Below are 57,671 nucleotides of genomic sequence, written 5' to 3' on the forward strand. Positions count from 1 at the left end.
AGGGTGCCATGCCTTCTTACTGAGTTGTAGTATTTTTCAATATAAAAATACGTTTGTGTTGTCATTTCACTACGACTCAGTTCATTTAAATTCTTTATCCACTCCTTTTTATACTGCGCGAAGAAGCTTTCTGAGCATGCGTTATCCCAGCAGTTGCCTTTTCTAGACATACTCACTGTGACACCTCTATTAGTTAACCACTTCACTGTTTCCTTTGCGACATACTGAGCTCCTTGATCTGAATGAAAGAGCAAGTTCGAACCATCAGGTTTGCGTGCAGACCATGCCTTTCTCAGTGTTTTAATAACTAACTCGGCGTTGTTTATCCGGCTTGTTACCCAGCCAACAACCTTACGAGAATACAAATCAAGGATGACGCATAAATACTGCCAACCATCTTTACAGCGTACTTGTGTGATATCTGAAACCCACACGGTATTTACTGCATCAACATTAAACTGGCGTCGTAGTAAGTTACTCGCTTTGATTGTACCTTCTTTCTTCGCGCGGCTTGTATAGCGCCTCTTACCTGACTTTGAACGATACCCAACGCTTTGTAAAAGTCTCTGCACACGTCCTTTACTGCAATCAAAGCCATGTGCTACCGCTGCTTCCCAAAGCTTTCTATAGCCCGGGATACAGTGCTCCTGGTCGCTAATATGCTTTAGAAACTTAAGTAACGAACTGTTCTCTTTCTGGCGTGTGCTAGGTAATTGCTTTAACCATTTATAATACCCAGCCGGCGACACAGATAACCAACTGCACAACTTTTTCACTGTGCGTTTGGCGTCTGTGACCTTGTGGATATATTCGAACCTTATTCTTTTAGGCTGTCGAAGTAGACCTTCGCCTTTTTTAAAACGTCATTCTCCAACTGAGCATCTTCGAGTTGCTTCTCAAGCTTGCGAATTTGGCGCTCTAAATCTGTGTATGATTTGTCAGGGCCTTGGTTCTTAAGTGGCTTTGATGTTTTCTTCTTCGAGGTCATGTGACTTCTCCAACTTGATAGCATGTCAGGATGAATACCGTATTTATTAGCGACCATCTTAACTGTATCTGTGGTGTCTAACGACTCTTGAACGACTTTTATTTTAAATTCGAGGGAATATCTACGCTGTGACTTTACTTTCATGATTACTGACTCCAAAGAGGTGTCTACTTTTATGGAGTCAGATCAATCAGCTATCAGCTATCAGCTATCAGCTATCAGCTATCAGCTATCAGCTATCAGCTATCAGCTATCAGCTATCAGCTATCAGCTATCAGCTTCGATCCTATACATAAGAGATGTCAACATTTTTGATAGCTCTTCCGTTTCACTCACCCAAGCTCTACCTATGGCGGCATCGATATATTTAATCTCAATTCCGATATAAATTTGCGTTCGTGTTTCTGCTATTGACGATCTTGATATATCTAAAAAACGTACCCGCTCTTTTTTGCTGACTCTCGCCATACCTTCTGCGATATTACTCGGTATTGATAAACCAGAACGAGTGAGCTGATTGCGAAAGCCAAAATCATTTAGATCTGTCGTTTCTTTGTAGATGTCAGCACTTAATCTTGCTGAACGCTTCCATACCTCTAATTTTTCAAAATTCATACTTGCATCCTTTTAAGTATAAAAACTTTATATAGGCACGAATTTTTCAGAATGCAAATTTCAAACTGACGGCTGACGGCTGACGGCTGACGGCTGACGGCTGACGGCTGACGGCTGACCACTAACCCCTTCTTCTGAAATTAAATCAACAACAAAATCAGAACTGTACAAAAAACAAACTAATTTATTCGAGTTTATTGTTTACTTTACGCTAGAAATCGCTAGAATACGCCGGCTTAAATATATTCGTTCTTTTACAACCCAAAGGTAATGCTATGCATCCAATGTTAAACATTGCGGTTCGCGCTGCGCGTAACGCAGGCAAAATTTTACTTCGCGCAAGTGAAGATTTATCAAAAGTTGATGTACAACAAAAAGGCACTAACGACTTAGTGACTAACATCGACAAAGAAGCTGAAGCCGCAATTCGTGATACCATTTTAAAATCTTACCCAGATCACACTATCGTAGGTGAAGAGCTTGGTGAGCATAAAGGTAAAGATGCAGATTACCAATGGATTGTTGACCCACTTGATGGCACAACTAACTTCATCAAGGGTATCCCTCATTTCGCAGTATCTATTGCACTTAAAGTTAAAGGTCGTTTAGACCAAGCTGTTATCTATGATCCAATCCGTGGTGAATTATTCACTGCTTCTCGTGGTCAAGGCGCACAGCTTAACAGCAAACGTTTACGCGTAACTAAAACTAACGAGTTAGCAGGTTCTGTACTTGCAACTGGTTTCCCATTCAAACAAAAGCACCACTTAGACGCATACTCTGAAGCGTTTAAAGCACTTTTCGTGCACACTGCTGATATCCGCCGTGCAGGTTCTGCTGCATTAGATATGGCTTATGTTGCAGCGGGCCGTGTTGATGGTTTCTTTGAAATTGGCCTTAAGCCATGGGACACAGCTGCAGGCGAGCTTTTAGTTAAAGAAGCTGGCGGTATGGTTGTTGATTTCGCAGGTGGTATTAACTATAACCAAAGCGGCAACATCATCTGTGGTGCACCTAAGTTAACTCAAGCAATCATTCGTGAAATTCGCCCAGTGTTAACTGAGTCACTACTTCGCTAATAGCGGTTGTAATGTAAAAATGCAAAAAAGGAGCTAAAGCTCCTTTTTTTGTGGCTGAAAATAATCGTTGTCGAGTTTTATCTCTATGACTTCACCTTCTTTAAATGGCAACTTAGCCAAGTCTTCAGCAAAGTAACTGGCAAATAACTGTTCAAATTCGCCAGTGCTTTTCATCACCTTGAGTCCTTTTAACAGAGCTTCTGCCAATTCAGGCTTGTGGTTACTGACAAAAAAGTAAAATGCCGTTGGATAGCTAATATAAAGATCAGGCACTATAGCCAGATCGTCACTTTTGATTTGTTCCATTTCAGAAATAACCTCAATGAACGAACGCGGAAAATAATCAACTCGCCCTCTGATCACTAAGCTAAACATTGCCCGGTAATTTGCCAGAGGCCTGACTGTTAAGCCGTTTTGCGCAAGGATTTTAGTATCAGGCCAATCATGGCCTTGAATGGCACTAAACTGTGCTAAATCTTGTTTCGTTTTTAAATCTTTAAAACGCGGTAAAAACGCTCGCTTAGTTAGTAATGCGCGTTTACCAATGTAACCTTTAAACAAAGGTACTTTAACTGCTATTGCAAGGTGTTCTCGCTCAGGGCTTGTCATACTCCAAAACACATCGGCTTGCTTTTCATCGAGCATCAGCAAAGTACGCTGTTGATGAGGGTGAACCAGAACTTCGTTGATTTCTGCTTGATAATTACTGGCGCGTAAAGCCGCTGCCAGCAATTCATGAAGATAATAATCGCGTTTATACAGTGGGCGTTGTTCAATCGCTAAATTGACCACATTGTTAGCTTCTGTGGTAAGGCTATATCCTAGGCTTAGCAATACTAGAATTGCACTACATAGTCGCTTCATTGTTATTTTTGTTTATTGTGTTTTTTTTAAGCTACACCCAGTTAAACAGGGACACAAGTAAAATCAAGCGAACTTAAAATTTCTTCATGAACTAATCGGAAATGCTTCATCTTTTTGGCTGCTTAAACGCACCACTGCGGGGGCTGGTCGGCTACGTTTACATACAAACAAATGACTACTCTGATAACGCTTGGCCTCTTTTTTCGCATCAGTTGCCAGCGCTGCAACTTGGTGGCTGTTAATACATAACTCTAAATCAGGCTTAACTAAACCGATTGATAATGTAAGTAGTGGCACAAACTGCTTTTTACCTTCTCGATTGCTTGCCCAATAACCCCCTTGCTCAATATGTTCTGGAGTGAAAAAGGCCCGAGACTGCAGCTCAAACTTACTAATGATGTCATGGCAAACTTGCTCTGCATCATTTTTATCAAAGACCACCATAAAGTCATCACCGCCAATGTGCCCGACAAACCCTTTGCTAGTACTACAGGCCTCGACGATGACTTCAGCAAGTAATTTTATAACGCTGTCACCACTGGCATAACCGTATAGGTCATTGAATTGTTTAAAGTGGTTTAAATCAACGTATGCGAGTGAGAACGGATAATTATTACGAAGTCTCAGCTCAATTGCTTCGTTAATCGCGACATTACCCGGCAGCATAGTAAGCGGGTTGGCATGTTGTGCGTGGCGGATTTTTTCTTCGGTAATGTGCTTTAAGATATTACGCAATGGCGCCAAACCTAAGTATTCACCATTACGGGTGATAACAATGTGGCGTCGAATATCAAACTCAAATTCGGTAATTTGCTGACTCACCGTATCGAGTAACTCGTTTTCGTCAACGATTAACGGCTGTTTATCCATTAAAGAAGTAACTGGTTGCTTATCATAAAGTGCATGGCCATAGGGAGCGGCGAACACTTCAGTGAGTTGATCTCGGTGTAATAAACCAACAGGAATATTGTGTTCAAGTACTGCCAAGCTCGTTAAGCTTTTATCTTGCTCAAAGATACTGTGAGCGTCTTTACAGCGGGTTGTTGCTTCAATGCTGGCGTGCTCGACTGCCAACCAGCCAATCGCCATAGATTGCTCAAATGTATTGCTATTATCTGATGACTCTAAGTGCTTTAAGCAGTGGATATTAATTTCGTAACTTGGCTGTAAGCTCGGCCTTTCGAGTAAAAAGCCTTGCGCATGTTGTACGCCTAAACTTTCGAGTAAACGAAGCTCCTCTGCCCGCTCTATGCCTTCTGCTATCACTTGCGTATTGGTGGCTTTTGCAAGCTCAATAATTGACTTTAAAAACTCTTTTTTAACCACACTCTGGTCACAGTGGTCGATAAAGTAGCGGTCTATTTTTACAAACTCAGGGCATAGCTCAGACCACTGCTTTAAGCCCGAATAGCCAGCCCCTAAGTCATCAATGGCAATCGAAAAACCTAACTCACGATAATGAGCAATGGTCTTTAACAATAAAAAGCCATCATCGACTTTTTCTTGTTCTGTAACTTCAATTACTACCCGGTTAGTTGCAAGGCCAAAGTGTTCAACTAGGTGTAATGTTTCACCTTTAGGATGGCAAGGGTCAAGTAAGGTTTTAGGGCTTACATTTAAAAATAGCTTGCCTTCTAGATTGAGCTTAACAAAGTTCTCAATTGCTCTACTGCGGCAAAGTAGCTCTAATTCAGAGATCTTATGGCAAGCAATAGCTGCACTGAATAATGCACTCGGCATTTCTAATTCAGACCCTTTCGGGCCGCGGCTTAATGCTTCATAACCCAAAATATGTTGATTAGAAATATCAAAGATAGGTTGAAACAAGGTCTCAATTGCACTGTTATCTAAGATCTGCTGTAGTTGTGCGTTCACCTTACACCTAGCGTTAGTAATACAAATAGGTGGGTAAATTATCAACCTTGTATGACAATTTTATGGCAAGGCTATGACGAGTGCAGACTACTCAATAGCGGTGATGAGCTCAAGTTGCTTAATGCGGGCAAAACTATCAGTCATTTTTAATTTAGCATTTTGGTAATCACTCGTAGCTAAATCAGCTTGTTGCGCTAATTTATAAACTGCAAGTGGATTAAGTAATAACTTTTGTGCGTGATAACAGCTTGGCGCTGCAAACTCAGGTAGTTCAGGCTCTACATTAATTGTTATTACATTCTTCAACGCCTCTGTATCATCACTTTGTTGTTGCTGAAACTCTGTAGCGTCTGCCATCGCTTGCAAGCTTGCCTCACACTCAGGCAACTGTGCTTTTAGATTCAAAAACAAACCTGTTGATGAGGTAATTAGCTTAAGTGTCAGCTCTTGTAATTGCTGAGTTGTTGATTGGTTTTGCAATGCTTCTACAACTTGCCAAGCTAAACCTTGGTAGCTGTCGAACTGCTGCTGAAGTGTTACCTCAGGTATTTGCTGCACATCAGTCTGTTCTGGCTCAGGCTTATCGTCACAAGCACTAAGCATTAAAAGTACAAACACGCTAAACATCAGGTGTTTCATAATGTCTCCCATAAAAAAACCGCCCTAATTAGGGCGGTTTCTTTTTGTATCACTTATTAAGGCATAGGATCGAGATCCGCACCTTCTTTTTCAATTACTTCTGGAATTAAGTCTTCTTTACTTACACCCATTGCAATTGCTACAGCTGAAGCAACATAAACAGATGAATAAGTACCAATGAACACACCAAACAGTAATGCCGTTGCGAAACCGTGGATTGTTTGACCACCCCAGCCAAATAACGCAATCAATACTAGAATAGTGGTGATTGATGTTACTAGGGTACGGTTTAACGTTTGCGTTAATGAGATATCGATAATTTCAATCGTGTCATCAATACGCACTTTACGGAAGTTTTCACGGATACGGTCAGATACAACGATGGTATCGTTCAGTGAGTAACCTATTACCGCCAAAATAGCCGCAAGAATCGTTAAGTCAAACTCTAGGCCAAGTACTGAGAATAAGCCTAATGTGATGATAACGTCGTGTAATAGTGCCGATACAGCACCTACCGCAAAACGCCATTCAAAACGAAACGCAACGTAAATTAAGATACAGATAAGTGCAGTTAACATGGCAAGGCCACCCTGCTCTTTTAGATCTTCACCAACACTTGGGCCAACAAATTCGATACGACGCATTTCTACTGTCGACTCAACTTTTTGTAATGCCGTAATAATTTGGTTACCAATTACTTCTGCTTTTACGCCAGGACCTTGCGGAGCAAGACGCACTAAAATTTCTTTACTTGAGCCAAACAGTTGCACCGAAAAATCTTCAAAGCCACTTTCAGTGATTGCATCACGAACGTCTTTAAGATCAGGTGCTTGTGTAAAGCCTACCTCAACAGCGGTACCGCCAGTGAAGTCGAGACCAAAATTTAAGCCTTTAGTAAAAAACGACACGAAAGAAGCCAAAATCAACAAAGTTGATAATGTCATGGCAAACTTTCTTAACTTCATAAACGGGAGTGTTTTACCACCGAGTTTTAAAATTTGCATGCTGACTCCTAAATCGACAACTTCTCAATACGTTTACCGCCAATGAATAAGTTGATTACCGCTCGGGTACCAACAATAGCTGTAAACATAGAGGTGATAATACCAATCGCTAGTGTTACTGCGAAACCAGCAATAGGACCAGTACCCACTGCAAATAGGATCACTGCTGCGATAAGCGTTGTGATGTTAGCATCTAAAATTGTGCTAAACGCGCTGTCGTAACCAAAGTGAACGGCTTGTTGTGGACTACGGCCATCAGCAAGTTCTTCACGAATACGTTCGAAGATAAGTACGTTGGCATCAACGGCCATACCGACGGTTAATACGATACCAGCAATACCCGGTAGCGTTAACGCTGCACCAGGAATAAGCGACATCACACCCACAATTAATACTAAGTTTGCGCCCAGTGCCAAATTTGCCACCATGCCGAAACCTTTGTAATAGAAAAGCATAAATACAAGAACAAACACAAAACCAAGCACAACCGCTGTCATACCTGCTTCAATGTTTTCTTGACCTAAGCTTGGACCTACCGTGCGCTCTTCAACGATTTGAATTGGCGCTACAAGTGCACCGGCACGAAGTAATAGGCTTAGGTTATGGGCTTCAGCTGGGTTATCGATACCAGTAATACGGAATGAACGGTCAAGACGCGCTTGAATCGTCGCTACGTTAATCACTTCTTCAACTTTAATTGGTGGAAGTGCTTTACCGTTTTCATCTGTTTTACCTGATGGCTTGTATTCAATGAATACCGTTGCCATGCGTTTACCGATAGCACGCTTAGTGAACGCATTCATTTTTGCGCCACCTTTGCTGTCTAGCGTAATGCTAACTTGTGGACGTTGATACTCATCCATACCTGATTGCGCGCCAGTGATGTGGCTACCTTCAAGAATGATGCGTTGCTTAAGTACCACAGGGTAACCTTCACGCGCCATGATCATTTCTGTACCTGGCGGTAAACGGCCTTGCAGGGCTGCACTAGCATCTGCATTTTCGTCAACTTCGCGGAATTCTAGTGTTGCTGTTGCACCCAGAATCTCTTTAGCACGCGCTGTATCTTGTACACCCGGAAGTTGCACGATGATACGCTCAGCACCTTGGCGCTGTACGTTAGGCTCTGCAACACCGATTTGGTTAATACGGTTACGGATAATCGTTTCATTTTGTTTGATAGCGTAGTCACGAATTTCTTTTAGCTTTTGCTCGCTCATGCTGGCATAAAAAGCATTGTCGCTGCTGCTATCATCAACGTAAACGTTTAATGGGTAACGTGTTGATAAGAAACGCTCTGCTGCGTCTTTATCTTCTTCGTTACGCATTTCAACACGTAATCGCTCGCTGTTCGCTACACGGCGAATGGTGCGATAACGCAGTTTTTCTTCACGTAAGTCACTTTTGAAATCTTGTTCCATTTGCTCAAGCTGAGTATCAACCGCCGTCGCCATGTCGATTTCCATAGTAAAGTGAACACCACCGCTTAAATCTAGGCCTAGTTTCATTGGGTTACCACCCAGTGACTTTAACCACTCAGGTTGAGCAGGCGCCATATTGATTGCAGAGATATAATCTTCACTAAGGGAATCACGCAGTAGATCTTGCGCTTTTAGTTGGTCTTCAACATTTTTAAAACGAACGAGGATTTGTCCGTCTTCAAGTTTGCTTGATTTAACAGTAACGTTATGTTCTTTGAGAGTCGCATTTACTTTATCGAGTACGCTGAGGTCAGCATCAGTACCTTTAGTGCCCGAAACTTGTATGGCCGGATCTCGGCCATACAAATTAGGAGAGGCATATAAAATACCAACGACTAACACTACAAGAACAAGTAAATACTTCCATAATGGAAACTTGTTTAACACGTGTGAGTCCTTATTTTTATTGTTATAGCGACTTCATAGTGCCTTTTGGCAATACTGCAGAAACAGCTGATTTTTGTACTGTTACTTCTGCTTGGTCGTTTAATGAAATCACGATGAAGTCTTTGTCATCAGCGATTTTAGCAATCTTACCTACTAAACCACCTTGCGTTAGTACTTCGTCGCCTTTCGCCATTGCGCCCATTAGTGCTTTATGCTCTTTTACACGCTTAGCTTGTGGACGGTAGATTAAGAAATAAAATACCAGACCAAAAATACCCAACATGATTAGCATTTCCATGCCACCACCTGCTGGTGCTGCACCTGCCGCACTTGCGTGGGCGTTTGAGATGAATAAACTCATTTCACTTCCTCTTTAATTTTTCTAAAAATTTAATCTGATGTATCTGCAAGCTCTGGCACTTCTTGGCCGCGGCGTGCATAAAAATCTGCAACAAATTCGTCTAGTTTGCCATTACTAATGGCATTACGTAAGCCTTCCATCACGCGTTGATAATAACGTAAGTTGTGAATCGTGTTTAGGCGTGCGCCTAAGATTTCATTACATTTATCAAGATGATGCAAGTATGCACGTGAATAGTTTTTACACGTATGACAATCACACTCAGGATCCAGTGGACCGGTGTCTGTTTTATGTACTGCATTACGGATTTTAACAATGCCGCCAGTTACGAATAAATGACCGTTACGAGCATTACGCGTAGGCATTACACAGTCAAACATATCGATACCACGGCGAACCGCTTCTACTAAGTCTTCTGGTTTACCAACGCCCATTAAGTAACGAGGCTTGTCTTCAGGCATTTTGTAAGCACAGTGGTCAAGAATATTGATCATCTCGTTTTTCGGCTCACCAACCGATAAACCACCTAATGCATAGCCATCAAAGCCAATTTCTTCTAGGCCTTTTTGTGATTGTGCACGAAGCTCAGGGTACATACCACCTTGGATAATACCAAACAGCGCAGCTGGGTTATCACCATGACCTTCTTTTGAGCGTTTAGCCCAACGAAGTGATAACTCCATAGAATCTTTAGCTTCTTTTTCTGTCGCAGGGTATGGCGTACATTCGTCAAAAATCATCACGATGTCAGAGCCTAAATCACGCTGAACTTGCATCGCTTTTTCTGGCGAAAGCATGATTTTTTCACCGTTAACTGGTGAACTGAACATCACACCTTCTTCAGTGATTTTACGCATTGCGCCTAAGCTGAATACTTGGAAACCGCCTGAATCAGTTAGAATTGGACGATCCCAATTCATAAAGTCGTGTAAATCACCGTGCTGCTTAATGATTTCTGTGCCAGGACGCAGCATTAAGTGGAATGTGTTACCAAGGCAGATTTGTGCGCCAGTATCTTTCACTTCGTCAGGCGTCATACCTTTAACAGTACCGTAAGTACCTACAGGCATAAATGCTGGTGTTTCTACAACACCACGTTCAAAAATCAAGCGGCCGCGGCGCGCTTTACCGTCAGTGCGGTCTAATTCAAATTTCATATTATCCTCAGTGTCGGAAAAACAGTCCAACAAGCTATAATTTAACCGCTCGATTCTACCCTGTTTGCGGGTTTATTACTATAAATTGGGCTAAATTCGAAAATAAAAAGCCCAGTTAAAAAACTGGGCTCTATAAAATCTGATTTGTTGTTATTTGCGCGTTAAGAACATCGCATCACCATAACTAAAGAAGCGATACTGCTGCTCAATAGCCGTGTGGTAAGCACCCATTATGTTCTCTTGACCTGCAAAGGCACTGACTAACATGATTAACGTTGATTCAGGTAAGTGGAAATTTGTCACCATGGCATCAACCACATTGAACTGATAACCCGGGTAAATAAAGATATCGGTATCGCCAAAGTAAGTATCTAGTTTGCCGCCGTGCAATTTTGCAGCTGACTCTAATGAGCGAACTGAGGTAGTACCTACAGCAATGACACGACCACCTTTTGCTTTCGTTTCGGCTACCGCTTTAACCACTTCATCTGGTACTTCGATGTACTCTGAGTGCATAACATGCTCATCAACTGAGTCAACGCGAACAGGCTGGAAGGTACCTGCGCCCACGTGCAAAGTCACAAAAGCCATGTTAATTCCCTTGTCTTTTAAGGCTGTCATTAATTTATCATCAAAATGCAGGCCTGCCGTTGGCGCGGCTACAGCACCAGGCTTTTCACCATAAACCGTTTGGTAGCGCTCACGATCTGACTCGTTATCAGGACGGTCAATATAAGGTGGTAATGGCATGTGACCGATGTCGTTTAGGATATCGAGTACATTTTCGTCTTTGGCAAATTCAAGCTCAAAAAGCTCGCCATGACGCGCAACCATGATTGCTTCGGCTTTACCTTCTAGAATGATTTTTGAGCCTGGTTTTGGCGATTTACTAGCTCGCACATGCGCAAGCACACGGTGTTCGTCGAGTACGCGCTCAACTAGCACTTCAAGCTTACCGCCTGACTCTTTTTGCCCGAACATGCGAGCAGGGATCACTTTGGTGTTATTGAAAATTAATAGGTCATTTTCATTAACGAGCGATAAAATATCACTAAATACTTTATGCTCAACTTGGCCTGATGGGCCATCAAGCGTCAGTAAACGACTGCTAGTTCGATCTGCTTTAGGAAAACGAGCAATTAATTCATCAGGAAGGTCAAAGCTAAAATCAGCTACGCGCATAGAGCATATCTCTCATTAATAAAAACGCGCCAAGTTTACTCTGATACGCCCACCACCTCAAGCAAAGCCCTGCGTCAACTTGGTACTAGCTTAAAGGATTACAAACTTAAGTACTTATTAACCGCTTTTGGTAAAGTTTGCTTGTAGATTAGGCAAAATGTCATTATTCTAGCTTATTCACTAAACATGGGTTAAGTAAGAGGTAGTAGCGCCATGGCAAAGCAGTTAAAGCTGCTAATTTTGAACGCGAGCGTTGCTGAGCGTGAAACAATTAAGACCACATTAAACAAGCTTAATGTCTTCACGTTTATCGAAGCCAGTGACTCTCAAGATGCGCTTAAAATTCTTAAAAGCCACCCGGTGGATATTATCATTACAGGCCTTGAGGTCGGTAAGATTGATGGTTGGCGCTTTTCGCGCATGATCCGTTCAGGGTTATTAAAAACACCAAAAAACACACCAATTTTACTTACTCCGCCAATCTATTGTGAACGTATAGCCGAAACCACAGCGCGCAGCTATGGCATTGATGCTGTTCTTCCATTTGAACGCCAAGATATGCTGCCGCAAGTGCTAGCCAACGTGTTATCAACTCACCTTGAAAAAAGTAGTCGCCTTAATTTATTACTACTTGAAACCGATAACCGTAAAGCAGAAGATATCAGCGAACAGTTAAAACTAAGCTTCGCGATAACTCATACCACTTCAACAAAAGCGACACTTGCGACCTATCTGCAGCAAAAATTTGCCATTGTATTGATTGACGCCACTGAATCTCATTCTGATACCGCAGCTGGGTTAATTAGCGAAATATTACAACACAACCCAAAACAAGCGATTGTAACTATCATTGATAACAATGATGCAGATTATGCAGAGCAGTTGTTGCTATCTGGCGTAACTGATTTTATTCGCGCCCCGTACGATCACTCGTTATTAAGTAAAGTGTGTGACCACGCTGCCCGTCGTGAAGATTTCATGGTGAGCTACGCAGAGTTTGCGCAAAAAGTAGAACAACTAAGCCAAAGTCAAAGCCGCTATAAAGAGCTGTTTTCTGCCCACCAACGTATTTTATTACACCTAAATACTGTGGTACTTGAGTTTAACCAAGAGGGTAATATTCGCTTTATTAACCCTGCTTGGGAGCATTTAACGGGCTATGGCATTAAGTCTAGTTTAGCAAAGTCATTAACTGACTTTTGTTTACCTGAGTGTAAAACAAAGCTACAAGATACGATTCAGCGTATTTTGCATGGTGGTGAGCAACAGCAACAGGTAGAGATCCAACTAAAACATAAAAATGGCAATGCCATTTGGGTTGAGTGTCGCTTACAGCTGATTAAAAACAGCCAAAACTCAGCGACTATTACCGCCACCATAGATAACATTCATGAGCGTAAGCAGGCAGAGTTACAACTTCGTCATTTAGCCTTGCACGATACGCTCACAGAGCTGCATAACCGTTATTACTTTGACCAACAATTACAACGTATTTGTAAAGCACAATACACCAGTAACGATACCGAGCACGCACTGATTTATATCGATTTAGATCACTTTAAAATCATCAACGACAGTAAAGGTCACCAACAAGGTGACATCGTTTTAAAAGAAGTTGCCCAGTTATTCACAGCGAATATTAGTGATGAGCACTTAGTGTGCCGCATCGGTGGTGATGAATTTGCCGTGATCTTAAAAAATACTAACTTACTCGATGCACACTTGGTTGCAGAAAGTATTTGTATGGCGATTGAAAAGCACCGCTTTCATTCAGAAGGTCAAGAGTACTCAATTAGCTGTTCAATTGGTTTAACACAAATCACCGAGCAAAATAACGACCCAAGTGAGTGTTTAAAACAAGCTGATATCGCCCTTTATGTAGCAAAAAGCTTAGGCCGTAACTTAGTACACTGTTATTCAAAAGAAGATAGTCATCACAATAGTTTACAAGCTGGTCTTGAATGGGGTCATAGCATTCGCCAAGCGTTACAACATGATGCTATCGAACTGCACTATCAACCAATTTGGGACTTTAAACGCGGCCACGTCGCCTACTTTGAAGCACTATTACGCTTAAAGCTTGATGATGAGCTTATCTACCCTAATCAGTTTATTCCTGCTTTAGAGCTTTTAAACGACACCTTTTTGATGGACCAATGTGTTATTCGTAATGCCATTAAGAGCGTTGCCGAATACCCAGAGCTTAACCAAGTCGCAATTAACTTATCAGCACAGTCGTTTTTAGATGAACGCTTACTGCCGCACATTGAATCGAGCTTAAAAGAATACAATGTTGAACCAACACGCATTATTTTTGAGATCACCGAGTCTGCGAGTATTAATAACCTAGTTGCAACCCGTGCCATGATCGAGCGTTTGAATGGCTTAGGCTGTCACTTCTCTATTGATGACTTTGGTACTGGCTTTAGTACCTTTAATTACCTTAAACAGTTACCGGCTCAACACGTAAAAATTGATGGTTCATTTGTTCGCGACATGTTGAACGACCCAATCGATTTAGCGCTTGTAAAAGCGATTAATGATATTAGCCGTTCGCTTGATAAGCGCTCTGTAGCTGAATATGTTGAAAACAAAGAAATATTCTTAGCGCTAAAAGAAATTGGTATCGACTATGGTCAAGGCTACTTTATTGCTCGCCCAGTACCGGTTGAAAAAATTAGCGACGAGCTGAAAAAAATATCTGAAAATAATCTTTTTAACTAACAAATATCTAGCCTTAAAAAGCCTAAATTTAATACATTTTTAAACATTTTTTCTTAGTTTTTAAACTTCCATACTGACAATACTCATCTATACTTAAATCCACAGCAAGATAAAATGTCGTGTTTTTATAGTGATTATCTATAATAAACATGACATTACTTATTACATTAAACATACTGAGTATGACTTAACATCGTTAAGTCCATCTATTGGCGGTATAAAGGAGAAAAGTGATGACACAACTAATCGTTTTGTTGCTGATTGTGAATCTAGGGATAGCGTATCAATGTTACCGTAATGCGACCTTTAAGGGGTACCCGGTAAAAACATTTACAGGGCTAGGTTTAGTACCTTACTTTAATTTAGTCGTGTGGGTTTACTTGTTGTTTTTACCCGATTTAAAACCATTTTCAATGAATGAAAAGCAGCCACTTTAGGCTGCTTTTTTAGTTGGGAGAATTTAAAAACTATAAGTTGATGCTTTTTCGAGTAATTGCGTGGCTTTTATATCGCCAACCACACACTTTTTAATGTCTGACTTTTTAAATACTTTTACTTGCTCAGTTTTACCTTCGCTAACACCACGGATGATAAAGCTGACATGTTCATCGTTAGGCAGATTTCTTAAACCGCTACCATAATCACATAAAGTCAGTGATAAGCTCTTATCTACTTGCTTAGCTAAAGAAGCCAGCTGTTGCTTTTGCTCTTTAACACGAGCTTGTTTTTTCTCGGCTAACTCTTTGCGCATTTGTTGCTGCTTTTGTGATAACTTTTGCTGCTGCTTTTCAAGCTCTTTAATCGATGCTTGCAATGCTTGTTTACGTTTTTCGAGCTCTTGCTCTTTGGCATCTTTATCGTGGCGACGGTCAAATTCAAGGTCGCGCTTTTCACGCTCAAGGTCACGGATTTCACGGCTCACATCGCGCTCTTGCTCAGCTACTTCACGTACTCGCTCTGCGCTTTCGCGCATCACTTCCATGGCTTGCTGATAGGCTTCTTGCGTTTTCACGACTACTGCATCGCTGATCACTTGCACATGTTCGCCTAGCACTTCGATTTCAGTTAGTTCTTCAAAATCGATATCAGGCATAGGTGGCAGAGGCGCATCAGGTACAGATGCAAACACTGTAGACCAGCGTGAACTGCCTCGTACATCAAAGCTAAACACCACACCTTGATGCTGCAAATAACTCGAAGACACATTTCTTACCTTGTTATCGGTATCTTGTTTTAACGCCGCTGAGAGGATTTTTTCCATGATCCCGACTTCACGCTGAATTTTATCTAATTCATCACTTGCTTGTGCCTGTAAGCTTACTGCTGTGCAAAGCAATAAGGCTGCCGTAGTTGATTTGTATTTTGACATCTTAATACTCCAAATTATTGGCAACGGTTGGCAATGGTCCGCCGTCCACTTGCTCTGCTAAATCATTTAACTGCATACGTAAGTACGCTTGGTCTTGGGCCCGCTGCGTCTTGATATATGCAAGTACGCTGGCAATATCTTCTTGGCGCTCTACTCGCCCGGTTTTTATCGCTTCTTTGGCCAGTTGGTACATCTGTTGTTGCTGCACTTCGTTTTGCGCAGTAATGATGTTTTGCAACTGATCAATTTGCTTTTGTTGTGACTCTAGTAAATTGGTTTGCTTGGCCACTTGCTCAAGTAACTGCTGATTTCCTTGCTGTGGATTACTAACAAAAACCCATGCGCAAAATACTATTGAAGCAGCCACTGCCCACATTCCAGCACCAAAAAACAGACTTTGTTTTTGCACTTTCGGCATCGTAGACTCTCGATCCCAATTTGGTACGGGCACTGTTTCATAATGTTGACTTTGTTGTTGCCACTGCATTGCATTGTTCATCATTGATGCATACTCAGCATTGGCTTGTAGCAACGCAATTTGCTCATCAGTGAGGCTTTCGCCTTCTAACCATGCGGTAAATAATGAATCTAAATTAGCCATCTACGGCCTCCAAATGCACTTTTAACTTGCCTAGAGCACTGTATAGTCTTGATTTAGCTGTATTGGTCGAAATACCTAATTGCTCAGCGATTTCTTCAAATGTACAGTGCTGAAAAAACTTTAACTCCACCACCAAGCGTTGCTCCCAGGGTAAATTGTTCATCATTGCTTTGAGCTCATAATGCTGCTCAGATTGCAGTTGATTGGTTTCTAACTCGCTATGCTCGCAGCTTTCTTCTGGTATACCATCTAAACCTTGATGCAGCTTACGGCGGCGGTAATATTCAACACTACGCCGGTGCACAATTTGATAGAGCCAAGTATTAAAACTCGATTCACCACGAAAGCTCGGCAAGCTTTTATAAACAGAAATAAACACTTCTTGCATTAAATCCATTGCATCATCAGGGTGACTTAACATCCTTAGGCAATAGTTATATACCTGTGTTTCGTGCTGCTTGACTAATTTCAACCACGCCCGTTTATTGCCCTGTTGCGCTTTAGCAATTAGTGTCTCAAGTGATTGAAAAAACACGCTAGCCTCGTCATCTGATCTGCCTTTAATGGTTTTGTTATTATGTTAGTCGAGGGAAGGAAAAAAATAGTTTGCTTAAATAATAAAAAACCCCAAATATTTTTTATTTGGGGTTCTTTATTACTCGTCGCATTGACCATCTAAGCTACACTGCTTATTAAGAAACAGCTCTAGCTGCTGGCTAAACAGCCTAAAGTCTCTTATCCGGCCTGTGGTTTTACGCCACACAATGCCAATATCTCGGTATGCATCGCCTTGTGATGGCGTAGCAACCATATCTTTTTTATCTAAAATACCGGCATTGATAGCCATTTGCGGTAAGAAGGTAACACCAAGCTGATGTTCAACCATACTTAATAAGGTATGTAAGCTTGCCGCTTCAAATGGGTTAATACAGCTTGAGCGATTCAAATGGCAGGCACTTAACGCGTGGCCTGTCATACAGTGCTCACGCTCTAGTAAGAACACACTCGCATCTGGTAATAGGTTAAAGTCTTCCACGCCATCTGCTGGTGTGTAATCTTTATGGTGCACTAGGCTGAACTGATCTTTTGCAAGTACTTGGGTATGAAACTTTTCAGTGTCATACGGTAAAGCGAGTAATGCCATATCAATTTGGCCATGCTCAAGTTTATCGAGTAGCTTGTCACTGGTGTCTTCAACCAAAACTAACTCTAACTCGGTAAAGGTCTGTTTGCAGAAATGATATAAAGGCGCAGCAATAAAGCTGGCAATCGTCGGGATCACACCAAGCGTGAGTGTGCCACTTAAAGGCGTTAAAAAACTTTTTGTCAGCTCTTTAAGGCTAAGGGTGTCGTCAATAATCTTACGTGCTTTTTCGACAACCTCTTCACCAATTGCGGTAAACATTAAGCTGCGGTTTTCACGCTCTATAAGCTGGCAACCTAAAGTTTCTTCTAAGTTTTGAATTGCACTACTTAAGGTTGATTGACCGATAAAACAGGCGCTTGCTGCGCGGCCAAAGTGTTGATGTTGGTGGACTGCTAATAAATACTGTAGTTGTTTAATACTTGGTAAGTTATTCATTCTCTACCTGCAAATAAAAAGACCCCAATACCTAAGGCATTGAGATCTTTTCAAGCTAAAAGTCTTTTAGTACTTTTTATACCCCGAAGGCAGTTCTCAGTACATAGAAAATAACAATAGCAAGGGCTGCGCCAACTGGCAATGTAATTACCCAAGAAACTACAATGTTTCTTACAACACCCATGTTAAGTGCTGCAATACCGCGTGCCATACCTACACCTAAAACCGCACCTACAAGTGTTTGCGTAGTAGAAATAGGTAAACCAGTACCTGATGCGATAACAACTGTAGAAGCAGCAGCAAGCTCAGCAGCAAAACCACGGCTTGGTGTTAAGTGCGTGATACCTTCACCGATTGTTTTAATTACTTTCTTACCTAAAATAGCAAGACCAGCAACAATACCTAAACCACCTAGTGGTAAGATCCACCATGCGATAGCCGCTTTCTTAGCGATTTCACCGTTGTGCTCAACAATGTTTACAACAGCAGCTAGTGGACCGATTGCGTTAGCAACGTCGTTTGAACCGTGTGCGAAAGCCATACAACACGCCGTTAGTACCATTAGTACTGCGAACACTTTCTCAACGTTGTTGAATTGCATTGCTTTGTCAGCTTTAGGGTCAATTTTAAGGCGAGCAATCGCAATCTTACCGATGATACCTACTACAACAGCAATCGCGATAGAAAGGGCATAACCTTCAACAGCACCTAAGTTGATACCAATGTGCTTTAAGCCTTTCTTGATAGTTACAAGCGACATGATGAAGCCCGCTAGACCCATATAGATAGGTACGAAACGCTTAGCATTTTTAAGTGGTGTCTCAGTGTCAAAAATAAGCTTTTGCGCACTCATGAAAATCAAGTAAGCAATAAAACCAGAGATAGCAGGGGTAACAATCCAGCTACCTACGATACCCATTACCTTGTTCCATTGGATAGCTTCGCTACCTACTGCAACTAATGCGAAACCAATGATGGCACCGATGATTGAGTGAGTCGTAGATACTGGCCAGCCTAAGAAAGAGGCAATTAATAACCAGCTACCAGCAGCGAATAACGCGGCAATCATACCTAGTATCATTAACTCAGGTATGTCCATAAACGGCGTGGCATCGATAATCCCTTTACGGATTGTAGATGTAACCTCACCACCGGCAAGGTATGCGCCAGCGAATTCAAACACCATCGCGATGATGATTGCTTGTTTAATTGTAAGTGCTTTTGAGCCTACTGATGTACCCATCGCATTGGCAACGTCATTTGCACCAATACCATAAGCCATGAAGAAACCGACTGCGGCGGCAGTTAAAACCAATAACGTGCCGTAATTTGCAATGATATCCATTGTGTGAACCTTTAATTTTTTTCGTGTTTGAACTGATTTTTAATTAACGAGCTAACATCAGCTCAAGACGAGAACCTACGCGCTCTGCAATATCTGCAAGTTCGCCTACCCACTCAATGATCTTGTATAAGAACATCACGTCAACAGGGTTAAGTTCATTTTCGATGGCGCGCAATTGACGGCGAATTTTGATCTGCATGTCATCCGTGTCTTGTTCAATGGCGTCCAATTCAACGAGCATTTTTTCAACTAAAGTCACTTCGCGACCTTTGAAGCCCGTTTCAAGAAGCTCATCTAGCTCATTGATTGCTTTTGACGCTTGTTTAGTCGCATCAACACAACGAGTTACATAAGCAAGGAAATCTGTTTGGATTTCGGTAGGTATGATCATCTCACGACCAACTACACGACCTGCAATATCTTTTGCTTTGTTAGCAATTTTGTCTTGTTGAGTAACAAGCTCTAGCAAATCGGTACGCTCAACTGGCATAAATAAGCCACGAGGTAGTTGAAGGCGGATGTTACGTTTCATTTCATCAGCTTCACGCTCTAAATTACGAATGTTTAGACGGATTTCTTCCGCTTCTTGCCATTCTTCTTTAAACACGTGATTAAAGAAAGGGATCAATGCTTTACTTGCTTGATGTACTTTCTTAATGTGATCTTCCATAGGCTTAATAGGTGATTTAGCAAAAACCCCTAAAAATGCATTTGTAGGCATAACTGACCCTTTATAAATTAGTATGCTTTGGCAGCTGCGAATTTTACAGCATTGTGTTCGATTGTGAACGCTTTTTCTGCCTTACATCAGCAATAAAACACAAAGCGGCCCTAAGGCCGCTCGATTTAATAATGAAAAGTAGCGGCTTAATTACAGCGACTTTTCTATATCTGCTTGAGATGTATGACGAATATCTTTACCGTTAACAAAATAGATGATGTATTCAGCAATATTCTGGCAACGGTCGCCAATACGCTCTAATGAACGAACTGACCACACTAAATCCATAATTTTCGGGATTGAGCGTGGATCTTCCATCATATATGTCATGATTTGACGGGTAATTGCTTCGTATTCGCGGTCAACTTTGGCGTCTTCTTTATGTACTTCAAACGCACATTGCACATCCATACGTGCAAATGCATCAAGTACATCATGAAGCATTTTCGATACTTGGCGACCCATGTTTTCAATGTTCACCAGTAGGTCTTGCTGATCTTTTGTGAATGAGTCCAGCGCAACTTTAGCAATACGCTCAGCTTCATCACCAATACGCTCTAAATCGGCAATTGTTTTTGCAATGGCAATTACAAGACGTAAGTCACTCGCTGCCGGCTGACGACGAGCGATAATGCGTGTACATTCTTCGTCGATGTTCACTTCCATTGCATTTACTTTGTAGTCGTTTTCACGAACTTTTTGTGCAAGATCGGCATCACCATTACTAACAGCATCCAGTGCACTGTTTAGTTGTTGCTCAACTAAACCACCCATGTTTAATACATGGTTACGCACATTTTCAAGCTCTTCATTAAAGCGGCCCGAAATGTGTTTATTGATATTATGTTCCATTGTCTACCTCTATAAATTTCGTTTACGGTACCAAGTGACTTTATTAACTAACCGTAGCGGCCTGTAATGTAGTCTTCTGTTTTCTTCTTGCTTGGTGTTGTAAATAACGTATTGGTATCTGAATACTCAATCAACTCACCCATGTACATAAACGCAGTTTGGTCTGATACACGAGCAGCCTGTTGCATGTTGTGAGTAACAATTACCACGGTAAACTTATTCTTTAAGTCGTTAATTAGCTCTTCGATAACTAAAGTAGAAATTGGATCTAGTGCCGATGTAGGCTCATCCAGAAGTAGTACTTCAGGCTCGATAGCAATTGAGCGAGCAATAACAAGACGCTGTTGCTGACCACCCGATAGGCCAAATGCACTATCGTGTAAACGGTCTTTAACTTCATCCCATAATGCCGCGCCACGTAAAGATTGTTCAACCACTTCGTCTAGTTTACGCTTTTCTTTAATACCTTGTAAGCGTAGGCCATAAACGACATTTTCGTAGATTGATTTTGGAAATGGATTAGGACGTTGGAATACCATCCCGACATTTCTTCGTAGTGCAGCAACATCTACATTCTTATCATAGATATTGTGACCATGTAGTAAGATCTCACCATCGATACGACAGCTATCAACAAGGTCGTTCATACGGTTGATACAACGTAAAAGTGTTGATTTACCACAACCCGATGGACCGATAAATGCTGTTACCTGACCTTTTGGGATGTTCATATTTACGCCGCTAAGCGCTTGTTTATCACCGTAGTATAGATCTAAGTCTTTAATCTCTAACGCTGTTTGTTCTGCAGTTAGGTTATCTAAATCTAGCTTTGCCGCGCTTTTCGCTTGGTTTACTTGTGGTGCAACTGTAATCATCTCTGTCTACCTATAAAAATTCTGTATTAATGCTCAAGAGCTCTAAACTTTTCGCGTAAGTGGTTACGAATACCAATCGCGGTGATATTCAGGGCGATAATTACTGATACCAGTAAGAATGCCGTGGCATATACCAGCGGACGTGCCGCTTCTACGTTAGGGCTTTGGAAACCAACATCGTAAATGTGGAAACCTAAGTGCATAAATTTTCTATCTAAATGTATGTATGGGAAGTTACCGTCAAGTGGCAGTGTTGGCGCCATCTTAACAACACCAACAAGCATTAGTGGTGCTACTTCACCGGCTGCACGTGCAACCGCTAAGATTAAACCTGTCATAATCGCTGGGCTTGCCATCGGAATGATGATACGCCATAGCGTTTCTGCTTTTGTTGCGCCAAGTGCTAATGAACCATGACGAACCGTACTTGGAATACGTGATAAACCTTCTTCAGTCGAAACAATAACAACAGGCAGCGTTAAAATTGCTAGCGTTAATGCAGACCAAATCACACCAGGCGTACCAAATACTGGGCTTGGCGATGACTCTGGGTAGAACAATTGGTCAATGCTGCCACCTAGCATGTATACAAAGAAACCTAGACCAAATACACCGTATACAATCGATGGTACACCCGCAAGGTTGATTACCGCGATACGGATCATCTTAGTCACGGCATTTTTTGCCGCGTATTCATGTAAGTAAATCGCTGCAACCACACCAAACGGCGTCACAATCACTGCCATTAGTAATACCATGAACACGGTACCGAAAATCGCTGGGAATACACCGCCTTCAGTGTTTGCTTCACGTGGGTCATCTGCTACAAACTTACCAAGCTGTACAAAGTAGTGACCAAGCTTAGCAAAGAAGCCCATGTCATTAGGGAACCACACATCAAGAACTTGATACAGAGGTAAAGTAACCACTTCACCACGCATGTCTCTTACAGTTACTTGGTCACGCTTTGCTTGTTTACGAAGCGCAAATAACTGCTTTTCTAACACTGTGTACTCTGCACGTAGCTCAGCACGCGCTTGTGCAAGCTCAGCAACACGCTCATCGGTTAGTTCGTTATCAAGCTGGTATGCTTTTTCTCTTAAGCGTAAACGTTCAAGCTCATAGTTAATATGACCAATATCACCATTTTGTAAGTCTAACGCTTGGTCATTCAGGTCAACAGCACGGTCAACAAGATCATAAAGCACGTCGATTTTGTTATCAGTGATAACTTCACCGTCTTTAATAACCTGTTCTACATAACCGTAGAAGTTACCGTTTTTACTACGCTCGAATACAGCAAGCTCAGCTGGCGCAGTACGCGATGTGATGTCTGTCTCTAGTACCCAACGGAAATCTAGAGCTACGTACTCACGGTTACCTGTTTTAATCAATAAACGCTCTAGTTGCTCTTTATCGTAATGAGATAAATCAACGCCCGTCGCCTCAATACGTGATTTTGCAACTAGCTCACGGTCATAAACTTCACCGATCACTGTTTGTTTAGCAACTGAGCCTTGCAGCTCAAGTTGCACTACTTCTGATGGCCAGAAAAAGCTTAAACCTTTCCAAGCAATCATGGCTAGTAAGCCAAGAACCGAGATTAAACTGATGCTTACCGCACCGCCGGTCATCCAAATCCAAGGAGAACCAGACTTAAACCACTGCTTTACCATGTCGTGTCTCTCCACCTACATTGAACTGTATTTATCACGCAGTTGCTGTCGAACAAACTCAGCCACTGTGTTGAAAATGAATGTGAATATGAATAATACAAATGCTGCTAAGAATAGAATGCGATAATGCGAGCTACCTACCTCAGACTCAGGCATTTCTACCGCGATATTCGCTGCAAGTGTTCTCATACCCTGGAAGATACTCCAGTCCATAATAGGTGTATTACCTGTTGCCATTAGTACAATCATTGTTTCACCTACAGCACGGCCTAGACCCATCATTACTGCTGAGAAGATACCTGGGCTTGCTGTTAGTAATACTACGCGAACCAATGTTTGCCATTGCGTTGCACCTAGTGCTAATGAACCGTTTGATAAGTGCTTAGGAACACTGAATACCGCATCTTCAGCAATTGAGAAGATAGTCGGGATAACAGCAAAGCCCATCGCAATACCAACAACTAGTGAGTTACGTTGGTCAAACGTCATACCCAGTTCATTGGTTAAGTACTGACGCACATTGCCGTCAAACATCCAAAGCTCAATTGAGTTACTCATCGCAAACGATAACCAGCCGATGAAAATAACCACTGGAATAAGTAAAATTGAATGCGAACCTTCAGGAATACGGTGACGAATTGACGCCGGTAGCTTGTTCCAGCCAAATGCGGTTAATAAGATACCAATTGGCAGCAATACTAATAATCCGACAATCGCTGGTAAATGTTCTTCAATTAATGGTGCTAACCAAAGACCTGCTAAGAAACCTAAGATTACTGTTGGTAATGCTTCCATGATTTCTACAGTCGGCTTAACCACTTTACGTAATTCACTCGACATAAAGTACGCCGTGTAAATTGCCGCTGAAAGCGCAATTGGTACCGCAAATAACATTGCGTACATTGCCGCTTTAATTGTACCGAATGAAATTGGCACTAATGAGAACTTAGATTCAAAGTCATCACTTGCAGACGTTGACTGCCAAATGTAGCCCGGCTCTGGGTAACCTTCGTACCATACTTCTTGCCACAAGGCAGACCAAGTTACTTCTGGGTGCTCGTTATGAATTTCAATTACTTTTAGCGCGTCATCAGCAAGAATAAGTGCCGCATTTGAACGTGGCGCTATTGCAAAGTTTTGAATTGGACCTTCGCTTACTTTACCTTGCCACAGTTTGGCATCGCTAGTTGTGTAATAAATACCTAGCTCACCGTTAGCTCCTGCTGTGAAGAAGGTACGACGGTAGAACTCGGTGAAAATGTTTAGTTTCGATTGCTTGCTGGTTTCAAAAGCACGGATCTTTTGGAACTCACGGCCATTTTCAGTGTTTACTTCAAACCACTGTGAAACTTCGCCATTATCGTTAGCAAGCATCAGTGAGTTGGCACCCGCTAATAGCTGAGTTGAAACTAGGTTCGCGTTTTCTTCGTTAGCTGCAAGCAGTTGGATTTGCTCAACTTCAGAAGGGTAACGGGTATCATATACGTAGATTTGATTTGCTGAACGCACAAATGTACGTGTTGTATCTGGTGAGATTAATAGCTCATCAACACGACCTTCGATATCAAGCTCAGTACGCTCAACAACCCACTCTACTTCGCCGGTGAACATGTTTTCTTCACCCACAAAGCTACTGAATATAACGCGCTTGTCAGCCGTTAAAGCAACAACAGCTGTTTTATCTTCGTAGTGGCTAAATGCAAATTTAGTGATTGCCGCACCTTGCTCATCAACTTCAAGCGCCATATCCCCCAGCGGGTAATCTAAACGTGGTGTTAATTGGCGTTGATTGTTCGGGAATGTCACTAGGAATTTTGGCGCAACCACAACCACAGAGCCATTTTCTAGGCCGTATGCGTATTGCCCCTGAAACGGTGCAGAGCTTGCGAAGCTGCTTACATCGCTTGGTAATTCTGTATTAAGAGTGGTGATCTTTTTACCAAATTGCTCTTTTTCAACATTGTAAAAGTCCACATTACCTTTTTCACCAAGTAAAAAGGCAATTTCTGTTTGTTCTTCAATGCCAAGACCCACAACTTCTGACGCATTTTGTAGTTTTACACTGTTACGTGTATCTACTTTTGCTGACTCAAAAATAGGTTGAACAACATAAAGAAGGTAAAAGAATATAAGTAGCAGTGCCACTAGCACCATTACGCCACCTGCGGAAATACCCCACTTGGCAAACCTGTCTTTAAATAGACGGCTTCTATCCGTATGAAAGGTAGGTTTATTCGGATTGGAAGTCATCAAAACACCCTTAAATCTTAACGTTGCGCGCATTATATTTCACCAAGATGACAGTAATGTTACAAACGTCATAATTCAGTGTAATAAAGCGAGTATTTCAGGGACGTATTTTAAAGTTAAAAAATGACCAAATTGCGACATTGCTCTGCGTATTTATAACGACCAAATTGACAAGCTAACAAACTGTTATAACTAATTTTTTATAACTATATGGAAAAAATTGGACAAACAATAAAACTGCATCAATACTCAAGATGACTTATTTTTTTCGACAATAAGAATCATTTTTAACCAACGCCTCCTTCCTTTTATTGCATTTTTCAGAGGCATTTTTATAGAGATATAAGTATGAAGCAGTTAGTAATTACTATTTTGGGGCCAGATAAACCCGGCCTAGTTGAAGACCTTTCAGCCACAATTTTAAACCATCATGGTAACTGGTTAAGCAGTAATTTGAGCCACCTTGCAGGTCACTTTGCAGGGATCATTGAGGCAGCAGTGCCTGAAGAGCACCTGCAAGAGCTGCAAGACGCATTGCATAGTTTGCCGTATTTAGAAATCAGAATTGAACGCGGCGCCGAAACACTTTCAGAAGAAAAATCTGAACAAATCAATTTTGTCATTACTGGCAACGACAGACCTGGCATTGTGCAAGAGCTTGCCAGCGTTATTCGTCACAAAGGGGCGAATATCACTCACCTAAATTCAAAACAACAAAGTGCACCTAACTGGGGTGTGCCAATTTTTAGTGCTGTTGCCACCGTCGCTTTGCCAATAGGCATGAACAAGGACGAAGTAATCACGGCACTCGAGTCTATTACCACAGACTTAATTGTTGATATTGAGGACGCATAACAAGCAAGTTTATAGGGATATTTAAACTTAAACTAAGCTTTAAAATTAATGACATACATGTCACATAACTGACATGTATGTCATAAAAGTGATAAATACGTCATATAAACGTCATCTGCATCCTCTATATTCTAACTAGCTATAAACGTTGGAAAACCAGATGAACGCATCACATTCTTCTTCTCAAGCCGTTAATTACTTTGCCAAAGAGCTAAGTTGGCTGTCTTTTAATGAACGCGTGCTGCAAGAAGCTAAAGATAAATCTAACCCGATTATTGAGCGCATGCGCTTTTTAGGTATTTACTCAAACAACATGGATGAGTTTTTCCGTGTCCGTGTTGCTGATGTAAAACGCCGCATATTACTTAATAAAATTCCTGATGCGAACTTTGAAGAAGACGAAATATTACTTCATCAGATCCAAAGCAAAGTGCTACAGCTTGGTAAAAAGTTTAACCAAATTCATAAAGACATTTTAAATGACTTAAACGAGCACAATATTCACGTTGAGTTACCTGAGGAGCTATCTGAATTTCACTTGAGTTGGCTGAAAAAATTCTTCCACGACAATGTGCTGCAACACATATTGCCGATTTTACTCTCTGAAAAGAAAGACTACTCAGATCAAATCAACGACACCATGACCTATTTGTTTGTCGAGATGACCAACCAAAAAAGTCATTATGCCATGATGGAAGTACCAACCGACCGCGTATCTCGTTTTGTTATTTTACCACCAGAGAAAACGCGCCGTCACAAAACCATTGTGATGCTTGATGACATTATCGCCTACTTTATTCGCGATGTGTTTAGCAGCTTTTTTAGCTTTGATGATATTCAATGTTATGCCATCAAATTGACCCGTGATGCCGAATACAACTTAGATGACGAGCTTGAAGAAGGCTTGCTCGATAAAATGTCAAAAGGTCTAAAACAACGTATTTCTGCAGAGCCTGTGCGCCTTGTTTATGACGAGAGCATGCCTGCTGAAATGCTTAAAGTGATGAAAAAGCGCCTTAATATAAGCCAACATGATGCGTTGATCCCCGGCGGTCGTTACCGTAATTTCCGCGATTTCATTGCGTTTCCGAATGTTGGCCGTCAGTATTTAGAAAACAAACCACTGCCTGTATTACAAAGTACGGCTTTTAACAATCACTCAAGTGTGTTTGATGCCATTTCAGAACAAGATATTTTACTGTATTACCCTTATCACACCTTTAACCATTTACTTGAATTTGTACGCCAAGCAGCATTTGACCCAGATGTAACCCAAATTAAGGTCAATATTTATCGCGTTGCGAGTCAGTCTCGACTTGTCTCTACGCTTATTAATGCAGCAAAAAATGGCAAACACGTAACAGTTATGGTTGAGCTGAAAGCGCGCTTTGATGAACAAAACAATATTGAATGGGCAAAAACCCTAAGCAATGCCGGTGTTAAAGTGATCTTTGGTATTCCTGCGTTGAAAGTTCACAGTAAGTTATGCGTTATTCACCGTAAAGAAAAGAACAACATAGTGAAATATGCCCATATAGGCACGGGTAACTTCCACGAAAAAACCGCCAAAATCTACACTGACTTTAGCTTATTCACCAAGTTTGAGGGCATTAGTGAAGAGTGCGATAGTGTGTTTAAGTTTATCGAAAGCAGCTATAAACCATTTCAATTTGATCATTTGATGATTTCGCCAGTCAACGCACGACAAACTATTATGTCGCTAATTGATGCTGAAATAACAAATGTAGAACATGGTAAGGCTGGTAGAATTACGCTCAAAATAAACAACCTTGTTGATAAAGAGCTGGTTGATCACCTCTACTTTGCCGCAAGACGCGGTGTGAAAATTCGTATTATTGTGCGTGGCATGTGTTCGTTAGTGCCCTCTGCCGTTAACGAAAATATTCGCATTATTAGCATTGTTGACCGCTTTTTAGAGCACCCTCGGGTGATGGTGTTTCATAATAATGGCGACGAAAAAGTGTATATTTCATCGGCAGACTGGATGACCCGAAATCTTGATCACCGTGTTGAAGTAGCCGCACCGATTTATGATGAAAAATTAAAACAGCTTATTATTGATATTCTTGAGCTACAGTTTAAAGATAGAACAAAAGCACGCATAATCGATAGCGAACAAAAAAACAGCTATGTGCGCCGCGGCAATCGTAAGAAAATTCGCTCGCAAATTGCCATTTATGACCACCTTAAGAAATGGGAAAGTAACTATAATAATGAATGATTATCCCTCAATTGCTGCCGTTGATTTAGGCTCAAATAGTTTTCATTTAGTGGTGGCAAGAGAGGTCGATGGCTCTTTGCAAATCTTACACAAAGAAAAACAGCGCGTTTACTTAGCTGACGGTTTAGATGATAAAAATCATTTAAGCCAAGAAGCAATCGAACGCGCGCTGGCGATTCTTAAGCAGTTTGCTACTACCTTGCAGGACTTCCCCCTTGAGAATGTCAAAGTGGCGGCAACTTACACATTACGCCGCGCTAAAAATATTCATTCGTTCTTAACCCAAGCAAGTAAAGTGTTTCCTTACCCAATTGAAGTAATATCGGGGCAAGAGGAAGCGCGCTTAATTTACCAAGGTGTTGCCCATTACATTCATCACGATGAAAACCGCTTAGTCATTGATATCGGCGGCGGCAGTACCGAACTCATCATTGGCAAACACTTTAAACATAAATTACTTACTAGCCGCAATATGGGCTGTGTTAGTTACACCAAGCAGTTTTTTGCAGATGGACAAATCACTGCTAAGCGCTTTGCCAAAGCTGAAGTTCGTGCAGAGCAAGAACTCGAAGTGATTTTCGCCAACTACTTATCGGCTGGCTGGCAATCTGTGGTGGGAACATCAGGCACTATTAAATCTATCCTTGCAATGATCAATGCTAACGATGCAGAGCAAGAGCTAATTACTTTAGAGCGATTATTAGAGCTAAAAACTCAGTTTATTGCTGCTAAACAAATAAAAGCGCTACAAATTGAAGGTCTTACACCTGAGCGGCAAGTGAGTATTTGTGGTGGTTTAGCTATTTTAATTGCGGTATTTAGGCTGTTTAAAATCGAAGCGTTGCAATACAGCGACTTTTCACTTCGTGAAGGCCTGCTACATGAAATGCAGCAAAAGCTCGCCCATAAGGATATTCGCACTAATACCATAGCGAACCTATCTGAGCGTAATGCCATAGATAAAGAGCATGCTAACCGCGTCTCGACAACTGCAAAGTGGCTGTTTGAACAAGTAGAAGAGGCATGGCAACTTACCGATCCTGACTACATCAACTTGCTGGATTGGGCCGCGCAGCTGCATGAAATTGGCTTAGGGGTTAATTCATCAGGGATACATAAGCACAGTGCGTATATCGTTGCGAATAGCCAATTGCCTGGCTTTACGCAGCAACAACAAACCTTGCTTAGTTGCATGATCCGTTTTTATCGTAAAAAAATTCGTTTAGAAGAGTTTCCGGCACTGCATACCATGCAGCATTATGAAATATTGCAACTTATTGTGATTTTGCGCTTAGCGGTACTACTGAATCAAAAGCGTATTACCGATCAAGGTTTTAAACTTGAGGTAACAGCCAAGCAAAATAGTATGTTCTTAAAGTTTCACAACAAGTGGCTTAAAGAACATACCTTGCTTTTAGCTGACTTACAGCAAGAGCAAAAATACCTTAAAAAAGTCGGCTTCTTACTCGATTTTCATTAAGCTGATTAATATATACCCAAACCACCTCAAGATGTGAGTTTCAGTTGGAATTAAAAGCGATTTAGGCAAGGCATTGATTGCAAGTAATAGTGGTTCTATTGTTAAGATCAATAACGCAGTATAAATCGCTTTTAAACCAACCCGTTGGGCGCTTCACAGGCACTTACTCTCATCGTTGTTACTTCTTAAAAGGGACTGCCATTCTTACAAAGTAACGCCTTGATATTAAGCACCTGTGAAACGCTGAATTCTGCATCTTGAGGTGGTTTGGGTATACTACATATCCATATGGCGGTTTGAGCTTTGCATCATTTGCTTAAGGCCTTGATGTTCAAGCTCAAGTAAACGTTCGAGCTTTTCTTTACTTTGCTCTGTATCAGCTCGCGATACCAAGTACTCGTATAAGTCGATTACTTTTTGGTGTTGCGTGGTTAAGTAAACCTGAATCGCCTTTTCATCAATTTGCTGATCTGTGCTGATATCGTTAAAAGTAATTAGCTCTGGGTTTTCAGCAAAATACTCATAGCAATAGGTATCAAGCGTGTTTATTTCTGTAATAGCTTTAAAGCCAACGAGATCTTCTGCCAGTTTCTTCTCATATTGCAGGTAATAATCCACCAGCATTTGATTATGCTCGTCCAGTAAGTCTTTAACACTGTGGAAGTTAGCTGCCATTTGAGTATGAAATAACACGGTCCAATCATAAACTTGTTGTATTGTTTTAACTTGCATGTGCATTCCTTATCAAAATCAATTTAATATGACTTTGCATAAATCACACCAGAAATAAACTCATTAATTTTCAATATCTTAAAAATAAAGTGTGTAACTTGCAGCAAGTTAAAGCGTACAAGTTACACACTGACTGTAAAATTTATAGGTAACGTTTACGCCATAGAAAATAAAGCGCAGGTAACACAAGTAGCGTTAAAACTATGGCGCTGAGCATCCCACCGACCATAGGCGCGGCTATTCGGCTCATCACCTCACTGCCCGTTCCAGTGCCATAAAGCACTGGCAGTAACCCTATGATAATAGTGGCAACTGTCATCATCACTGGTCTAACCCGAAGGCCTGCACCATTGATGATTGCTTGGCGCAGCTCTGTAACCGTGAACTGTGCTGATTGCGCTTTAGCATCTCGATAAGCTTGGTTGAGATAAACCAGCATGATCACGCCAATTTCTACGGCAACCCCAGCTAGGGCAATAAAACCAACCCCAACAGCAACCGAGAAGTTGAAGCCTTCAAGGTACATCAGCCAAATACCGCCTATCATAGCAAGCGGTAAGGTCAGCATGATCATTGCCACCTCAATAAAGCTTCTAAAATTGAGGTATAACAGCACCACAATAATTGCCAAGGTTAATGGCAATACGTAACTGAGTTTAGCTTTTGCGCGCTCCATATATTCATATTGCCCCGCCCAAGTAATTGAGTAACCAGCTGGTAGCTCGAGTTGCTCATGCAGCGCTTGTTGCGCACGCTCAACATAACTGCCGATATCACTGCCTTCAATGTCGATTAAGCTCCAGCCATTAATACGAGCATTTTCACTTTTTATACCCGGCGGGCCATCTTCGATGAAGACATGAGCTACATCGGCCAATGCGATACGCTGTCCGTTTGGTGTTACTATCGGTAACAACTTAAGCTCTTCTGGCGAGTCGCGATAATCTTGTGGATAACGTAAGTTAACCGGGTAACGCTCTTGCCCTTCAACAGTTTCGGTCACATTCATACCACCGATAGCAGTAGCAACAACCTGTTGCACATCAGCAATGTTTAAACCGTACCGTGCTGCTTTTTCACGGTTGATATCAACTTTGATGTAGCGACCGCCGGCAACGCGCTCAGAATAAACCGAAGCCGTACCCGGTAAGTCTTTTAATATGACTTCAATTTGCTCACCGATTTTTTGAATTTCACTTAGCTTTGGCCCTGCAACTTTGATCCCCACAGGCGTTTTAATACCAGTGGCAAGCATGTCGATTCGGGTTTTGATTGGCATAACCCACGCATTGGTAAGCCCTGGGAACTTAACCAGATTATCGAGCTCTTTTTTCAGTTTCTCGGTTGTCATGCCCTCGCGCCACTGTGACTTTGGCTTTAACTGAATAAAGGTTTCGATCATGGTGAGCGGCGCAGGATCTGTTGCAGTGTCTGCACGGCCAACCTTACCAAATACCGATTCGACCTCTGGCACACTGGCAATTAGCTTATCGGTCTGCTGTAAGATTTCACGGGCCTTACCAATTGAAATACCTGGGTAAGTAGTTGGCATATACATTAAGTCGCCCTCATCAAGAGGAGGAATAAACTCACTACCAATTTTATTAACCGGGTAAAAGCCAATAGCAGCCAACACTAATGCCAGTACCAGTGTTGTTTTCGGCGCTTTTAATACCGCATTTAACAAGGGTTTATAGGCTGCCACCAATTAGCGGTTTACAGGGTTTTTCTGCTCCGAAATAACCTTACCGCGAATAAAGTAGCCCATTAATACCGGCACCAATGTAATCGCTAAACCAGCCGAAGCTGCCATCGCATAGGTTTTTGTATAAGCCAGTGGCGAGAACATTCGTCCTTCTTGTGCTTCAAGAATAAACACCGGCATAAAGCTAACAGTGATGATCAATAAACTAAAGAATAACGCGGGCCCGACTTCTGCGGCTGAGTCCATCACCACTTGCCAGCGGTTTTCATCGGTCAGTGGGGTTTTCTCCATATGCTTATGCATATTTTCTATCATCACGATAGCACCGTCTGTCATTGCACCAATGGCAATCGCTATCCCGCCAAGCGACATGATATTAGCGTTTATACCTTGCCAATACATAACCACAAAAGCCGTTAAAATACCCATTGGCAACGTGATAATGGCTACGATCGATGAGCGTATATGGAATAAAAACACTACACACACTAAGGCCACGACAATTAATTCTTCAATTAACTTTGAGCTTAAGTTATCAAGCGCTTGGGTAATAAGGTTTGAACGGTCGTACACAGGGATGATTTCAACCCCCTCTGGCAGGCCTTTTTTGAGCGACTCTAGTTTTTCTTTTACTAGTTTGATGGTTGCTTCGGCGTTTTCTCCAAAGCGCATCACTACCACCCCACCGGTTACTTCACCCTCGCCGTTTAGTTCGGCAATACCACGGCGCATTTGCGGCCCAAGTTTTATATCGGCCACATCGCGTAATTGCAGTGGCGTGCCATTGGCATTAGTACCCAGCGGAATGGCTTCTAAATCTGCGACACTTTTAATATAACCTGTGCTCGATACCATGTATTCGGCTTCAGCCATTTCGACCACTGAAGCGCCACGCTCTTGGTTACCTTGTTTAATTGCTGTTTGAATTAAACTTAGCGGAATACCATAAGCACGCAATTTATCGGGGTCGACATTCACCTGATACTGCTTAACCATACCGCCAACAGACGCTACTTCTGATACGCCCGGCACAGTTTGCAGCTCAAACTTTAAAAACCAATCTTGCAGGCTTCGTAGCTGGCTAATATCGTGCTTACCGGTTTTATCCACCAGCGCATACAAGTAAATCCAACCCACCCCTGTTGCATCAGGGCCAAGTTCAGGCCTTGCTGAATCTGGTAAGCGAGCACTTACTTGACTCAAATACTCTTGCACCCGACTACGGGCCCAATAAAGGTCGGTGTCTTCGTTAAAAATAACGTATACATAAGAGTCACCAAAAAACGAAAAGCCCCTTACCGTTTCAGCTCCCGGCACCGACAGCATGGCTGTGGTGATAGGAAACGTTACTTGGTCTTGCACCACTTGAGGCGCTTGTCCTGGATAAGATGTTTTTACAATAACTTGTACATCAGATAAGTCAGGCAAGGCATCAACTGGGGTATTCTTTAAAGAAAAAACCCCAAAGCCTGCCAACATTAAAGACAGCAGTAATACAAAGAAGCGATTACCGACTGACCAACGGATCACGGCAGCTATCATTGCATTTCTCCTTGCATAGGGTGGCTCATGGTCATGATGTCAAAAATCACAAACTCGCCGTCTACCAATTTAAAGGTAAAATGCACTTCATCATCGCTTTGCAAACTAGACATATCGATGCGCGGCGAAAAATGAAATTCCATAGTTGCAGCCTCGCGTCCCCACTTAGGGATAGCCTCACGACTGATCACAGCAGTGCGAGCTTCGCGGTCAATGCTGTTGATCACGCCATTCACCATTGCGCTCTCGCTATCCGGTTCTTGCATACGCATAAAGTCAGAACTCTTACTTGATTCGGAATCTATTAAGAACTGCGCTGAAACCACTACGTTATCGTCTTTCAATAAGCCTGATAAAATTTCGACATCATGATTATCACTACGGCCTAGCGTCACAGCCACTGATTTAAAGCGACCTTCACCTAAATCAATGACAACACGGTCTTGGCTACCTGTGCGGATCACCGCTTCTTTGGCTATCACTAATTGCGGCTCAGTTGGCTTAGTAGTTATGCTCACTTCAGCAAACATATTCGGTTTTAATAAGCCATCTTGGTTGGCAAAACGTAAGCGGACGCGCAGGGTACGGTTTTTCTCATCAAGGGTTGGGTAAATATAATCGACCTTGCCTTGCCAGCGCTTACCCGGTAAGTAATCTAGGTTCATAGTCACTGGCAAGCCTTTATGAATAAGCCCTGCTTGACGCTCAAAAACTTCAGCCTCAACCCACACTTCTTCTAGGTGGGCAATACTCATCATGGTTGTGCCCGGTTTCACAAAGAAGCCTTCGCGGATATTTAGCTCATCCAATACACCACTTTGCTTGGCATAAAAGGTAATGTTTTGTCTGACCTTGTGGCTTTGCTCTAATCGGGCAATAAAATCGTCAGAAACATTCAGTGAGGCTAAGCGTGCTTTTGCCGCACGTATAAGCACTGCATTGTTACGTTTAAGGGCAAGCAGTAACTCTTCTTGTGCATTCACTAGCTGTGGAGAATACAAGGTATAAAGTGGCTCGCCTTGCTTAACTTGGTCACCTGCAGCTTTTACATATAAGGTTTCTATCCAACCTTCGACACGAGGGTGAATATGCACGAGTTGGTCTTGGTCGTATTGCACATAACCAACCGTATCAACCGTCGTTTGTAATGATTTAAAGCGTACGGGCGCTGTTCTTACCCCTAAGTTATTAACGACTGCTGGTGAGATTCTCACTGTACCTGGGCTGTCTTCAGCGCTACTTTGCTCCTCATAAACGGGGACTAATTCCATACCCATTGGTGATAAACCCGGTTCATCACGGCGGTAATTACTGTCCATAGGCGCCACCCAATATAGCGGCTTTTTCTCAGCGCTTGGCATAGCTCCATGATCTGGCTCAGCTAGTTTATTTACAGCTGTTGCCAATGCCGCACCTACCGCCAAGGCGATAACTAATTTCACTGTATTATTCATTGCTAGCTCCTTGGCTTTGTGCTGCATTTATTTGGTTATCTTTTGCTGCTGCGTAATAGTTAAGGCGAGCGAGGGTTATTTGTTTGTCTATTTCGATATTCAACGCATCAATTTTTGCGTTAAGTTCGCTGATGCGTGCGCGCATCACTTCTGAAAAGTCACCATCATCATTGGTGTAAGCATTTAACGTCGCCTCCGCTTGCTCTGCCATTTGCGGTAATAGCTGCTGTTGATACAGCGCTTTGCGCTGAGCAAGTCGGCTTAATTGGCTAAGCTCTTTAAAATACTGACCTTGCAGTTTTTGTAGAGTAATAAGTTTGTTGGTCTTTACCGCCTCGGCATTAGCTATTGCCGCGTTAACTTGTTGGTCTTGACGGTTATCAGTAAACAGCGGTAAATCAACACTCACCCCAATAGAGAGTAAATCAGCTCGAGAGTCCCCCATAGGGGTATCATCACGATAGCCATAGCCTAGGTTCATACCAAATTGCGGTTTATACGCTTCTTTCGCCACTTGCACTTGAGTGTTTTTAGCACGCATTGCATGATCAATGGCGATAATTGCCGGGTGGCTCATCAGCACTTCAGTCACCCCCGATGGTGCAAGCTCTTGATAAGACATTAGTGCAGCCACCTTGGTATTTTCATCGCTCACGGCACCGTTTAGCATTTCAATAGGTAGCCATTGAGCTAGTCGCTTTTTGGCACTATCAAACTGTTGCTCTAACATCACCAGCTTATCTTCAATACGAGTCAGCTCTAACTGAGCGCGAATAATATCCTGCTGGCGAGTCGCACCAAGTGTATTGGCATAGCTTGCCTCTGTAATATCAATAAGTTGATTAAATAATGCTTTATCTTGGTTGATCAGTTGAATACTTTTTTGTGCACGATAGGCATTTAGCCAAGCTTCGGTAACAATAGCTTTAACCTGTGCTTGGCGGTCAGCTCTTAGCCAAGGATATTGCTCAGCCGATTGTTTTAAAGCTTGTTGCTGTAAGGCAAGACTATCACCTCGGCTAAATTGTTGTGACAAGCCTACTTTGAATTGCGTCATACCCTCTTGATCAAAGGTAAAGCCATTGGTTGGTAAATTCATTAGCCCAACGGTTAATACTGGATCAGGCAAGGTACCGGCCGCAATGCTTTGCGCTTCTATCGCCTGTTGCTGGTATTTATTTGCTTGTAACCAAGGCTCGTGAGTCAATGCATAATCAATCACCTGATTGAGCGCCAATGGCTCTGCTTTCACTAAACTTGAGGTTATCAATACTGCGCCTAGAGAAAGCGCCTTAATCAATTTGCTGTGAATCATCACATGCTCCAAAAATCTTAAAAATGGTTAAAAAACAATAGATTTTGGGTGCAGAATAAGGAGTATTTCAGCGTTTTACTGAATTTTAGACAGACCTATCCTGCTTAAGCAGTAATAGGTGGGCGGTATAAAGAACTTGCGTGGAAACTAAGCTGGCTGGCGCCTAACACGGTGACTTTTTCTGATTGCTTAATTGATTTAACAACTAAATCATTTAACGGCAGGAGTGAGTGAGCTGTACAGGCATTGAACGGACACGCACAATCGCTGTTATCCATTACGTCTTCATGGCAACAGTCCATATCACTCATGTCGCTGTCAGCACTCATATTAGCATGATGTTCCATTTGCATGCTGGCATGTGGCATATCACATACCATAGCAACAGACGCAACTGACTGACCCACAAAAGTGAGCAGCATCATAGCTATCAATAAGTAGCTTGAAAGTCGCGTCATCATCATACCTTAAAAATTAATTGCCCAAATTGTAGCCCGAAATTTACGCGCTCGACAAGGGTTTATCTATTTTAATGCTACTGCTGGCGGCAATAGCAAACAGGCAATAGCCAGTAAAATACCAAAATCCATCCCCCAATTCGGCATGCATTTTGATTAGCTCGCCCATTTGCCCATCGGCATTACCTGCTAAATAAGACACGATCAATGCAATCACAAACACATCGACCATACTCCATTTACTTAGGCCTTGTATGAGTTGACCGAGCAAATGCTTAAATCTATTCGCAGGTAAAAAATAATAAAGCAATTGCATCAGGAGTTTTAAAGTGGGAATAACAATCGAGAACACTGCAACAAGCGCGGCAACAAGGTAGTTTTTGTTATTGGCTAGCTCATTCACGGTGCCCCAAATGCTGCGTGTTTTTTTGTAGGCATCTATTTCACCTTCAAGCTTATCAAGCCCCAACATGCTTGAAGCCATCATTAACACGCTACGGGTATTGCGATCGCCTTCATCGGCAATCATTTCAATACCTGTTTTGGCAAGCTTAGATTTATCGATTTTTCCTTCTAGGGTGAGCACAGGCTGGGTTACACCGGGAATTAGTAACGCCAAGGCAATTAAAATAGCCAGTACTGGAAAAACAACACGCATTAGTTACAAACCTTTTTAATACTCAGAGCCCGCATCATAACGAACTCTGCGCTTTTAGTCTGTAACCGATGATAAGCTTGCGAACACTTCATCGGCATAAGCACGGGCATCGTACATAGCTTGAAAAACCACATCCATCTTTGACGCAGGGCGGATCATCATTAGCAGCTCATGAGCAGTTTGCCATTGCTCTTCTTCCATCGCCTTAACAAGTTGTAAGCTCGCACCTTGCATGCCATTAAAGTTTAACAATGCGCTCGAAAGCTCACTACCCAGTGAAAACTCTTTGGCAATGATATCAAGCTCCATATCTAAAATAGCATCAAGTACGGATAGTAAACCGACTAAATAACCCTGCTCAGCTAGGTCTTTACCACCGGGTTCAAGCATCAGCGCAATAAACTTAGCTCTTGTTAAGCCCAGTTTAGTTAGCTCTTGCGGTTTATCATTGCCTAACTCGCTCAGCGCTAATACCCGTACAAATTGTCTAATCGCGTCTTCACCAAGGTAAATAACCGCTTGTGAAATAGAACGAATTGTTTGCTGACTATTGCTTATACGCGCATTAACTAATTTTAAAATGCGTGCTGTAAGGCCTATATCTTTAGCAACTCGTTGTTGAATTGCATCAAAATTTAAATCTGTTTGCGCAGTACAGTTAAGTAATTCAAGCACAGCAACTTTTGATGGTTCAACATTACCAAAACTTAAAAGCTCTGGCTTGGCAAAAAAGTAGCCTTGAAACAGGTCGCAACCAGCCGCTTTTAGTTGCTTAAAGTCTTCATAAGTTTCAATGCGCTCCACTATGATAGTGGTTTCTGGGAAGCTGCGTTTGAGCTTTTTGATCATCATGTTGGTTTTGATAATCGGCTGCGTAACTTCAAGCTTAATAAAATCCATCAAAGGCAAAATATATTGCCATTTATCTGTGCCATCGTAATCATCAAGCGCGAACAAATAGCCTTCTTGTTTTAATTGCTTAACGCGGCTTACTACTTTGGGAATGCTAGTAGCCCGCTCCACTATTTCGATAACCGCACTGCGTGGTTGCAGCAACTTAGGGAAGTCATCCAAAATAGCGTCAGTCGATAGGTTGATAAACGCAGGTTGAAAACCCGTTAGCTTCTCGAGTCCCATCAACATTAACGCATTAAAAAACAGTCGCCCCGTTGCTTGGCCATCACTCGTGCCTACCGGAAAGACATTATCACTCGATTCTCTATACAATAATTCGTAAGCATACAAACTTCTATCAGCATTAAATATTGGCTGCCGGGCTATATACTGAGTCATGCTCTGACTTTTGTTACCTTCCATACTTAATTCTGACATTCTACTTCTCACTTAGATGTGGCTATCTCCACATTACTATTGTTATAAGTATAGTGAAAGATGTTTGCCTTGCTAAAAAACAAAAACCCAACCAAACTAGGTACATGAAAACGAATTCAATCAGACTATTGCGCTTCTCTAACTCGATTTTCTTAATTTTACTTTTTCTTACTCAAGCAGTTTTGGCTGAGCAGCAACCTGTACTGAAATACAATGTAACCGGCTCTGGGAACTACTATCCTTACTATATTGATGATAAAAGCAATCCAGGGATCCTTCCTGAAATTATCAAACAAGTTATGCTGCTTGCTGATATTCAAGTGCAGCATGTCGAGCTTCCTGCAAAACGAACCGTTAAATACCTTCACCAAGGACATATCGATTTTGATGTCATAAGCCCCGAATGGCTGAGCCAGACAGAAAAACAAAATCCACAGTTTAGTTACTCAAACACCCTGTTTACCGTTGAAGAGTATCTAGTGAGCTTAAAAAGCTCTGTGGCTCAATGGCAGCAACTCAACAGTATTCGTAATCAACCCGTAGGGACTGTTTTAGGCTATTACTATTATGACGATAACCGCTTTAAACGGGTTGATTTTCACTCTGAACAACAACTCATTCAGGCGTTAAAAATGCAACGAATTGAGGTCGTCATAATTGATAAACTGCCAGCATTATATTGGGCTGAGCAATTTGATGCAGATATCAGCTTTGGTGCATTACATTCGCTAGGTAATCTAAAAATTCGCCTGCGCAGTGAGCATCAATCATTGTTACCAAAAATAAATACAGCAATCAAAGAACTTAAAAATTCTGGCCGCTTAGATGCCATAATCAATAAATACACAAAAAGCATACCCCTACAATAATTAGGGATATTCCGCTTTGGACCTGCTTTTGCTATAATGCGCGCTGTTTTTCTTACCTTGTTAACTAAAAAGAGCCTCCTATGAGCATTGAACAAGCCCTAATCGAACGCAGTAATAACCAATGTGAACTTTGTGCCGCTACAGATAACCTGTCTGTATACGAAGTACCGCCTGTTACAGAGGCTCATTCTGATAAATGCATTTACGTTTGCCAAACTTGTAAAGATCAAATTGAAAATAATGCTGATTTAACTGCAAACCACTGGCATTGCTTGAACGACAGCATGTGGAGTCAAACTCCTGCTGTACAAGTTGTGGCTTATCGCATGTTAAAGCGCTTAGCTGCTGATAACGGCTGGGCACAAGATGCACTAGATATGATTTATCTTGAAGAAGACACGTTAAAATGGGCGCAAACAGCCCTAGCTGAAGATGACGATATTAAGCACATCGACAGTAATGGTGTTGTACTTCAAGCGGGTGACACTGTGATACTTATTAAAGATCTTGATGTGAAAGGCAGCAGCCTTGTTGCTAAGCGTGGCACAGCAGTAAGAAACATTGGCTTAACGAGCAACCCAGAACATATTGAAGGCCGTGTTGATGGTCAACGCATTGTTATTCTAACCAAATACGTGAAAAAATAACGAGCACTCAATTTGCTTTTTAAAGCGAATCCGTAATTAAGAAAATGGGCCTAGTGCCCATTTTTTGTTAATTAAGCTATGATTAAGTCAGCGAACTTTATGCTTATTCAATTACAAAGACGCATAACCCTAAAACGCAAGGAAACAATCATGGCTTCGGATACCATCTCATCTTTCAAACGCGCTTCTCTATGCAGTTTAATGATCTTAGGGAGCAGCTTAGTATTAACAGGTTGTGGTGAAGACTCTGCCGCACCACAAGCTGAGCAATCAACAATGAAAACCCTCAATACTCAGGTTATTTATTTAGACCGCAGCATGCTGCCACCGGGTTCAGTATTAAAAGTACAACTTGCTGATGTATCAAAAATGGATGCCAAAGCAGAGGTTATCAGCGAACAAGAAATTGAATTAAATGGTGCACCACCATACAACGTGGCACTTGAGTATGACGAAAGCAAAATTGCTGACCGTCACCGCTACAGTGTGAGTGCACGCATTGAGAATCAAGGTAAATTACTTTACATCAGCACCACTCATAATAATCCATTTGCCGAAGATGCCTCTGGTGATGTGTACAAGGTGACAGTGACAAAAGTATCAGCGAAAAAGCCAGACGTGACATTGACCAATACGTATTGGAAAGCAGTTACAATCAGCGGTGAGGCTATCACCGTTGAAAATAAAGAACCTTTCGTACAGTTTAAAGACGATGGTTCAACCAATGGTCACTTAGGATGTAATAACTTCTCAGGTAGTTACGAGGTTAACGAGCAGACGCTTACATTCAACCCATTAGCAAGCACCAAAAAAATGTGTGTATCACAAATGGATATTGAAGCGGCCATGTCTGCAGCGCTTGCGGCAACAGCTAAGTACTCTATCAATGGTGAACAGTTAACCTTGTTAGATGATAGTGATGAGCCACTTGCGACCTTCGCAGCGACTTATATGAATTAACAACAGTTAAATAAAAAAAACGCCCAGCAATTGCTGGGCGTTTTTGTATTGAAGAAATTATTCTTCAACTAACTGTTCACTGCGATAAAAACCACTGCTATCGCTTAGTAATGAAACAAGCTCTGGTAATACCGCATCCATTGTTTGCTTTAGTTTCCATGGCGGGTTGATCACTATCATACCCGATGCTGTCATACCGTGAACGTCGGTGTCTGCCTCTGTTGCAAGCTCGAAAAGCTGAATGTTACGCATACCCGATGCGATTAAACCCGCTTCCATTCTGTCAATTCGCTCACGATCTACAACCGGATACCAAATCATGTACGTTCCAGTTGCAAAGCGTTTATGCGCTTTCACAAGGGTATTAACAACTGTATCGTAATCGTTTTTAATTTCGTAAGGAGGGTCAATAAGCACACAAGCTCGACGTGATGCTGGTGGTAATAAACCAATTAAGCCTTGAAAGCCGTTTTCACCACGTACGCGAATAGAACGCTTACCTTTCATGTTGTCTTGCAGTAACTCTAAGTCACGTGGATGCAACTCAAAGAACCAACCGTTATCTTGGCGACGTAAAAAGTGCTCTGCAATTTTTGGCGAACCGGGGTAAAAATCTAAATTACCATTTGAGTTAAATGATCTAATCAACTCAATGTATTCATTAAGTGCATTGTGTTCACTGTTATGCTGCCAAAGCTTAGCAATCCCATCTAAATACTCTTGTGTTTTTTGTGCATCACTGCCTGCAAGTTCAAAAAAGCCAGCACCTGAGTGGGTGTCCACATAATCAAGTGGTTTATCTTTAATTGTTTGGTATTTAAGAACTTCAGCTAGAACAAGATGTTTTAGCACATCAGCAGGGTTGCCTGCATGAAAAGAGTGTCGATAACTAAGCATATTTATAAATCGCCAAATGCAAATCTGCATTAAAAATGAATAGCCATATTGTACATGATAAACAGAAAATGATCCTAGCATCTGCCGCTTTGGTGAATCATAAATGAATAAAAAAGCCGCTACGCTGAATTACACCTTAATAATAAATAAAAATCCTCTAAAACGGCCGTAAATGCTGGCATATCAAGACACTTTCCTTTACATTTGCATGACAATAATCACAGTTTTATGAGCGCATTTATGAATAACGAAACTCTTTCCCAACTCGAACAACTGATCGACAAGTTAATTCTTCGCAACAGTGAACTTGAAAGCGAAGTTAAAAGCTTACAAGAGCAAAACTCTAAGCTTTTAGATGAGAACGAAACTCTGCAACTAGAAGTACTAGAAAACGAAGAGAAACAAAAAGATACAAGCAGCACACTAACTGGCCTGCTTGAGAAATTACAAAGCGTTCAACAGGCTAGCTAATGAGCGGCCCACAAAGTCAGCGGGTCACCGTAGAGCTACTAGGTAAAGAACATGAGTTCTCTTGCCCACCTGGGCAAGAACACGCCCTAGTTGCTGCTGCACAAAATTTGAATGACTTAGTGGAGCAAATGAAACAACGCTCATCGGTTCGCAATGACCAAAAAGCGTTGCTGATGGCAGCATTACATTTAAGTCATGAATTGCTTGAAGTTAAATCTCAACAAGCAGAACAAGAGCAACAACATGACAGCTTAATAGATAAGCTCAGCCAGCACCTTAGTATTTAGAAAAAAGCGCATCCTGCGCTTTTTTTGTTTACAATCAATTCTACTAACCACTATCAGAGCGAAACACTATGCGATTTTGTGCTTTTTTGATCTGTCTTTTCGTAAGCTATAGCGCCCAAGCAAGCGTTAGCTGGCATAGCATCACTCCCGAAATCCAATTTCTACAACAACAAAATAAACTGCGTTTTTACGATTCGAATCAAGTGCTGATTGAAGGTAAAGAATGCGCATTAATGTTTGATGCCAGTGGTAACTTTGCCGAAGTAGAAAAGCTCGCAGTGCAGTTAAAAAAACGCTTAAAAACACCATTATGTTATTTAGTGGCGAGCCATTATCATGATGATCACCTGCTAGGCTTGGCCGTTTTACAGGCTGAGTTCCCTGAAGCTAAGCTTATTGTGCATCAGCAAGTAGCAACTGAGTTTGTAGCAATGCAGCAAGCATTGACAGATAAATTAGATGGTTATGAAAAAAGTATTGAATTGAGCTATCAACGCCTTGCCAATCAACCTGAAGATCAACAAGCTATTTGGCGCGACAAACTAGAACTTGCTAAAAAACGCTTATTTCGCTGGCGAGAGCTCACCTTAAAGCCACCGGCGCTTAGCATTCCTGAACCAACACAGCTAGACCTTGGTAATTACCCTATCGTTATTACACCGTATCAAGCGCACACTAAAGGCGATCTTACTTTAAGTGCAGATCAAGGTCGCGTGCTGTTAGGTGGCGATATAGTCGACAGCTTACCCTATCCTGGGCATGGTACATTCACTCGCTGGATAACCACGCTGCAAGGTATCCAAAAAAATACCACACTGACAACTATTTTACCGGGTCACGGTAAGCCACTGACACCTGCTGAACTTGCACTCCCTTTAAGGTTTTTAAAAACCATTCAAGAGATGACAAATTCCTCGCCAGATAAACCAGTGAGTGAATTAATTCCGCTTTTTCCTGCAGAGGTTAAACAGCAATACCAGCTTGATGAAGTGGGCGAAAGAGCGTTTTCTATGTTTCTAGAAGCTGGACTTAAACAAAGCAAATTGTCAAAATAGGGCTAAAATAGTAAAAGGATTTTATTATATGGCTCAAGTAAGTTTGAAATATTTACTTTTGCTGAGCTTGTTTATTGGCTTACAAGGATGCCAAGTAACTCAGCAAGAAACAGAACAACAACGGGCAAGGCCGGAGATTTTTAGCCATTATGAGCCCGATTTAACAACCCAACAAGCACCTAGTGAGTTTGTCGATTCAACAGCTGTTGAACCACGTCCTGTTGCTGCGCCCATAGCAGTCAATAATACCCCGTTAGCAAAGCCTCGTTCGAAAGATCTATGGCAGCATATCGCCAACAATTTAACGCTGGTATTTCAAACCAACAAACATACATCTGCACGAGTAAAATGGTATTTAAAACAGCCCAATTACCTGATTAAAGTAAATAAACGTGCGGCACCTTATTTGTATCATATCGTCACACGTATCGAGCAACAGAAGCTACCGATGGAGCTGGCCCTATTACCCTTTGTTGAAAGTGATTTTAGACCAACAATACGATCATCAGAGCAAGCCGTTGGTGTTTGGCAGTTAGTCGGCGCAACGGCTTATCATTTTGGTGTGCAAAGCGACCAATGGTATGACGGTCGCCAAGACATACTCGCTTCAACCGATGCCGCTTTAGCTTATTTAAGTTACTTACATAAACGCTTTGATGGTGACTGGCTGCATGCCCTTGCTGCCTATAACAGTGGTGAAGGACGCGTTAAAAAAGCCATCGAAAAAAATAAAAAGCTTGGCAAGAAAACTGACTATTGGTCATTATCATTACCAAAAGAAACCGCTGAATATATACCTAAACTTTTGGCACTTAGCTATTTACTAAAGCATCCTGAACAAGGCTTAAAGCGCCCTAAATTAGCGAATAAAGCACTCACCACAGAATTTGATGTTGGCCAGCAATTTGATTTTTCGGTGATCGCTAACTTATCTGGCGTGGGGCATAATCAGCTCCACAAATTAAACCCAGGATATTTAAAAAACCAAAGCTCGCCAAATGGTCCACATACTCTGCTTTTACCTATGGAGCGCCGCACCTTGTTGCAAAGTAAGCTGTTTCGCAACAACTTTGCCGGTGAGTATATAGTGCAAAAAGACGATACCCTTTATGGCATTGCCAGACGCTTTAATATGTCTGTAAAGGATCTGAAAGCGCTTAATAGCAAAACAAGTAACCTGATTAAGGTCGGTGAACAATTGCGCTTATCACAGCCCCAAACCATGCCGGAATCACTTATGGTTGATTACAATATCAGCCCTTACCTTGAACAGCATGAGGAAGTTATCGCAACCATTGCGGTTGATTACCTAGTCAAACCAGGTGATTCAATTTGGAGTATCAGTCAGCTATACGACGTGCCTCATAAAGACGTTGCAACGTGGAATAAACTCAGTGCCACCAGCATTTTAAAACCAGGCACCATTTTGACATTGCACCTACCGCAAGCAAAACCCGCTGAGCCGCAAGTACCAGCCAGCGAAGCCATGTTGTCAGGCATCGAAAGCTCTTTGAAAAAGCCTTGATTGCTCACTCTTTGTGGTTAGCGTAAAATCAGCGCCTATATTTAAATTCTAAAGAGAAATAACATGCAGATCAGTAAAGACGCAGCGGTTGAGTTTCACTACACACTTAGTGAAGCAGGCGAGCAAATCGAATCAAGTAAAGATGGCGAGCCACTTTCATATATCCATGGCACTGAAGGCATGCTTCCTGGTCTTGAAAAAGCCCTTGAAGGTAAATCGGCTGGCGATAACTTTAGCGTAACACTTGAGCCTAGCGAGTCTTACGGCGAGCGCGTTGATAACCTTATTCAACGTATTCCACTTAAGCATTTACAAGGCAACACAAAAGTGTGGAAGCCTGGTATGACTGCAATCGTTCATTCAAACCAAGGTCGCCACCAAGTGACTATAGTTAAAGTGGGCCGTTTCAATGCAGATTGTGATTTAAACCACCCATTTGCTGGTAAAACACTAACGTTTGATGTTGAGGTGATTAATGTTCGCCAAGCAACTGCCGAAGAATTATCACACGGCCACGTGCACGGTGAAGGCGGTTGTGGCCACAGCCATTAAGGGTAAATGATGACAAACGTTGCAATTGTCACTGGTGGCAGTAAAGGTATTGGCAAAGCTATTGTTGAGCGTTTAGAGCGTGAAGACTACACAGTATATAACTTAGATATCACCCCGTCTGAGGGCAACTATCGCCACTGTGATGTTAGTGATGTTCAGCAGGTGAAGTCAGTTATCGCCGAAATTATTGCCGAGACGGGTCGCGTCGATGCCTTAATCTCTAATGCGGGTCGTCATTTAAGTGCCAGCATCGAAAATACCGATGAGGCAACGTTTGATGCCCTGTTTGCGCTCAATGTGAAAGGTGCCTATGCAGCAATTCAAGCTGTATTACCTAGCATGAAAAGCCTGCAAGGCGGCAGTATCGTATTGGTTGCCTCTGATCAGGCAATCATTGGCAAACCAAACTCGTTTGCTTATAACCTAACCAAGCACGCGCTAGCTTCAATGGCAAAAACGACAGCACTGGATTATGCCGCGTTTAACATTCGTGCTAATGCGGTTTGTCCGGGGACGATAGAAACACCACTGTTTCATAATGCGATTGATGCATATTGTCAGCGCAGTGGTGCCGATAAAGCAGAAATTGTTGCTGAAGAAGCCGCGCTGCAGCCGCTAGGCCGTTTAGGGCAACCAGAAGAAATTGCTGCTTTGGTGAATTTTTTAATAAGCCCAGAAGCAAGCTTTATTACTGGTAGCTTACAAAGCATTGATGGTGGATACACTACGCAATGAGCGACAAAATTATTGACCCCCATGTGCACTTTTTTAACCTCACTGAGGGTCAATACACTTGGCTACAAGGTAACAACCCCCCTGCTTGGCCAAATCTAGATAAAATAAAAAAGCAAATTACTGCTTCAGAGCTTAAAGCCGCTTGCCCATTTCAACTAGAAGCACTGGTGCATATTGAAGCTGGCTTTGATAACCAAGCGCCAGTGAATGAGCTTAATTGGCTTGCAACGCATTTAAATGACATTCCCTATCGCGCAATCAGCTACAGCGCGATTGACGCATCTAGCAAACGCTTTAAAGCGTCACTCAATGAGTTAAAGCACTCATCTTTGGTTGGTATTCGCGATATAACCGAAGGTGATGAAGCAAAGCGCTTATTAACTGCTCACTGCCAAGATAACCTAGCTATGCTCGCAAGCGAAAACTTACACTTTGAAGCACAGTTTGAAATTGAAAACATGCAGGTAACCGAGCAGCTTATTAAATATTGCATCGCACTGCCCTCATTACGTGTGGTAATTAATCATTTAGGCTTTATTAGTAATGAGCAAAGATGGCTCGAAGCAATCATTAAACTCAGCCGCTGCGATAATATCGCAATAAAGTTCTCAGGGTTAGAATTCACACAAATTGCCGTAAACAAACATCTTTGGCTGGTTAATAATTTAGTTAAGTACTTTGGTGAACATCGCGTTATGTTTGCCAGTAATTTCCCTGTTTGCCAAATAAATACCAGTTACACAAACTGCTGGCAGCACTATCACTCACTGTGCTCGCAGTCGAGTTTATGGCATAAACTAAGCTATAAAAACGCCCGCGAAATCTATCTAATTGCTTAAAAACTAGCTATATTCAGGTCAGTAAAGCTGTTTAGGTTGGTGTTATGTTTGTTCATTTTAAAAAGCCTTTAGCTGCTGTAGCAGTTACTTGTTCGCTCATTATCACAGGCTGTGGTGGTTCTGGTAACTCAGAGTCAGGGACTATCGATGCTGCTGATATCACATGGACTGAAGGTGTATTTGAGCCATCAAGTAAGTTTGACCAACAATGCCAAGCACTTAATGAAAAGCACTGGCTACGCGCTTGGAGTCACGAAACCTACCTTTGGTATGACGAAATTGTTGATCGCGACCCTGCATTGACTGATGGTGTTTTAAATTACTTTGCCTTATTAAAAACCCAAAACACCACTGATTCAGGTGCAAACAAAGATAACTTTCATGCCAGCTTGCCAACTGACGAGTGGCAAGCTCAGAGCCAATCGGGTCAGTCTTTTGGTTATGGCTTTAAACTTAAGTTAATCAGTGCCAGCGCCCCTCGCCAAGGGATTATCAGCTACACAGAACCTAACTCACCGGCTGCAAACCTCAACCTGAGCCGAGGCTTAGAAGTCATTGAAGTGGATGGCGTTGACTTTGTTAATGCCAGCACCCAAGCCGAGGTTGATGTATTAAATGCAGGCCTCTTTCCATCAGAGTCTGGCAAGGTGACCTCTTTTGTATTCAAAGACATTAATACCAGCGAAATTCGTGAAGTCACAATGACTGCACAAACTATTACAGGCCAAGCAGTTAGCAACATAAAGACCTTCGCTAATGGTGAAGTAGGCTACTTTCAGTTTAATCGCCATAATGCTGTAGCAGAAAAACCCTTATACGATGCCTTTAATGATTTAGCTGCAAGTAACGTTAAAGATTTAATTATTGATATGCGCTATAACCCAGGTGGATTCCTGCAAATGGCCAGCCAAGTTGCTTACATGGTAGCAGGTGAAAGCAACACCACAGGTAAAATCTTCGAGCGCACTATTTTTAATGATCAGCATCCAACGTTTAACCCAATCACTGGCGATCGCTTAGAGCCTGTTTATTTTACTGATGAGTTTTTAGGCTTTGCCGAAAACCCAGCTGTCAGTCCAGGAACCCCATTGCCTTCGTTGAACCTAGAACGTGTTTTTGTGCTGACAACGGGTAACACCTGCTCAGCAAGTGAGGCAGTGATTAATGGCCTACGCGGTGCTGATATCGAGGTAATTCAAATAGGCGAAACAACCTGTGGCAAACCCTATGGTTACTACCCAACTGATAACTGTGATACTACGTATTTCAGCATTCAGTTTACCGGTGTCAATAATAAGGAGTTTGGTGAATATGCAGATGGCTTTGCACCACAAAACAGCAACGATAGCGAGTTTCAACCTGTAATGATCCCAGGCTGCGCTGTAGCTGACGACTTCACTCATCAATTAGGCGATGAAAGTGAAGCTATGCTAAGTACAGCGCTTAGCTATCGTGAGACTGGCCGCTGCCCTGCCGCCACTTCAACGATTAGTGAACAAGGGTTTGCACCGGCTATTTTTACAGACACACCGAAAGTGCTTGATACCCGTACTTCTACCTTGCTTCAGCAAAGTAAAATTTTAGAGCAGTAGGAACCTTAATGAGAGCCCAACTAACTAGTCTATTACTGTTATCGACACTGCTAGGCTGTAGTGCTCAAAGCCAAGAGCCAACACCGAAACTGCAGCATGCGCGGTTAACTGAGCCACAAAGTGAGCTAATAGCAAAAGGGATAGCAAGACTAATGCATAGCAAGCCTATCGCTGTAGCCGATGATGCGTTTATAAATAGCAGTATATTAGTGACTGATAGTATGAATGTACTGGATGCGCAAGGTAACCCGATAATGGGTAAACAGCTAGCTATGCCTGAGCGTTTTGAATTATTAATCAAAAATAAAATGTGTTTTGTGCGCCATTTAGATAGTAAAGCGACCGAGCCATTGCCTTTGGTAAAATGTAAACCGATAAACTAACCTAAACTAAAAAGCAGATATAAAAAAAGCCCTTACGGGCTTTTTTAGTCGGGGGACAATCAAATTGATTGTTATTATGATTAGAAGCGAGCTTCAAACCCTAAACGAACAGAGCGAGGAGCTTGCCATGTATACGCAGAACCATAATAAGAGTTAACTTCACCCTCATTTTGCTCATAATGCTCATTCGCAGATGTCATCTCTTGGCTATTAAGTACGTTAAATACGTTAATAGTTGCACGCATATCAATATCAGATACCGTGAAGTCATATGCAGCTGATAAATCTAAGTTAAACGTCCAAGGAGTACGACCCGCTGTACCACGAGTGTGCTGCTCATAGATTTTTTCGTCTTGTTGACATTCGCCATCACCATTAGTGTCTGGACACTCATTGGTATAGATGTAGAAAGTATCACCCCAGCCACCATTTAGGTTTGGATCTTTTGATGGATAACCTTGACCGAATAGGCTTTGTGGACGACCACTTTGTAGTGTTGCATTCCAACCAACAGTTAAGTTTTCAACTGGTTCCCAGCTACCGAAGAACTTAAATGTGTGACGACGATCGTTAGGTTGATAACCTTGTGAACCATCCATTACTGCTGGGAAGTCGAAGTCTTGCGTAATACCCGCATCAGCTTGACCGATATCAGACTTAACAGCACCTTCGAAGTTACCTACACTACGTGCCCAAGTATAACCGAATTGGTAACGGATAGTTTCCGCGCGGTAATCCAAGCTAAATTCAACTGACGTATACTCATTGTTTGCTTTCGGTAAGCCGATTGTTTCAGCTGAGTAAGTTGTTAGTGAGCCTGCATCTGGAACACCGTCATTATCAAAGCTTGAATCACCCCAATCAGTACCATTCCAGTAATAACCATCGCTGTACCAGCTTGATGTAGAGCCTGGATTGATCATGACGCAGTATGGGTATGCGTAACGGCCACAGTAATCATCAAGCGCAGTTGCAACTTCACGATATGTACCTTTTAAACCAACGGTGTATTCATCATTAAGTGCTTGTTGCACACCAATGATGTACTCATCTTTAGAAAATGGATCCGCTTCTTTTGCTTGGAAAATATCTTTTTCAGGGATAACAGGTACACCACTCACTTGTTGTGAGTTTGCTAAACCACCACTACCGATAGTATCAGCTAAAGGAGCAAGGCCTGTTGGTGCGCCTGTTGTTGGATCCACACCCGTATACGTATAAGCAGTCGTAATATCACTGACACCTGATGCCGCACGGAAAATCGTGTTATTAGCAACTGGTAAATAGTAACGACCATATGTACCGTACACTTTCGTATCACCCGTACCTGTTGGATCCCATGTGAAACCTAAGCGAGGAGCAATGTCTGTTTTAAAGCTTGTTAATAACTTGCCTGTCGTACCCCAGCTATCGAATTCGTCGATACGTAGGCCAACTTTAACAGCAAAATCATCAGTTACTTGCCAGTGATCTTCAAGATAGTAAGCGGTTAATTCTGACTCAAAGCTACCACCACCGTCAAAGATACGATCTTCAACATAATCAAGTGCAGCACCTGTGTTATTGGTTAGTGCACCATTATCAGCTTGCCAGCTACCATTATCTGCAAGCGTACGATAATCATAGCTATGACCACCAATTGGTTGGCTGATTCGCTCTGATTTACGCTCTTGATAATCGATACCAAAGCTAATTTCGTGTGCATCCCACACATACTCAACATCTAAGCGGTATTGTGTGTTGTCATCGTTATTTGCACCAAAACTACCACCAGCACCACAGCCAGTGATTGGGTTTGAAGTACCACGCGAGTCAGTTACACTTGGACAAACTAGATTTTCAGACTGAGTTTCATACTCAGTTTTGATATTACCAGCCATTGCTGTAACTACTAGGTCTTCTGTTAAGATACCTGTATAGCTTAAGCTTTGTGCTTTACCACCACGTTTTAGAAGTGCGCCATCAATACGATCACCAATCGCACCATTGTCATACTCAAAAACAGAGCGCTCAATATCACGACGGTTTGAGTAAGCAAAATAGCTCAAGCGATGGTTATCCGTAATATCCCAATCAAGCTTACCACCCCAGAAAAGGTTATCACCGCCTGATGCTGATTCTTTACGATATTGATCGTTTGGTGAGAATTCGTCACCTCCCCAAGTGTATGTAGACTCTGTATCACGAGGATTTACTAAGCCATAGAAGAATAAAGTATCTTCAATTAACGGACCACCCACTGCTAAAGTGACATCCGCGCTATTATCAGAAGCTACGCTTTCATCTCGGAAAATTTGCCCCGCGCCTTGGTTACCACGTGAAATAGAACCCTCTTCTTGAAGTGAGTCAGGAGAATATTGCACAACTGCAGAGAATTCCCATTCATTGGTACCACTTTTGGTTGTGGTGTTAATCGTACCACCCGTCGCACGGCCAAACTTCGCTGAGTAACCACCCGTTTTTACTTGGAATTGGTCATAAAATTCGAATGGCACTTCACCACAGCCTAGACCTTGACGTGTATTTGTTACTTCAAGACCATTGATATAACAAGCATTTTCCGCAACAGATGAACCACCAAATGACGCAGTGTTACCAAATGCACTATCACCTTTAACTGCACCAGGCGCTAATAATGCAACCGAAGTAAGATCACGACTGATAGGCATACGATCGATTTCAGCATCGGTAATAACCAAGCCTGAGTCAGCTGTCGATAAATCAATTGATGAAATACGTGCACCAACAACTTGAATAACTTCAGGGCCTGAGTTTGCAACACTTGCTAAATCAAAGTTTGCCTTTGAGTTAGCACCTAAAGAAACACGCACTTTGTCTTCAGCAACAACATTACCGTCTTTTAGAATCTGAATGTCATAGTTACCTGAAGGTAATGATGCAAAGCGGAACGTTCCATTTTCTGAAATATTTAAAGTACGTTCTAAACCTGTTGCTGGATTTTTAACTTTTACAGTGTAAGAAGAGGTATTTGCCACATTCTGAACAGAACCAATTACGTCCGATGCAGATGCAGGAAGGGCTAAACCTAGCGATGCAGTAACTGCTATCGCTGTTATGCTTTTCCGAAACATAGATTTCATTTTTGTATCCCTGTTTAAATTATAATTATTTGCGCCTATAAAATAGGCACAATTACATTAGTAAAGTGAAACAAGAATGTAAATTAAAAAACACAAATATATTACAAAAAAACCATATTTATTAGAATTAGGGGTTAAATGTAACTCTATGTAATCAAAGGGTTTTAACCTGTATAATTTCAGAAACATAAACAATACAGAGATGGGTTATATTAAAAACATCAAAATAAACCAAAACATTTAACATTAAAGCTAGCAAACTTAGATTCGGCATTCAGCTTAAACATGCCTATTATTTAATAAAAAAGCCTAATACATAAATATTAACAATTACATTTTTTCACAAAAAAGGCCCTAACGGGCCTTTATCAATATTCAACATTAAATTTTAACTCTGATATTGTGAATTAGTATTACTTAATCTCAACACGTTGAGAACGCATAACAACTTCATCATTTAATTCAATACCGATACCTGGCTCTTCTGATACTTGGAAGAAACCATTTTTAGGTTGTGGATCTTGAATACATAACTCACGGTTCCATTTTTTAATCGCATAGGTGTGATGTTCGTGAATTAAGAAGTTAGGAATCGCAGTTTCTAAGTGTAACGAAGCTGCAGTTGCTACTGGACCGCCACACACGTGAGCTTGAATACGCACATCAAAGATATCTGCATAATCACACACTTTTTTAGTTTCAGTGAAACCACCACACAGGCCTAAGTCTGGCTGTAGCACATCAATACTTTGATCTTCTAAGTATGGACGCACACCCCAGCGGTTATACAAACGCTCACCACCTGCAATTGGCACCGCTACTTTGTCAGCAACTTTTGCATGTAATGAATGATTTAAGTAATTCACAGGCTCTTCGTAATACATACAATCGAACTCTTCAGCAATTTCACCAATTTGAATTGCTGATGTTGCGCCAGGTAAACTGTGACATTCAAAAATAATGTCAACTTCGTCACCGACTGCTTCACGAATAGCCTGCATACGCGCGCGATATAATTTCATTTCTGCACGAGAAATAATGTTAGTGCGATCGTAATAAGTATTGCCGTTTTTATCGTACTGGATTGGGTCAACTTTTACCGCATCATACCCTTCAGCCATCGCCTTAAGCGCTGCTTCTGCGTATTCTTCTGGGTGAACAAGCGCTTTAAATTCGCTGTCCCAGTCAAACTGTAATTGTGATGCATAAGTACGCAGCTTATCGTTAACTTTACCACCTAATAGCTGGTAAACAGGCAAGCCTAATGCTTTACCTTTAATATCCCAAAGTGCAGTATCAATGGCGCTCATTGCTGCATATACAACAGGACCACCACCTAAACCCCAAAAGCTTTCGCGTAGCATTCGAGACCACAGTTTTTCTGTTTGAAATGGGTCATGACCAATTAAAAAGGCATCAGCCATTTCTTTAATCATTGCCGCAGCTGCACTATGACCTAAATCATAAGCCAGACCCGCTTCACCCACACCGCTAATACCTTCATCGGTGTGAATACGCACAAAAACAGGTGTCCAAGCAGGTCTGTCTGGACAATGAATATCGAACACTTCGACGCGATTAACTTTCATGGTTACTCCTTACTGAGCAAAACTAGGATCAAGACGATAAGCTTTACGCAACATGGCTGGCCAAGCTAACTGGCCACCGGTGCTGCCGCTATGCACGACATTCGCTTGATTATAAATATTATCGATAATAGATTGTGGTACTGGAATTGCCGTTTGACCACTGGCTTGAATAGCCAATTGAATTTCACAGGCACGCTGCAAATCATAAAATCGCATAAAGGCATCTCCCACTGTTGGGCCAACAGTTAAGCCACCGTGGTTAACCAATAGCATGTGATTAGTAGTGCCTAAATCATCTTGCAAGCGCTTTTTCTCATCACTGTTTACCGCTAACCCTTCGTAGCCATGATAAGACAATGATGGCAATGAGAACATTGAGTATTGGCTAAGTGGTAACAGGCCTTTTTCTTGCGTTGCAACGGCGATGGTTTCTTTTGTGTGTAAATGAATAACACAGTGAGCGTCATCACGAACTTCATGAATAGCGCTGTGAATAGTGAAACCAGCCGGATTAATTTTAAATGGCGTGTCATCAAGAATATTGCCAGCTAAATCGACCTTCACAAGATTAGATGCCGTCACTTCATCAAAACTAAGACCAAATGCATTAACTAAATAGTGATCTGTGCCCGGTAAACGTGCCGATAGGTGGGTATAAATTAAATCCCCCCATCTAAAGTGCTCAACTAAACGGTAACATGCAGCTAAATCAACACGAAGCTGCCATTCTTGTTCAGATACTTTATTTTTTAAATCGAGTTTTGGTAAGTCAAACATGGAAAACCTTGTATATGTGACACTGCACAAATAGATGTATAGAAGTCTAAATTACTATTAATAGATGATCAATAGGTGATACAAAAAGGCCACATCAATTGATGTGGCCTTTTCACGCTAAAATGGTGTTTATTTTACTTGTGATAAGTAATCAGCAATTGCAGCCATTTCTTCTTCAGATACGTTTGCAACCATTGCTTTCATAGCAGCAGCCATACCGTTGCTACGCGCACCTGACTTAATGTCTTTCATTTGTGCTAGTAAATACTCTTTATTTTGACCATTTAATTTAGGGTACTGAGGCATGATAGGCGCTTTACCTTCTGCACCGTGGCAAGTTTGGCAAAGCTTAGCTGTGTATAGTGTTGCACCATCTGCAGCCATAGTGTTGAAAGATAGGCTTGCAGCCATTGCAATGCCAGCCCCACATAAAATTTTCGTGATCTTGCTCATTTGTATCTTCTCTTTTTTGACGGGTTATTAAACATTTTCTTTAGTGTAGACCATGATTTAACAATATTGCACCCGAAAATTGTAACGGCAATAGAAACAGTCACTACCAAATTAAATCATCAGGTACTTCAAAATCAGCATACGGATCATCTTCATCCTTTTGCTTATCTTCAGGCTCAACATGGAACACTATGTAGTCTTCGCTGACTTCAGCGACTTTTCGTGCTGGTTCGTCTTCCAGTACAAAAAATTGGCCTTCTAAAACACAAATTGCTAAACGGCCACCAGCTAGGGCCTTTTGTGTTTTTTCGTTTACTTCGAGCTCTTTCACTTTATTTTGATAAGTGAAGTTAAATGTACGATCACCACGGATCTCATCTTGATTGTGATGCTCTAAAATCTGTTTAACTCGCGCTACTTGCTCACGTTGCTTTTGCTCTTCTAAACGCGCTTTATTAAGCTCGTCGGCTTTTTTCTGCTGCTCAAGCTTAGTCTGCTCAATATGCTTTTGCAGATCGCTAGGATTACTCGTGGCGCCTTTCTTTTTCTTCTTTTGCTGTTTGCGCTTTTCAGATTTGGCTACTTTAGCTTTATGTGCCGTAGTAAGACCAGCCTTAAGTAATTGATCTTGTAATGAACCCATGACGAAATTCCAATTTATTAATGCGTATTAGGGTTATTTTAATCAGCTCTGCCAACAAATAACAGTACTGAGCCCACTTGATTCACAGCAATCGAGTATATTGGTGTGAGATTAACACGCGATGAAATCATGACATATTGATTTAACGCAAGATTTATCATTTTAGTCGCCTTTGAACTTGTAAAAAAACCTGTACCCGATAAGCTAAGGCTTTTCCTCTTGGGAGCTAAAAATGCAGCTGCGACATTTGTTACTTTGCTCTGTGTTTATTTTCTTTGTTTTATACGCCCCACAACCCTTACTTGGATTATTTGCCAGTCATTTTTCTGTATCGCCAGCCACTGCTGGTAGCTTAATGACCGCAACTATGTTGCCACTAGCAATTGCTCCTTTAGTGTATGGCTTGTTTTTAGCTAAGCGAAACCCACTCACAATTCTAAAAATTGCCATGTTTGTGTTAGCAATCAGCTGTATCGCTTTTACTTTAGCACCAAGCTTTGAGTTGCTATTACTGGTTCGTTTTATACAAGGGATCACCCTACCTGCGGCTCTCACCGCTATGACCAGTTATATTGGTGTGACTTTTCAGGCTGACCAATTACAACGTAATATGACACTTTACATTGGCAGCACCATTGTTGGTGGCTACTTCGGACGTATGCTCGCTGCCTTGTTCACCGACTTTTTGAGCTGGCAAAGTTTTTACTATGTGATAGCACTAGGGTTAGTACTTTTTGCGCTCGCCATTCCTAAATCAAGTAAAGGCGCGAGTATTCATGCTGCAAAGTCGCCGCTGTTGTATCTAAAGCAATTAAAAGATCCGTTGGTATTAAAGCTCTACGGAGCGGTGTTTTGTATGTTCTTTTGTTTTGCGGCACTGTTAAATTATTTACCTT

The 57,671-nt window shown here is 41.8% G+C and carries 51 protein-coding genes and 1 pseudogene (1 of these 52 running past the window's edge); 19 read left to right on the forward strand and 33 right to left on the reverse strand.

Going from position 1 to position 57,671, the window contains the following annotated elements:
- A protein-coding gene (locus PASHI_RS18190; protein WP_156426457.1) for an IS3 family transposase occupies positions 1–1,132 on the reverse strand; the annotation gives its coding sequence in 2 pieces (ribosomal slippage) (positions 1–859 and positions 859–1,132; 1,133 coding nt annotated over the 2 pieces). This gene is flagged as partial in the annotation.
- Between the two features lie 123 nt (positions 1,133–1,255).
- Positions 1,256–1,603: a four helix bundle protein gene (locus PASHI_RS18200; protein WP_062566604.1), complete on the reverse strand. Its 348-nt coding sequence runs from the start codon at positions 1,601–1,603 to the stop codon at positions 1,256–1,258.
- A gap of 275 nt (positions 1,604–1,878) precedes the next feature.
- Between PASHI_RS18200 and suhB the strand changes: the two genes are divergently transcribed.
- Positions 1,879–2,682, forward strand: a complete 804-nt coding sequence (gene suhB / locus PASHI_RS18205) for an inositol-1-monophosphatase (protein WP_054552496.1) — start codon at positions 1,879–1,881, stop codon at positions 2,680–2,682.
- A gap of 33 nt (positions 2,683–2,715) precedes the next feature.
- On the opposite strand, the gene PASHI_RS18210 is transcribed toward suhB, so the two are convergent.
- The 8 genes from PASHI_RS18210 to queA all read right to left on the reverse strand — a co-directional run bounded on the left by PASHI_RS18210 (position 2,716) and on the right by queA (position 11,632).
- Positions 2,716–3,546 carry a substrate-binding periplasmic protein gene (locus PASHI_RS18210; RefSeq protein WP_062566605.1) on the reverse strand — a complete coding sequence of 277 codons (831 nt, stop codon included), beginning with the start codon at positions 3,544–3,546 and terminating at the stop codon, positions 2,716–2,718.
- A gap of 84 nt (positions 3,547–3,630) precedes the next feature.
- Entirely contained in the window at positions 3,631–5,421 is a 1,791-nt protein-coding gene (locus PASHI_RS18215; RefSeq protein WP_062566606.1) for a GGDEF domain-containing protein, read from the reverse strand.
- 87 nt (positions 5,422–5,508) lie between these two features.
- On the reverse strand, positions 5,509–6,060 hold the full coding sequence (locus tag PASHI_RS18220) for a hypothetical protein (RefSeq protein WP_062566607.1): 552 nt from the start codon (positions 6,058–6,060) through the stop codon (positions 5,509–5,511).
- A 56-nt stretch (positions 6,061–6,116) separates the two neighbouring features.
- Positions 6,117–7,064 (reverse strand): protein translocase subunit SecF, encoded by a 948-nt coding sequence (gene secF / locus PASHI_RS18225; RefSeq protein ID WP_062566608.1) that lies wholly within the window; start codon positions 7,062–7,064, stop codon positions 6,117–6,119.
- 8 nt (positions 7,065–7,072) lie between these two features.
- Entirely contained in the window at positions 7,073–8,932 is a 1,860-nt protein-coding gene (gene secD / locus PASHI_RS18230; protein ID WP_062566609.1) for a protein translocase subunit SecD, read from the reverse strand.
- Positions 8,933–8,954: 22 nt separating this feature from the next.
- Complete coding sequence (gene yajC, locus PASHI_RS18235) at positions 8,955–9,293, reverse strand: preprotein translocase subunit YajC (RefSeq protein ID WP_054563539.1); 339 nt, start codon at positions 9,291–9,293, stop codon at positions 8,955–8,957.
- A 29-nt stretch (positions 9,294–9,322) separates the two neighbouring features.
- Entirely contained in the window at positions 9,323–10,450 is a 1,128-nt protein-coding gene (tgt, locus tag PASHI_RS18240) for a tRNA guanosine(34) transglycosylase Tgt (protein ID WP_058583935.1), read from the reverse strand.
- Between the two features lie 150 nt (positions 10,451–10,600).
- Positions 10,601–11,632, reverse strand: a complete 1,032-nt coding sequence (gene queA / locus PASHI_RS18245; protein ID WP_062566610.1) for a tRNA preQ1(34) S-adenosylmethionine ribosyltransferase-isomerase QueA — start codon at positions 11,630–11,632, stop codon at positions 10,601–10,603.
- 213 nt (positions 11,633–11,845) lie between these two features.
- Here queA and PASHI_RS18250 point away from each other — a divergent pair, with 213 nt between their 5' ends.
- Positions 11,846–14,356 carry a two-component system response regulator gene (locus tag PASHI_RS18250; protein WP_058583937.1) on the forward strand — a complete coding sequence of 837 codons (2,511 nt, stop codon included), beginning with the start codon at positions 11,846–11,848 and terminating at the stop codon, positions 14,354–14,356.
- Positions 14,357–14,589: 233 nt separating this feature from the next.
- Entirely contained in the window at positions 14,590–14,793 is a 204-nt protein-coding gene (locus PASHI_RS18255) for a hypothetical protein (RefSeq protein WP_054563535.1), read from the forward strand.
- A 23-nt stretch (positions 14,794–14,816) separates the two neighbouring features.
- Here PASHI_RS18255 and PASHI_RS18260 read toward each other — a convergent pair whose 3' ends face one another.
- The 10 genes from PASHI_RS18260 to PASHI_RS18305 form a co-directional block, all read right to left on the reverse strand.
- Positions 14,817–15,725 carry a hypothetical protein gene (locus PASHI_RS18260; protein ID WP_062566611.1) on the reverse strand — a complete coding sequence of 303 codons (909 nt, stop codon included), beginning with the start codon at positions 15,723–15,725 and terminating at the stop codon, positions 14,817–14,819.
- Between the two features lies 1 nt (position 15,726).
- Entirely contained in the window at positions 15,727–16,326 is a 600-nt protein-coding gene (locus tag PASHI_RS18265; RefSeq protein ID WP_062566612.1) for a hypothetical protein, read from the reverse strand.
- Positions 16,319–16,861, reverse strand: a complete 543-nt coding sequence (locus PASHI_RS18270; protein WP_062566613.1) for an RNA polymerase sigma factor — start codon at positions 16,859–16,861, stop codon at positions 16,319–16,321. The genes PASHI_RS18265 and PASHI_RS18270 overlap by 8 nt, the downstream gene beginning before the upstream one ends.
- Positions 16,862–16,981: 120 nt before the next feature.
- On the reverse strand, positions 16,982–17,908 hold the full coding sequence (locus PASHI_RS18275) for a hydrogen peroxide-inducible genes activator (RefSeq protein ID WP_054563531.1): 927 nt from the start codon (positions 17,906–17,908) through the stop codon (positions 16,982–16,984).
- A 76-nt stretch (positions 17,909–17,984) separates the two neighbouring features.
- A complete protein-coding gene (locus PASHI_RS18280; RefSeq protein ID WP_062566614.1) occupies positions 17,985–19,253 on the reverse strand; it encodes an inorganic phosphate transporter in 1,269 nt (422 codons plus the stop codon).
- Between the two features lie 43 nt (positions 19,254–19,296).
- A complete protein-coding gene (locus PASHI_RS18285) occupies positions 19,297–19,974 on the reverse strand; it encodes a TIGR00153 family protein (protein ID WP_054552477.1) in 678 nt (225 codons plus the stop codon).
- A 150-nt stretch (positions 19,975–20,124) separates the two neighbouring features.
- Positions 20,125–20,826, reverse strand: a complete 702-nt coding sequence (gene phoU, locus PASHI_RS18290) for a phosphate signaling complex protein PhoU (RefSeq protein ID WP_054552476.1) — start codon at positions 20,824–20,826, stop codon at positions 20,125–20,127.
- Positions 20,827–20,873: 47 nt separating this feature from the next.
- Positions 20,874–21,701 carry a phosphate ABC transporter ATP-binding protein PstB gene (pstB, locus tag PASHI_RS18295; RefSeq protein WP_062566615.1) on the reverse strand — a complete coding sequence of 276 codons (828 nt, stop codon included), beginning with the start codon at positions 21,699–21,701 and terminating at the stop codon, positions 20,874–20,876.
- A gap of 26 nt (positions 21,702–21,727) precedes the next feature.
- A complete protein-coding gene (gene pstA, locus PASHI_RS18300; protein ID WP_062566616.1) occupies positions 21,728–23,377 on the reverse strand; it encodes a phosphate ABC transporter permease PstA in 1,650 nt (549 codons plus the stop codon).
- Positions 23,378–23,392: 15 nt separating this feature from the next.
- Positions 23,393–25,627 (reverse strand): ABC transporter permease subunit, encoded by a 2,235-nt coding sequence (locus PASHI_RS18305; protein WP_062566617.1) that lies wholly within the window; start codon positions 25,625–25,627, stop codon positions 23,393–23,395.
- A 348-nt stretch (positions 25,628–25,975) separates the two neighbouring features.
- On the opposite strand from PASHI_RS18305, the gene PASHI_RS18310 reads away from it, so the two are divergent.
- From PASHI_RS18310 to ppx, 3 genes are all read left to right on the forward strand, one after another.
- Positions 25,976–26,482 (forward strand): glycine cleavage system transcriptional repressor, encoded by a 507-nt coding sequence (locus PASHI_RS18310; protein WP_054563525.1) that lies wholly within the window; start codon positions 25,976–25,978, stop codon positions 26,480–26,482.
- 160 nt (positions 26,483–26,642) lie between these two features.
- Positions 26,643–28,724, forward strand: coding sequence for a polyphosphate kinase 1 (ppk1, locus tag PASHI_RS18315; protein WP_062566618.1), 2,082 nt, complete (start codon positions 26,643–26,645; stop codon positions 28,722–28,724).
- The gene (gene ppx, locus PASHI_RS18320) at positions 28,717–30,204 is read left to right on the forward strand and encodes an exopolyphosphatase (RefSeq protein WP_062566619.1); all 1,488 of its coding nucleotides are present in this window, start codon (positions 28,717–28,719) and stop codon (positions 30,202–30,204) included. The genes ppk1 and ppx overlap by 8 nt, the downstream gene beginning before the upstream one ends.
- 276 nt (positions 30,205–30,480) lie before the next feature.
- Here the strand turns inward: ppx and PASHI_RS18325 are convergent, their stop codons facing one another.
- The 7 genes and pseudogenes from PASHI_RS18325 to PASHI_RS18355 form a co-directional block, all read right to left on the reverse strand.
- Positions 30,481–30,936, reverse strand: coding sequence for a hypothetical protein (locus PASHI_RS18325; RefSeq protein ID WP_054563522.1), 456 nt, complete (start codon positions 30,934–30,936; stop codon positions 30,481–30,483).
- A gap of 142 nt (positions 30,937–31,078) precedes the next feature.
- Positions 31,079–34,183 (reverse strand): annotated as a pseudogene (locus PASHI_RS18330) (efflux RND transporter permease subunit).
- On the reverse strand, positions 34,180–35,637 hold the full coding sequence (locus tag PASHI_RS18335; protein ID WP_062566620.1) for an efflux RND transporter periplasmic adaptor subunit: 1,458 nt from the start codon (positions 35,635–35,637) through the stop codon (positions 34,180–34,182). The pseudogene PASHI_RS18330 and the gene PASHI_RS18335 overlap by 4 nt, the downstream one beginning before the upstream one ends.
- The gene (locus tag PASHI_RS18340) at positions 35,630–36,952 is read right to left on the reverse strand and encodes a TolC family protein (RefSeq protein WP_062566621.1); all 1,323 of its coding nucleotides are present in this window, start codon (positions 36,950–36,952) and stop codon (positions 35,630–35,632) included. The genes PASHI_RS18335 and PASHI_RS18340 overlap by 8 nt, the downstream gene beginning before the upstream one ends.
- 104 nt (positions 36,953–37,056) lie before the next feature.
- On the reverse strand, positions 37,057–37,410 hold the full coding sequence (locus PASHI_RS18345) for a hypothetical protein (RefSeq protein ID WP_062566622.1): 354 nt from the start codon (positions 37,408–37,410) through the stop codon (positions 37,057–37,059).
- Positions 37,411–37,453: 43 nt separating this feature from the next.
- Positions 37,454–38,068, reverse strand: a complete 615-nt coding sequence (locus tag PASHI_RS18350; RefSeq protein WP_062566623.1) for a paraquat-inducible protein A — start codon at positions 38,066–38,068, stop codon at positions 37,454–37,456.
- Between the two features lie 54 nt (positions 38,069–38,122).
- Positions 38,123–39,400, reverse strand: coding sequence for an EAL and HDOD domain-containing protein (locus PASHI_RS18355; protein ID WP_062566624.1), 1,278 nt, complete (start codon positions 39,398–39,400; stop codon positions 38,123–38,125).
- Between the two features lie 104 nt (positions 39,401–39,504).
- Here PASHI_RS18355 and PASHI_RS18360 point away from each other — a divergent pair, with 104 nt between their 5' ends.
- The 3 genes from PASHI_RS18360 to PASHI_RS18370 all read left to right on the forward strand — a co-directional run bounded on the left by PASHI_RS18360 (position 39,505) and on the right by PASHI_RS18370 (position 41,876).
- A complete protein-coding gene (locus PASHI_RS18360; RefSeq protein ID WP_062566625.1) occupies positions 39,505–40,269 on the forward strand; it encodes a substrate-binding periplasmic protein in 765 nt (254 codons plus the stop codon).
- Between the two features lie 80 nt (positions 40,270–40,349).
- The gene (locus PASHI_RS18365; protein WP_062566626.1) at positions 40,350–40,916 is read left to right on the forward strand and encodes a PhnA domain-containing protein; all 567 of its coding nucleotides are present in this window, start codon (positions 40,350–40,352) and stop codon (positions 40,914–40,916) included.
- A 150-nt stretch (positions 40,917–41,066) separates the two neighbouring features.
- Entirely contained in the window at positions 41,067–41,876 is an 810-nt protein-coding gene (locus PASHI_RS18370) for an META domain-containing protein (protein WP_058583951.1), read from the forward strand.
- 57 nt (positions 41,877–41,933) lie between these two features.
- Here PASHI_RS18370 and PASHI_RS18375 read toward each other — a convergent pair whose 3' ends face one another.
- Entirely contained in the window at positions 41,934–42,773 is an 840-nt protein-coding gene (locus PASHI_RS18375) for a 23S rRNA (adenine(2030)-N(6))-methyltransferase RlmJ (protein WP_062566627.1), read from the reverse strand.
- A 240-nt stretch (positions 42,774–43,013) separates the two neighbouring features.
- Here PASHI_RS18375 and PASHI_RS18380 point away from each other — a divergent pair, with 240 nt between their 5' ends.
- The 9 genes from PASHI_RS18380 (at position 43,014) to PASHI_RS18420 (ending at position 50,212) form a co-directional block, all read left to right on the forward strand.
- On the forward strand, positions 43,014–43,244 hold the full coding sequence (locus PASHI_RS18380; RefSeq protein ID WP_054563591.1) for a cell division protein ZapB: 231 nt from the start codon (positions 43,014–43,016) through the stop codon (positions 43,242–43,244).
- Positions 43,244–43,531, forward strand: coding sequence for a cell division protein ZapA (locus tag PASHI_RS18385; RefSeq protein WP_054563511.1), 288 nt, complete (start codon positions 43,244–43,246; stop codon positions 43,529–43,531). The genes PASHI_RS18380 and PASHI_RS18385 overlap by 1 nt, the downstream gene beginning before the upstream one ends.
- 68 nt (positions 43,532–43,599) lie before the next feature.
- Complete coding sequence (locus PASHI_RS18390; protein ID WP_062566628.1) at positions 43,600–44,586, forward strand: MBL fold metallo-hydrolase; 987 nt, start codon at positions 43,600–43,602, stop codon at positions 44,584–44,586.
- A gap of 28 nt (positions 44,587–44,614) precedes the next feature.
- On the forward strand, positions 44,615–46,111 hold the full coding sequence (locus PASHI_RS18395) for a LysM peptidoglycan-binding domain-containing protein (protein WP_130167218.1): 1,497 nt from the start codon (positions 44,615–44,617) through the stop codon (positions 46,109–46,111).
- Positions 46,112–46,174: 63 nt separating this feature from the next.
- Complete coding sequence (locus tag PASHI_RS18400) at positions 46,175–46,663, forward strand: FKBP-type peptidyl-prolyl cis-trans isomerase (protein ID WP_054563509.1); 489 nt, start codon at positions 46,175–46,177, stop codon at positions 46,661–46,663.
- A 9-nt stretch (positions 46,664–46,672) separates the two neighbouring features.
- The gene (locus PASHI_RS18405; RefSeq protein ID WP_062566629.1) at positions 46,673–47,398 is read left to right on the forward strand and encodes an SDR family NAD(P)-dependent oxidoreductase; all 726 of its coding nucleotides are present in this window, start codon (positions 46,673–46,675) and stop codon (positions 47,396–47,398) included.
- Positions 47,395–48,237, forward strand: coding sequence for an amidohydrolase family protein (locus PASHI_RS18410; protein WP_062566630.1), 843 nt, complete (start codon positions 47,395–47,397; stop codon positions 48,235–48,237). Before PASHI_RS18405 ends, PASHI_RS18410 begins: the two co-directional genes overlap by 4 nt.
- A 44-nt stretch (positions 48,238–48,281) precedes the next feature.
- Complete coding sequence (locus PASHI_RS18415) at positions 48,282–49,829, forward strand: S41 family peptidase (protein ID WP_062566631.1); 1,548 nt, start codon at positions 48,282–48,284, stop codon at positions 49,827–49,829.
- An 8-nt stretch (positions 49,830–49,837) separates the two neighbouring features.
- Positions 49,838–50,212 carry a hypothetical protein gene (locus PASHI_RS18420; RefSeq protein ID WP_062566632.1) on the forward strand — a complete coding sequence of 125 codons (375 nt, stop codon included), beginning with the start codon at positions 49,838–49,840 and terminating at the stop codon, positions 50,210–50,212.
- An 80-nt stretch (positions 50,213–50,292) separates the two neighbouring features.
- On the opposite strand, the gene PASHI_RS18425 is transcribed toward PASHI_RS18420, so the two are convergent.
- The 5 genes from PASHI_RS18425 to PASHI_RS18445 form a co-directional block, all read right to left on the reverse strand.
- Entirely contained in the window at positions 50,293–53,313 is a 3,021-nt protein-coding gene (locus tag PASHI_RS18425) for a TonB-dependent receptor (RefSeq protein ID WP_062566633.1), read from the reverse strand.
- Between the two features lie 413 nt (positions 53,314–53,726).
- Complete coding sequence (locus PASHI_RS18430) at positions 53,727–54,902, reverse strand: mandelate racemase/muconate lactonizing enzyme family protein (protein ID WP_054552450.1); 1,176 nt, start codon at positions 54,900–54,902, stop codon at positions 53,727–53,729.
- A gap of 9 nt (positions 54,903–54,911) precedes the next feature.
- Positions 54,912–55,679 carry a class II aldolase/adducin family protein gene (locus PASHI_RS18435; RefSeq protein ID WP_062566634.1) on the reverse strand — a complete coding sequence of 256 codons (768 nt, stop codon included), beginning with the start codon at positions 55,677–55,679 and terminating at the stop codon, positions 54,912–54,914.
- 129 nt (positions 55,680–55,808) lie between these two features.
- Positions 55,809–56,132: a c-type cytochrome gene (locus PASHI_RS18440; protein ID WP_054552448.1), complete on the reverse strand. Its 324-nt coding sequence runs from the start codon at positions 56,130–56,132 to the stop codon at positions 55,809–55,811.
- Between the two features lie 103 nt (positions 56,133–56,235).
- A complete protein-coding gene (locus PASHI_RS18445; protein WP_054563501.1) occupies positions 56,236–56,775 on the reverse strand; it encodes a DUF2058 domain-containing protein in 540 nt (179 codons plus the stop codon).
- Between the two features lie 232 nt (positions 56,776–57,007).
- Between PASHI_RS18445 and PASHI_RS18450 the strand changes: the two genes are divergently transcribed.
- Positions 57,008–57,671 carry the 5' portion of an MFS transporter gene (locus PASHI_RS18450; protein WP_062566635.1) on the forward strand. It continues 473 nt past the right edge of the window, so 664 of the gene's 1,137 nt are visible here — the first part of the coding sequence; it begins with the start codon at positions 57,008–57,010; its stop codon lies off the right edge, out of view.

The organism is Pseudoalteromonas shioyasakiensis, assembly GCF_001550135.1.
In the GTDB taxonomy this organism is placed as follows: domain Bacteria; phylum Pseudomonadota; class Gammaproteobacteria; order Enterobacterales; family Alteromonadaceae; genus Pseudoalteromonas; species Pseudoalteromonas shioyasakiensis.

What these genes read in the sequence shown, in the direction of transcription:
- pstA (WP_062566616.1), bottom strand. Translation starts at nt 23,377, where the DNA reads ATGGTAAAGCAGTGGTTTAAGTCTGGTTCTCCTTGGATTTGGATGACC.
- phoU (WP_054552476.1), bottom strand. Translation starts at nt 20,826, where the DNA reads ATGGAACATAATATCAATAAACACATTTCGGGCCGCTTTAATGAAGAG.
- PASHI_RS18430 (WP_054552450.1), bottom strand. Translation starts at nt 54,902, where the DNA reads ATGAAAGTTAATCGCGTCGAAGTGTTCGATATTCATTGTCCAGACAGA.
- PASHI_RS18445 (WP_054563501.1), bottom strand. Translation starts at nt 56,775, where the DNA reads ATGGGTTCATTACAAGATCAATTACTTAAGGCTGGTCTTACTACGGCA.
- PASHI_RS18200 (WP_062566604.1), bottom strand. Translation starts at nt 1,603, where the DNA reads ATGAATTTTGAAAAATTAGAGGTATGGAAGCGTTCAGCAAGATTAAGT.
- suhB (WP_054552496.1), top strand. Translation starts at nt 1,879, where the DNA reads ATGCATCCAATGTTAAACATTGCGGTTCGCGCTGCGCGTAACGCAGGC.
- tgt (WP_058583935.1), bottom strand. Translation starts at nt 10,450, where the DNA reads ATGAAATTTGAATTAGACCGCACTGACGGTAAAGCGCGCCGCGGCCGC.
- PASHI_RS18380 (WP_054563591.1), top strand. Translation starts at nt 43,014, where the DNA reads ATGAATAACGAAACTCTTTCCCAACTCGAACAACTGATCGACAAGTTA.
- PASHI_RS18285 (WP_054552477.1), bottom strand. Translation starts at nt 19,974, where the DNA reads ATGCCTACAAATGCATTTTTAGGGGTTTTTGCTAAATCACCTATTAAG.
- PASHI_RS18250 (WP_058583937.1), top strand. Translation starts at nt 11,846, where the DNA reads ATGGCAAAGCAGTTAAAGCTGCTAATTTTGAACGCGAGCGTTGCTGAG.
- PASHI_RS18370 (WP_058583951.1), top strand. Translation starts at nt 41,067, where the DNA reads ATGGCTTCGGATACCATCTCATCTTTCAAACGCGCTTCTCTATGCAGT.
- ppk1 (WP_062566618.1), top strand. Translation starts at nt 26,643, where the DNA reads ATGAACGCATCACATTCTTCTTCTCAAGCCGTTAATTACTTTGCCAAA.
- queA (WP_062566610.1), bottom strand. Translation starts at nt 11,632, where the DNA reads ATGCGCGTAGCTGATTTTAGCTTTGACCTTCCTGATGAATTAATTGCT.
- PASHI_RS18220 (WP_062566607.1), bottom strand. Translation starts at nt 6,060, where the DNA reads ATGAAACACCTGATGTTTAGCGTGTTTGTACTTTTAATGCTTAGTGCT.
- PASHI_RS18355 (WP_062566624.1), bottom strand. Translation starts at nt 39,400, where the DNA reads ATGTCAGAATTAAGTATGGAAGGTAACAAAAGTCAGAGCATGACTCAG.
- PASHI_RS18420 (WP_062566632.1), top strand. Translation starts at nt 49,838, where the DNA reads ATGAGAGCCCAACTAACTAGTCTATTACTGTTATCGACACTGCTAGGC.
- PASHI_RS18425 (WP_062566633.1), bottom strand. Translation starts at nt 53,313, where the DNA reads ATGAAATCTATGTTTCGGAAAAGCATAACAGCGATAGCAGTTACTGCA.
- PASHI_RS18305 (WP_062566617.1), bottom strand. Translation starts at nt 25,627, where the DNA reads ATGACTTCCAATCCGAATAAACCTACCTTTCATACGGATAGAAGCCGT.
- PASHI_RS18395 (WP_130167218.1), top strand. Translation starts at nt 44,615, where the DNA reads ATGGCTCAAGTAAGTTTGAAATATTTACTTTTGCTGAGCTTGTTTATT.
- yajC (WP_054563539.1), bottom strand. Translation starts at nt 9,293, where the DNA reads ATGAGTTTATTCATCTCAAACGCCCACGCAAGTGCGGCAGGTGCAGCA.
- PASHI_RS18375 (WP_062566627.1), bottom strand. Translation starts at nt 42,773, where the DNA reads ATGCTTAGTTATCGACACTCTTTTCATGCAGGCAACCCTGCTGATGTG.
- PASHI_RS18405 (WP_062566629.1), top strand. Translation starts at nt 46,673, where the DNA reads ATGACAAACGTTGCAATTGTCACTGGTGGCAGTAAAGGTATTGGCAAA.
- PASHI_RS18400 (WP_054563509.1), top strand. Translation starts at nt 46,175, where the DNA reads ATGCAGATCAGTAAAGACGCAGCGGTTGAGTTTCACTACACACTTAGT.
- PASHI_RS18255 (WP_054563535.1), top strand. Translation starts at nt 14,590, where the DNA reads ATGACACAACTAATCGTTTTGTTGCTGATTGTGAATCTAGGGATAGCG.
- PASHI_RS18415 (WP_062566631.1), top strand. Translation starts at nt 48,282, where the DNA reads ATGTTTGTTCATTTTAAAAAGCCTTTAGCTGCTGTAGCAGTTACTTGT.
- secF (WP_062566608.1), bottom strand. Translation starts at nt 7,064, where the DNA reads ATGCAAATTTTAAAACTCGGTGGTAAAACACTCCCGTTTATGAAGTTA.
- PASHI_RS18440 (WP_054552448.1), bottom strand. Translation starts at nt 56,132, where the DNA reads ATGAGCAAGATCACGAAAATTTTATGTGGGGCTGGCATTGCAATGGCT.
- pstB (WP_062566615.1), bottom strand. Translation starts at nt 21,701, where the DNA reads ATGATTACAGTTGCACCACAAGTAAACCAAGCGAAAAGCGCGGCAAAG.
- PASHI_RS18410 (WP_062566630.1), top strand. Translation starts at nt 47,395, where the DNA reads ATGAGCGACAAAATTATTGACCCCCATGTGCACTTTTTTAACCTCACT.
- PASHI_RS18265 (WP_062566612.1), bottom strand. Translation starts at nt 16,326, where the DNA reads ATGGCTAATTTAGATTCATTATTTACCGCATGGTTAGAAGGCGAAAGC.
- PASHI_RS18435 (WP_062566634.1), bottom strand. Translation starts at nt 55,679, where the DNA reads ATGTTTGACTTACCAAAACTCGATTTAAAAAATAAAGTATCTGAACAA.
- PASHI_RS18340 (WP_062566621.1), bottom strand. Translation starts at nt 36,952, where the DNA reads ATGATTCACAGCAAATTGATTAAGGCGCTTTCTCTAGGCGCAGTATTG.
- PASHI_RS18365 (WP_062566626.1), top strand. Translation starts at nt 40,350, where the DNA reads ATGAGCATTGAACAAGCCCTAATCGAACGCAGTAATAACCAATGTGAA.
- PASHI_RS18385 (WP_054563511.1), top strand. Translation starts at nt 43,244, where the DNA reads ATGAGCGGCCCACAAAGTCAGCGGGTCACCGTAGAGCTACTAGGTAAA.
- PASHI_RS18275 (WP_054563531.1), bottom strand. Translation starts at nt 17,908, where the DNA reads ATGAATAACTTACCAAGTATTAAACAACTACAGTATTTATTAGCAGTC.
- PASHI_RS18260 (WP_062566611.1), bottom strand. Translation starts at nt 15,725, where the DNA reads ATGTCAAAATACAAATCAACTACGGCAGCCTTATTGCTTTGCACAGCA.
- PASHI_RS18210 (WP_062566605.1), bottom strand. Translation starts at nt 3,546, where the DNA reads ATGAAGCGACTATGTAGTGCAATTCTAGTATTGCTAAGCCTAGGATAT.
- PASHI_RS18390 (WP_062566628.1), top strand. Translation starts at nt 43,600, where the DNA reads ATGCGATTTTGTGCTTTTTTGATCTGTCTTTTCGTAAGCTATAGCGCC.
- PASHI_RS18310 (WP_054563525.1), top strand. Translation starts at nt 25,976, where the DNA reads ATGAAGCAGTTAGTAATTACTATTTTGGGGCCAGATAAACCCGGCCTA.
- PASHI_RS18345 (WP_062566622.1), bottom strand. Translation starts at nt 37,410, where the DNA reads ATGACGCGACTTTCAAGCTACTTATTGATAGCTATGATGCTGCTCACT.
- PASHI_RS18335 (WP_062566620.1), bottom strand. Translation starts at nt 35,637, where the DNA reads ATGAATAATACAGTGAAATTAGTTATCGCCTTGGCGGTAGGTGCGGCA.
- PASHI_RS18325 (WP_054563522.1), bottom strand. Translation starts at nt 30,936, where the DNA reads ATGCAAGTTAAAACAATACAACAAGTTTATGATTGGACCGTGTTATTT.
- ppx (WP_062566619.1), top strand. Translation starts at nt 28,717, where the DNA reads ATGAATGATTATCCCTCAATTGCTGCCGTTGATTTAGGCTCAAATAGT.
- PASHI_RS18350 (WP_062566623.1), bottom strand. Translation starts at nt 38,068, where the DNA reads ATGCGTGTTGTTTTTCCAGTACTGGCTATTTTAATTGCCTTGGCGTTA.
- PASHI_RS18280 (WP_062566614.1), bottom strand. Translation starts at nt 19,253, where the DNA reads ATGGATATCATTGCAAATTACGGCACGTTATTGGTTTTAACTGCCGCC.
- PASHI_RS18360 (WP_062566625.1), top strand. Translation starts at nt 39,505, where the DNA reads ATGAAAACGAATTCAATCAGACTATTGCGCTTCTCTAACTCGATTTTC.